At 71.1% G+C, this 57,671-nt stretch carries 49 protein-coding genes and 2 pseudogenes (2 of these 51 only partly in view); 21 read left to right on the top strand and 30 right to left on the bottom strand.

The features are described from left to right. Positions 1–136, bottom strand: partial view of a threonine synthase gene (gene thrC, locus ACQPZZ_RS09995; RefSeq protein ID WP_363644430.1) — the start only. Its footprint begins 923 nt before the window's first position; only the first 136 of its 1,059 coding nucleotides appear in the window; its start codon is at positions 134–136; its stop codon lies off the left edge, out of view. Positions 137–323: 187 nt separating this feature from the next. On the opposite strand from thrC, the gene ACQPZZ_RS09990 reads away from it, so the two are divergent. Continuing rightward, positions 324–1,892 carry a glycosyltransferase gene (locus ACQPZZ_RS09990; protein ID WP_432930997.1) on the top strand — a complete coding sequence of 523 codons (1,569 nt, stop codon included), beginning with the start codon at positions 324–326 and terminating at the stop codon, positions 1,890–1,892. A 29-nt stretch (positions 1,893–1,921) separates the two neighbouring features. Here ACQPZZ_RS09990 and ACQPZZ_RS09985 read toward each other — a convergent pair whose 3' ends face one another. The 4 genes from ACQPZZ_RS09985 to ACQPZZ_RS09970 all read right to left on the bottom strand — a co-directional run bounded on the left by ACQPZZ_RS09985 (position 1,922) and on the right by ACQPZZ_RS09970 (position 7,331). Then, positions 1,922–3,592 carry a glycosyltransferase gene (locus ACQPZZ_RS09985; RefSeq protein WP_432930995.1) on the bottom strand — a complete coding sequence of 557 codons (1,671 nt, stop codon included), beginning with the start codon at positions 3,590–3,592 and terminating at the stop codon, positions 1,922–1,924. Beyond that, positions 3,589–4,704 carry a glycosyltransferase family 2 protein gene (locus ACQPZZ_RS09980; protein ID WP_432930993.1) on the bottom strand — a complete coding sequence of 372 codons (1,116 nt, stop codon included), beginning with the start codon at positions 4,702–4,704 and terminating at the stop codon, positions 3,589–3,591. Before ACQPZZ_RS09980 ends, ACQPZZ_RS09985 begins: the two co-directional genes overlap by 4 nt. A gap of 124 nt (positions 4,705–4,828) precedes the next feature. After that, positions 4,829–5,731, bottom strand: a complete 903-nt coding sequence (locus ACQPZZ_RS09975; protein WP_432930991.1) for a polysaccharide deacetylase family protein — start codon at positions 5,729–5,731, stop codon at positions 4,829–4,831. 82 nt (positions 5,732–5,813) lie between these two features. After that, positions 5,814–7,331 carry a glycosyltransferase family 39 protein gene (locus ACQPZZ_RS09970; RefSeq protein ID WP_432930989.1) on the bottom strand — a complete coding sequence of 506 codons (1,518 nt, stop codon included), beginning with the start codon at positions 7,329–7,331 and terminating at the stop codon, positions 5,814–5,816. Between the two features lie 200 nt (positions 7,332–7,531). Here ACQPZZ_RS09970 and ACQPZZ_RS09965 point away from each other — a divergent pair, with 200 nt between their 5' ends. Then, the gene (locus ACQPZZ_RS09965) at positions 7,532–8,509 is read left to right on the top strand and encodes a hypothetical protein (protein WP_432930987.1); all 978 of its coding nucleotides are present in this window, start codon (positions 7,532–7,534) and stop codon (positions 8,507–8,509) included. Beyond that, positions 8,503–8,865, top strand: a complete 363-nt coding sequence (locus ACQPZZ_RS09960) for a GntR family transcriptional regulator (protein ID WP_432930985.1) — start codon at positions 8,503–8,505, stop codon at positions 8,863–8,865. Before ACQPZZ_RS09965 ends, ACQPZZ_RS09960 begins: the two co-directional genes overlap by 7 nt. A gap of 152 nt (positions 8,866–9,017) precedes the next feature. On the opposite strand, the gene ACQPZZ_RS09955 is transcribed toward ACQPZZ_RS09960, so the two are convergent. The 4 genes from ACQPZZ_RS09955 to ACQPZZ_RS09940 form a co-directional block, all read right to left on the bottom strand. Continuing rightward, on the bottom strand, positions 9,018–10,325 hold the full coding sequence (locus ACQPZZ_RS09955) for a homoserine dehydrogenase (protein ID WP_432930983.1): 1,308 nt from the start codon (positions 10,323–10,325) through the stop codon (positions 9,018–9,020). A gap of 42 nt (positions 10,326–10,367) precedes the next feature. Next, positions 10,368–11,774 (bottom strand): diaminopimelate decarboxylase, encoded by a 1,407-nt coding sequence (lysA, locus tag ACQPZZ_RS09950; RefSeq protein ID WP_432930981.1) that lies wholly within the window; start codon positions 11,772–11,774, stop codon positions 10,368–10,370. A 128-nt stretch (positions 11,775–11,902) separates the two neighbouring features. After that, positions 11,903–12,769, bottom strand: coding sequence for an anticodon-binding protein (locus ACQPZZ_RS09945; protein WP_432930979.1), 867 nt, complete (start codon positions 12,767–12,769; stop codon positions 11,903–11,905). A gap of 316 nt (positions 12,770–13,085) precedes the next feature. Continuing rightward, on the bottom strand, positions 13,086–13,703 hold the full coding sequence (locus tag ACQPZZ_RS09940) for an LGFP repeat-containing protein (protein WP_432930977.1): 618 nt from the start codon (positions 13,701–13,703) through the stop codon (positions 13,086–13,088). 291 nt (positions 13,704–13,994) lie between these two features. Here ACQPZZ_RS09940 and ACQPZZ_RS09935 point away from each other — a divergent pair, with 291 nt between their 5' ends. Next, positions 13,995–14,621 (top strand): hypothetical protein, encoded by a 627-nt coding sequence (locus ACQPZZ_RS09935; protein ID WP_432930975.1) that lies wholly within the window; start codon positions 13,995–13,997, stop codon positions 14,619–14,621. A 183-nt stretch (positions 14,622–14,804) separates the two neighbouring features. On the opposite strand, the gene ACQPZZ_RS09930 is transcribed toward ACQPZZ_RS09935, so the two are convergent. Continuing rightward, positions 14,805–16,826, bottom strand: coding sequence for a glycosyltransferase (locus ACQPZZ_RS09930; RefSeq protein ID WP_432930973.1), 2,022 nt, complete (start codon positions 16,824–16,826; stop codon positions 14,805–14,807). A 320-nt stretch (positions 16,827–17,146) separates the two neighbouring features. On the opposite strand from ACQPZZ_RS09930, the gene ACQPZZ_RS09925 reads away from it, so the two are divergent. The 3 genes from ACQPZZ_RS09925 to treS all read left to right on the top strand — a co-directional run bounded on the left by ACQPZZ_RS09925 (position 17,147) and on the right by treS (position 22,168). Then, the gene (locus ACQPZZ_RS09925) at positions 17,147–18,337 is read left to right on the top strand and encodes an ATP-binding protein (RefSeq protein ID WP_432930971.1); all 1,191 of its coding nucleotides are present in this window, start codon (positions 17,147–17,149) and stop codon (positions 18,335–18,337) included. An 86-nt stretch (positions 18,338–18,423) separates the two neighbouring features. Next, the gene (locus tag ACQPZZ_RS09920) at positions 18,424–20,127 is read left to right on the top strand and encodes an asparagine synthetase B family protein (protein WP_432930969.1); all 1,704 of its coding nucleotides are present in this window, start codon (positions 18,424–18,426) and stop codon (positions 20,125–20,127) included. Between the two features lie 301 nt (positions 20,128–20,428). Continuing rightward, a complete protein-coding gene (gene treS / locus ACQPZZ_RS09915; protein WP_363644462.1) occupies positions 20,429–22,168 on the top strand; it encodes a maltose alpha-D-glucosyltransferase in 1,740 nt (579 codons plus the stop codon). Positions 22,169–22,226: 58 nt separating this feature from the next. Here the strand turns inward: treS and ACQPZZ_RS09910 are convergent, their stop codons facing one another. The 3 genes from ACQPZZ_RS09910 to ACQPZZ_RS09900 are packed head-to-tail and all read right to left on the bottom strand — an operon-like array spanning position 22,227 to position 25,836. Continuing rightward, a complete protein-coding gene (locus ACQPZZ_RS09910; RefSeq protein ID WP_432930967.1) occupies positions 22,227–24,497 on the bottom strand; it encodes an FtsX-like permease family protein in 2,271 nt (756 codons plus the stop codon). A 39-nt stretch (positions 24,498–24,536) separates the two neighbouring features. Next, entirely contained in the window at positions 24,537–25,283 is a 747-nt protein-coding gene (locus tag ACQPZZ_RS09905; RefSeq protein ID WP_432930965.1) for an ABC transporter ATP-binding protein, read from the bottom strand. 46 nt (positions 25,284–25,329) lie between these two features. After that, positions 25,330–25,836, bottom strand: coding sequence for a PadR family transcriptional regulator (locus ACQPZZ_RS09900; RefSeq protein ID WP_432930963.1), 507 nt, complete (start codon positions 25,834–25,836; stop codon positions 25,330–25,332). 135 nt (positions 25,837–25,971) lie between these two features. On the opposite strand from ACQPZZ_RS09900, the gene ACQPZZ_RS09895 reads away from it, so the two are divergent. The 6 genes from ACQPZZ_RS09895 (at position 25,972) to ACQPZZ_RS09870 (ending at position 32,303) form a co-directional block, all read left to right on the top strand. Beyond that, positions 25,972–27,234, top strand: coding sequence for an ABC transporter substrate-binding protein (locus ACQPZZ_RS09895; protein WP_432930961.1), 1,263 nt, complete (start codon positions 25,972–25,974; stop codon positions 27,232–27,234). 2 nt (positions 27,235–27,236) lie between these two features. Continuing rightward, positions 27,237–28,571: an ABC transporter substrate-binding protein gene (locus ACQPZZ_RS09890; RefSeq protein ID WP_432930959.1), complete on the top strand. Its 1,335-nt coding sequence runs from the start codon at positions 27,237–27,239 to the stop codon at positions 28,569–28,571. A gap of 13 nt (positions 28,572–28,584) precedes the next feature. Continuing rightward, positions 28,585–30,171, top strand: coding sequence for an ABC transporter permease subunit (locus ACQPZZ_RS09885; RefSeq protein ID WP_432930957.1), 1,587 nt, complete (start codon positions 28,585–28,587; stop codon positions 30,169–30,171). Further along, complete coding sequence (locus ACQPZZ_RS09880) at positions 30,168–31,055, top strand: carbohydrate ABC transporter permease (RefSeq protein WP_432930955.1); 888 nt, start codon at positions 30,168–30,170, stop codon at positions 31,053–31,055. The genes ACQPZZ_RS09885 and ACQPZZ_RS09880 overlap by 4 nt, the downstream gene beginning before the upstream one ends. A gap of 186 nt (positions 31,056–31,241) precedes the next feature. After that, positions 31,242–31,922 carry a uracil-DNA glycosylase gene (locus tag ACQPZZ_RS09875; protein ID WP_432930953.1) on the top strand — a complete coding sequence of 227 codons (681 nt, stop codon included), beginning with the start codon at positions 31,242–31,244 and terminating at the stop codon, positions 31,920–31,922. Between the two features lie 24 nt (positions 31,923–31,946). Continuing rightward, entirely contained in the window at positions 31,947–32,303 is a 357-nt protein-coding gene (locus ACQPZZ_RS09870) for a hypothetical protein (RefSeq protein ID WP_363644478.1), read from the top strand. A gap of 110 nt (positions 32,304–32,413) precedes the next feature. Here the strand turns inward: ACQPZZ_RS09870 and ACQPZZ_RS09865 are convergent, their stop codons facing one another. The 7 genes and pseudogenes from ACQPZZ_RS09865 to ACQPZZ_RS09835 form a co-directional block, all read right to left on the bottom strand. Further along, entirely contained in the window at positions 32,414–32,956 is a 543-nt protein-coding gene (locus tag ACQPZZ_RS09865; protein WP_432930951.1) for an MOSC domain-containing protein, read from the bottom strand. Positions 32,957–33,295: 339 nt separating this feature from the next. Next, a complete protein-coding gene (locus tag ACQPZZ_RS09860) occupies positions 33,296–34,237 on the bottom strand; it encodes a hypothetical protein (protein ID WP_432930949.1) in 942 nt (313 codons plus the stop codon). A gap of 235 nt (positions 34,238–34,472) precedes the next feature. Then, on the bottom strand, positions 34,473–35,372 hold the full coding sequence (locus tag ACQPZZ_RS09855; RefSeq protein ID WP_432930947.1) for a hypothetical protein: 900 nt from the start codon (positions 35,370–35,372) through the stop codon (positions 34,473–34,475). 246 nt (positions 35,373–35,618) lie between these two features. Continuing rightward, positions 35,619–36,089, bottom strand: a complete 471-nt coding sequence (locus tag ACQPZZ_RS09850) for an NUDIX domain-containing protein (RefSeq protein ID WP_432930945.1) — start codon at positions 36,087–36,089, stop codon at positions 35,619–35,621. Between the two features lie 48 nt (positions 36,090–36,137). Next, positions 36,138–36,697 (bottom strand): annotated as a pseudogene (locus ACQPZZ_RS09845) (rRNA adenine N-6-methyltransferase family protein). 231 nt (positions 36,698–36,928) lie between these two features. After that, positions 36,929–37,888, bottom strand: a complete 960-nt coding sequence (locus ACQPZZ_RS09840) for a GNAT family N-acetyltransferase (RefSeq protein ID WP_432930943.1) — start codon at positions 37,886–37,888, stop codon at positions 36,929–36,931. Positions 37,889–38,135: 247 nt separating this feature from the next. Beyond that, complete coding sequence (locus ACQPZZ_RS09835; RefSeq protein WP_363644496.1) at positions 38,136–38,615, bottom strand: hypothetical protein; 480 nt, start codon at positions 38,613–38,615, stop codon at positions 38,136–38,138. Positions 38,616–39,019: 404 nt separating this feature from the next. On the opposite strand from ACQPZZ_RS09835, the gene ACQPZZ_RS09830 reads away from it, so the two are divergent. After that, complete coding sequence (locus tag ACQPZZ_RS09830; protein ID WP_432930941.1) at positions 39,020–40,537, top strand: cellulose binding domain-containing protein; 1,518 nt, start codon at positions 39,020–39,022, stop codon at positions 40,535–40,537. Between the two features lie 9 nt (positions 40,538–40,546). After that, positions 40,547–42,007 carry a cellulose binding domain-containing protein gene (locus ACQPZZ_RS09825; protein WP_432930939.1) on the top strand — a complete coding sequence of 487 codons (1,461 nt, stop codon included), beginning with the start codon at positions 40,547–40,549 and terminating at the stop codon, positions 42,005–42,007. Positions 42,008–42,067: 60 nt separating this feature from the next. Here ACQPZZ_RS09825 and ACQPZZ_RS09820 read toward each other — a convergent pair whose 3' ends face one another. Next, the gene (locus ACQPZZ_RS09820) at positions 42,068–42,235 is read right to left on the bottom strand and encodes a hypothetical protein (protein ID WP_432930937.1); all 168 of its coding nucleotides are present in this window, start codon (positions 42,233–42,235) and stop codon (positions 42,068–42,070) included. A gap of 6 nt (positions 42,236–42,241) precedes the next feature. On the opposite strand from ACQPZZ_RS09820, the gene ACQPZZ_RS09815 reads away from it, so the two are divergent. The 5 genes from ACQPZZ_RS09815 (at position 42,242) to ACQPZZ_RS09795 (ending at position 48,203) form a co-directional block, all read left to right on the top strand. Beyond that, positions 42,242–42,874, top strand: coding sequence for an MFS transporter (locus ACQPZZ_RS09815; RefSeq protein ID WP_432930936.1), 633 nt, complete (start codon positions 42,242–42,244; stop codon positions 42,872–42,874). A 26-nt stretch (positions 42,875–42,900) separates the two neighbouring features. Continuing rightward, positions 42,901–43,584 (top strand): MFS transporter, encoded by a 684-nt coding sequence (locus tag ACQPZZ_RS09810; RefSeq protein WP_432930934.1) that lies wholly within the window; start codon positions 42,901–42,903, stop codon positions 43,582–43,584. A 241-nt stretch (positions 43,585–43,825) separates the two neighbouring features. Further along, entirely contained in the window at positions 43,826–44,068 is a 243-nt protein-coding gene (locus tag ACQPZZ_RS09805) for a hypothetical protein (RefSeq protein WP_363644504.1), read from the top strand. 241 nt (positions 44,069–44,309) lie between these two features. After that, the gene (locus ACQPZZ_RS09800; protein ID WP_432930931.1) at positions 44,310–47,309 is read left to right on the top strand and encodes an N-6 DNA methylase; all 3,000 of its coding nucleotides are present in this window, start codon (positions 44,310–44,312) and stop codon (positions 47,307–47,309) included. Between the two features lie 123 nt (positions 47,310–47,432). Then, the gene (locus ACQPZZ_RS09795; RefSeq protein ID WP_432930929.1) at positions 47,433–48,203 is read left to right on the top strand and encodes an alpha/beta fold hydrolase; all 771 of its coding nucleotides are present in this window, start codon (positions 47,433–47,435) and stop codon (positions 48,201–48,203) included. Positions 48,204–48,237: 34 nt separating this feature from the next. Here the strand turns inward: ACQPZZ_RS09795 and ACQPZZ_RS09790 are convergent, their stop codons facing one another. From ACQPZZ_RS09790 to ACQPZZ_RS09760, 7 genes and pseudogenes are all read right to left on the bottom strand, one after another. Then, the gene (locus ACQPZZ_RS09790; RefSeq protein ID WP_432930927.1) at positions 48,238–48,801 is read right to left on the bottom strand and encodes a carboxymuconolactone decarboxylase family protein; all 564 of its coding nucleotides are present in this window, start codon (positions 48,799–48,801) and stop codon (positions 48,238–48,240) included. A gap of 241 nt (positions 48,802–49,042) precedes the next feature. Next, positions 49,043–50,248 (bottom strand): cytochrome P450, encoded by a 1,206-nt coding sequence (locus ACQPZZ_RS09785; RefSeq protein WP_432930925.1) that lies wholly within the window; start codon positions 50,246–50,248, stop codon positions 49,043–49,045. Positions 50,249–50,362: 114 nt separating this feature from the next. Beyond that, positions 50,363–51,082: a hypothetical protein gene (locus ACQPZZ_RS09780; protein WP_432934713.1), complete on the bottom strand. Its 720-nt coding sequence runs from the start codon at positions 51,080–51,082 to the stop codon at positions 50,363–50,365. Positions 51,083–51,110: 28 nt separating this feature from the next. Then, positions 51,111–51,266: pseudogene (locus tag ACQPZZ_RS09775) on the bottom strand (protein-L-isoaspartate(D-aspartate) O-methyltransferase); the annotation flags it as partial. A gap of 488 nt (positions 51,267–51,754) precedes the next feature. Beyond that, the gene (locus ACQPZZ_RS09770) at positions 51,755–52,303 is read right to left on the bottom strand and encodes a TetR/AcrR family transcriptional regulator (protein WP_432930923.1); all 549 of its coding nucleotides are present in this window, start codon (positions 52,301–52,303) and stop codon (positions 51,755–51,757) included. A gap of 122 nt (positions 52,304–52,425) precedes the next feature. Next, positions 52,426–52,782 carry a nucleotide pyrophosphohydrolase gene (locus ACQPZZ_RS09765; RefSeq protein WP_363644522.1) on the bottom strand — a complete coding sequence of 119 codons (357 nt, stop codon included), beginning with the start codon at positions 52,780–52,782 and terminating at the stop codon, positions 52,426–52,428. A gap of 11 nt (positions 52,783–52,793) precedes the next feature. Then, positions 52,794–54,788, bottom strand: a complete 1,995-nt coding sequence (locus ACQPZZ_RS09760; RefSeq protein ID WP_432930907.1) for an N-6 DNA methylase — start codon at positions 54,786–54,788, stop codon at positions 52,794–52,796. A 146-nt stretch (positions 54,789–54,934) separates the two neighbouring features. On the opposite strand from ACQPZZ_RS09760, the gene ACQPZZ_RS09755 reads away from it, so the two are divergent. Further along, the gene (locus ACQPZZ_RS09755) at positions 54,935–55,414 is read left to right on the top strand and encodes a hypothetical protein (RefSeq protein ID WP_432930905.1); all 480 of its coding nucleotides are present in this window, start codon (positions 54,935–54,937) and stop codon (positions 55,412–55,414) included. Between the two features lie 149 nt (positions 55,415–55,563). Here ACQPZZ_RS09755 and treZ read toward each other — a convergent pair whose 3' ends face one another. Further along, positions 55,564–57,261: a malto-oligosyltrehalose trehalohydrolase gene (gene treZ, locus ACQPZZ_RS09750; protein ID WP_432930903.1), complete on the bottom strand. Its 1,698-nt coding sequence runs from the start codon at positions 57,259–57,261 to the stop codon at positions 55,564–55,566. Positions 57,262–57,289: 28 nt separating this feature from the next. Continuing rightward, on the bottom strand, positions 57,290–57,671 hold the 3' end of the coding sequence (treY, locus tag ACQPZZ_RS09745; RefSeq protein ID WP_432930901.1) for a malto-oligosyltrehalose synthase. The gene runs 1,829 nt beyond the window's last position; the window shows 382 of its 2,211 coding nt (coding positions 1,830–2,211); its start codon lies beyond the right edge, outside the window — the gene reads right to left on this strand; its stop codon occupies positions 57,290–57,292.

Genomic DNA, 57,671 nt, shown 5'->3' with positions numbered 1-57,671 from the left:
AGCCCGTGATCTGGGACACGCGCCTGGCCGGGACGAGCGGCGTGCCGCCCTCGAGCAGGGTCACCACGGGCGTCGTCGTGGAGACCGGCAGACGGTCGCGGTACTCCTCGATCAGGCCACGCCAAGCCCTGAACATTGGTCGCTCCTCCCACGCGCGCACACGCGTGTCACCAGGGGTATCGGTCACCGAGTCTACGGCCAACCGTTTGACGTGCGGACTCCGTTGTCCACCAAATGGACATATTGGACGTCACCTTAGGGAACCGTCCCTGGGTTTCGCTACTGTGGACCAGCCCTTTGACCATCACTGAAGAGGACGAGGATTGGCCCACCTGACGGGCGTGGAGCCCCGGCCGAGAATCCGCCACAACGACTACTCTCCGCTCACGCCGCCGCTCATCGGCGGCTGGGCCCCCACGCTCAGCGCGAGTGTCGTCATCCCCGCGCACGGCGGGCAGCACCGCCTCGACCTGACGCTGGCCGCGCTGGCCGCGCAGACCTACCCCGCGCACCTCACCGAGGTCATCGTGGTGGACGACCGCAGCGATCCCCCGCTGCGCCTGCCCGACCTGCGGCCCGACAACACCCGCGTCGTGGTCGTGCCGCCCGGCGGCTGGGGCGCCGGGCACGCGATGAACGCGGGCATCGCGTCGGCCGAGGGCGAGATCGTGCAGCGCCTCGACGCCGACATGGTGATCTCGCGCGAGCATCTGGAGGCGCTGTTCCGCTGGCACCACCTGACCGACTACCTCGTCACGATCGGCGGCAAGAAGTTCGCCGAGGAGCCGGCCCTCACTCCCGGGCAGGTTCACGAGGCCGTACGGAACGGCTCGCCCGAGGACCTGTTCGACCCGTCGGCGCTGGTGTCCAGCTCGACCGAGGAGACCATCCGCCGTCTCGACGGCCTGCGGGCCAGCAAGAACCCCTACCAGGTGTGCACCGGGCCGACGGTCTCCCTGCGGCGGGCCCTGCTCGACGAGATCCGCGGCTTCGATCCCGACGTGGTGCGCGGCCAGGACACCGAGTTCGCCTACCGGCTCGCCCAGGCGGGTGCGGTGTTCGTCCCCGACATGGAGGCGCGCGCCGTGCATCTCGGCCTGCCCGCCCAGCGGGGCGAGCACGGCAAGTCGATCGTCCGGCTCGTCGAGGCCCACCTGGCACACCGGGTCCCGCTCCGCCGCGACCTGCGCAAGGAGCCCGGCCGGCGCTGGCTCGTGCCGTACGTGGAGGTCGTCTTCGACGTGACGGGGGCCGACGAAAGGCGGATCGTCGCGGCGGTCGACGCGGTGCTGCGCGGCACGCTCGCCGACGTCGCGGTGACGCTGGCCGGTCCCTGGTCGCTCACGGATGGACGCAGATGGGTGCCGGGGACCGAGGCGTTCGATCTCGCCCTGGTCCGGGCGGCGTTCGGGCACGACGCGCGGGTGCGGTTCGCCGAACGGGCCGCGCCGACCGCCGCGCCCGTTCCCTTCCGCTACACGGCGCCCGTCGACGCCCCTCCGGCTCCGGCGCTGCTGGAGCGGGCGGTCAAGGCGATGCTGGAGGAGCGGATCGGCCTGCTGGTCCTGGACCTGCCGGGCGGCCGCACCGCCACCCTGGAGCGGACCGAGGCCGTCGCGCGCGCCCGCCGCCTCGCCGCACCGGGCGAGGAACCGGCCGACGTGATCGCCCAGACCCACGGGGTACGGCGTGCCGCGGCGAGCGAGTTCGAGGGTCTTCCCAAGGCTCCGGCGAAACCGGCCGCGCCCGCCACGCCGCGGACCGCTCCCACGCCGGCGGCGCAGCAAGCCGCCCAGACCCCGGCCGCCCAGAATCCGGCCACACAGAACCCGGCAGCCCCACAGGCGGAGACGGCCTCGCCGCGCCGCCGCGGCCTGTTCCGCCGCTCCTGATCCATCCGGGACGGAGCGGGCCGGAGCGGTCAGGTCTTCTTGAACGTGAAGGGCCGGGTGAGGCCCCGGGCGATACCGCGCAGGCCCCGGTCATGACGCAGCGCCGAGAGCTGCCCCCGCAGCCCCGAGACCTGCCGCCGCAGAGTGCCGATCTCCCGGCGGAACTCGACGGCGGACTTGCGCCACCGCGTCGCCTCGTCACGCCATCGGGTGACCTGCCCGCGCAGCCGCTCGACCTCCTTGGTCAGCCGCTCGACCTCGGCCTGCGCCTCCACGCGTTTGCGATAGGCGGTGCGCGGGTTCAGGTACGCCGGGGCCTCCCCGGCCGGCCGGAAGCCGTGGGCCTCGCCGTCGACCCAGTAGGTGCCGAACAGCTCGTCCACGATGTCGTCGAGGTCCTCGCCCTCCCCGGCCTCCTCGGCGATGATCGCGGCGCGGGAGAACGCCTCCGTGCGCTCCAGGCGGGCGGCGGTGACGCCCTCGGCGTCCTCGGCCAGGAGCACGCTCACCAGTCCGCGATCCCGGCCGCGCAGCACCTCGAGCAGCCGGCCCACGCCGTCCTCCCCCGGCACCCAGCCGGGCGGGATGCGCAGGCGGTACGGCGACTGGGTCTCGGCCGCCGCCGTGGCCAGCCGTACGCGGCCCTCGTGGGTGTAGTGGGCGCGCAGCAGTACGAGATCGAGGCGCGGGTCCTTGAGCGGCGCGCGCTGCTCGGGCGCGAGCTCGTCCCACGGGCCGGTCAGCACGACGGCGAGGTCGGTCACCGTGCCGGCCAGCACGCCGTCCACGGTGGCCCTGACGTCGTCGTAGGACCCCGCGGTGGCGTCCACGAGGACCTCCACCTGCGGGATCTTCCACTGACGGGAGGGATGGGTGCGCAGCCAGCGGTAGCCGGGGACGCGGTCGGTGACCAGGGCGTGGCTGACCCGGCTGATCCGCTCGCTGTCGCGCATGCGCATGGACGGGCCGAGGTGGTAGGCCCTGGCCTGCGGGTCGGGGATGAAGACCGCGCCCGCCTGGGCGAGCCGGTAGCCCATCTCGGTGTCCTGGCCGAGGATCATGTCGGGGTCCATCGGCCCGGCCCGCTCGAACAACCGGGCGGAGACCGACGACGCGCCGCCGATGTGGATGCTGAACGGCCGCGGCGAACGGGTCAGCCCCTGCGACCGCTGCACCAGGTCTTCGATCCAGGCGTGCGGCTCCGCCGGCTCGAAGAGCTTCGCCAGGTCGCCGGTGCCCGCGACCTCCGCGGGGTCGGGCAGCGGGGCGGTGGTGAAGCGCAGGTAGGAGGTGACCGACAGGTAGGGCGCGAGGTGGTGCCAGCGCATGTGCGCCTCCACCTCCTCCGGCTCGGGAACCACGTCGGAGTCCATCCAGTGGACGACGTCGCCGGTCGCGGCGGCCAGCCCGGTGTTGCGCGCCCTGGCCCGGCCGGGCGCCGCGCAGACCAGCAGCCGCGTGTCGCGGGGCCGGATCTCCGGAAGGCGCAGCGGCGGCTCGCTGCCGTTGTCGACCACGATCACTTCGAGCAGGCCGGACGGGTACGTCTGCCTGGCCAGCCCCGCGAGCGTGAGGTCGAGCTTGGCCTGGTCGCCGTACGCCGGGATGACCACGCTGACCCGCAGGCGGGGAGCCCACGAGGACCCGAGGGCGGGCGGCCTGAGGACGGTGTAGTCGTTTCCCCTGATGCGTGGCGTCATGGCGCTTCCAGAATCACACTCGGGCGAAAGCCGCGCCATTGGTTGGACGCGACCCGCAGAAAGTGGGCGAGAGGAAGGTTCCAGGTGTGGTCGGCGCCGACCGACCGCCGCAGGACGTAGCCCAGGCCGTGGGTGCGGTAGACGCGGCCCCCGGCCGCCTCCACCGCGCGCAGAAGGTGCGCGTCCTCCCCGCGGTTCAACGGCCCGAAGCCCCCGACCTGCTCGAAGAGATCGCGGCCGAGCATGATCGTGCCGCCTGCGACGTGGTCGGCCCACACCTCGCTGCTGTAGTCGACGCGGCGGATCGTCGCGTGGAGGGGCTGGAGATAGAAGAACTCCGGCGCGGTCCCGACCAGCTCGGCCCCGGAGTAGGCCATGGCCAGCAGCAGGTCGGCCAGGTGCTCGGGGCCGTACCAGTCGTCGTCGTCCCATTTGGCGACGATGCCGGTGGACGCCCGCGACGCCGCCAAGTTGAGCACCGTCCCGAGCGGCGCGTGCGGCTCGGCCTCGATCACGGTGATCGGATGCGGGAACTCCGCGACCGCCTCCCGCACCTGCGCGGCCGGGAACCCGTGCAGCGCGACGATCGCCTCGAAGTCCACCGCGCGCTGCCGGGCGAGCTGCCGCAGTGCGCCGCCGACGTAGTGAGGCCGCCGCGTGGCCATGACGACGGTCACCGGGGCGAGGCCCGTGCCGACGCCTCCGGCCCGCAGCGCGTGCCTGCGCAGGCGCACGCTGTGCTCTTCCCTGCGCAGGTCGGCGACCGACTCGGGTCTGCCGTCGTCGGCCTCGGGGGTCCAGCCCGCGGCCAGACCGGCGAGCACGGGATCGGCCTCGCGCACCCACCTCGGGGGGTCGTCGCAGGTGAGCGGCACTCCCGCGGCGGCCAGGCCGACGACCGGGTCCAGCGCCTCGGCGGCGGGCTCCCGCGGCCACTCCACCCGCAGCCCGCGCAGCGGCCGGAGGGGGACGACGTCGGCGGCCCGCACGGGAACGGCCAGCGGCCGGCCTCCTGTCGTCCACCGGCCGTCGCTCCAGGACAGCGCGGCGGTCTCCTCGGTCGGGCCGCGCACGAAGCCGTACGGCGAGCACATGTCGGTCGTCACCGTCACCGGCGTCCTCCCGCGCGTCCGTTTACAGGCTGGGTGAACATCTATCAGCCGAACCTTGTGAATCCCTGTGACCGTCGCGGTCAACCCGACGACCCGCCGTGCCCCCGCACGCGGGCGGGCGTGATCACATGGCGTCGGGGACGGGCCACACGCGCCCGCCGACGATGTCGCCCAGGGTCTTCACCTCGATCGTCTTGGCCTTGCGCTGCCGGGCCACCCAGTCGATGAAGGCGGTGAACTCCCTGGGCGACGTCGCGTACTTGTCCCGCGGGTCGTTCTTGATCTCGTGGAAGACGAAGATCACCATGCCGCGGTCGCCCTTCTGCTGGGCCCGGGTGACGAACTCCCGCAGCGTGCTTGCCGTACGCGGCAGCCCGGTCTGGCTCGTGGCGCGCACCGAGGCGAGGTCCGCGGGCGGCATCGTCTCGGTGATCGGGCAGGAGTGGCAGCTGTCTGGCCGGTAGATGCCGTTGATGTCGCGCGCGGTCGTGTAGCCGCACTGCATCGCGAGTTGCTTGCTCGTCTCGTCGTCGTCGCCGAACGGGAAGGCGAACGAGCGCGCCGCGAAGCCCATCTTCAGCAGCGCCCGCCGGTCGTCGCAGATCTCCGTCTGCTGCGCGAGGTTGGGCAGTTCCGTCAGGTGCGGATGGTGCAGGGTGTGGCCGCCGATCTCGTGGCCCTCCTTCGCGATCGCCCGCAACTCGGCGACGCTCAGGAAGCCCCGGCCGCCGAGGCGGGCGCTGCTGACGTAGAAGGTGCCCTTCAGGCCACGCCTGGTCAGCGCCCTGGCGACGGCGAGATGGTCGGCCGTGCCGTCGTCGAAGGTGAGGACCACGGTCGGCACCCGGGCCGCCCGCGCTTCATTCCTGGCCGCGTGCGGAGCCGCCGCCTGCGCGGTGGTGGTACGCACAACCGCCTGCGCGGGCAGGGCCTGCCCGGCCGTCGCAGCGGCCGGGAACTGGAGTCCCGCGATCGACGCCGCGGCGACGAGACAGGCCGGTACGAGTCTCTTCACCGTAAGTCGCATGAAGAGAAACTTTACTCACACTTGGCAATTACTCTGCCCCGTGATGTCCAACCGTGATCAATCGGTCCACAACCGGGTGCCTTCACCCCTTGCCGCGCGTACGTTGGAACAACGCGACCGTCAGGCCCGGCAGCTCCGCCGAGTGCCAGGCGGTGGAGAGGCGATATCCGGCGGCGCGTACGGCGGCCACTTTGGGGATTTTCGTATCCGTCAGCCCGGCTTGCTTCGTTCCCCGCCAGATCACCCAGACCCGTCGATACCCGGCCAGTGCCTCGGCGAGGTCGGACCGCTCCACGTACTCGAAGGCCGGTCCGGGCCCCTTGAGGAGCACGTCCTTCGGGAGATTGTCGCGACCGTAGTAGACGAAGCCGGTGCGCAGCCGGCTCTGGCCGTACACGATGGCGTCCCCGGGGCGCTCCCGCGCGCGGATCACGGCGAGCGCGCCGGGGAAGTCGTCGTAGTGACCGTTCCGCTGCCGATAGTCCGCCTGCGCGGGCAGCCCCAGGATCGCGGCGACGAGCACGGCGGGCACGCAGACCAGCGCGAAGGGGACGGGGGCGAGGCGGACCGAGCCCAGGGCCACGCCTCCCGCCAGGGCCAGGGCCGGCGCCGTGACGAACACGTAGCGGTCCACGTAGGCCGGGGTCACCAGCGCGTCGATGACGAGCAGCAGCACCGGCGGGAGCACGAGCCAGCCGCCGGCGAGCACGCCCCAGGGAAGTGACCTGCGCAGCAGGATCACCACTCCCACGAGAGCGAGCGCGAACAGCGGCGGCCCGGCGAGATCGGAACCCGCCGCGTGCTTGGGGAACTTCAGCAGCACGTCGGGTCCGTGCGGCTGGATCCAGCTGATCGCGTGACGCTCGCTCCAGCCCACCAGGGCGAGGACCGCGGGGGGAACGCACCCCGCCGCCGTCGCGGGGACGATCCTCGTCAGGAACGTACGGGCGGGCAGGACGAGCAGAGCGGCCAGCAGCTGGGCCGGGAGCACCAGGACCGAGAACAGGTGCGTGCAACCGAGGAACGCCACCGACGCGGCGTACCAGCAGACCCGTTTCCAGCCGGCGGAGCCGGTGGGCGCTTCGGCCACCCGGTGCAGCGCCCAGGCGGAGACGACGGCCGCCGCCGCCGCGAACGCGTACGGCCGGGCGTTCGCGCCGTGGTAGGACACCGACGGCAGAACGGCGAACAGCGCCGCGGCGATCGTTCCCGCCCGCGGACCGGCCAGTCTGCGGCCGAGGTCGGCCAGGAAGCCCGCCGCCACACCGGCCGCCAGGGCCGAGGGCAGGCGCAGCCACCACTCCGCCTCCCCCAGCCAGGACCAGACGTGGATGAGCAGGTAGTAGGGCAGGAAGTGGCCGTCGATCCGCTGTACGAGCTCCCACAGCCCGCTCAGCGGCCTGGCCACCGCCGCGCCGTAGGTCGCCACCTCGTCGGCCGACAGCGACGCGGTCGTGCCGGAGATGGCCACACAGGTGGTCACCAGGCCCGCGATCAGCGGCATCCAGCGCGTCCATCCGGCCCGCCGCGCCGTACGCCCGAGCCGGTCTCCCTCGCCGACGCTCCGGCCGGACGCCAGGACCGCCTCGCCCGTAGCCACGCTTTCCCCCACAAACTGATCATTTCAGCCACGCGACGGGCACCGGGGGTCTGTTACCCGATCGAGTCGTCGCCCCAGCGGCCCCATCAAGCCCGGCCATTCCGGATATGCCGGGCTCCACCGTACGAGATCTCGGCGCGCACTCCACAGTCAACTGTTTGCCTGTTATAGTTACATGCAAACAGTATGGGAGGTGGCCCATGCACGACTTCCCCCAGGACGACACCGGCCGGATCCGCCGCCTGATCCTGATCACCGCACCCCCGCTTCTCGCCTTCCTCGTTGCCCTGCTGCTCTTCGCCGTCTTCCGTGACCGGCTGCCCGGCCGGGCATACGTCTCCGGTCATGCGCCGCGGTACGCGCCTGGCTGGGGTCAGTGGCTGCGGTCGATGGCCTTCACCGTAGGGTTCTTCGAGGTGGTGTACCTCTTCCTGTTCACGCGTTACCGGCGCTGGCCCGAGCTGCAGCGCTGGGTCGCCGCGTGCTCCGTCGCTCTGGGCGTCTCGATGGCGGCGGGGAACGGTGTCGCGGTGACGACGCTGATCGACTCCGCGGGGCCCGCTGCCCTGCCGTCGTGGGAGGTTCCGGCGGAAATCGCCCTCACGCTTCTCGGGGGCGCCGCGGGCTGGTGGCTGGCGGGTCCCCTGCCGCCCGCACCCGGCACACGCGCCGTACCGCCCTCGGGGGTGCCTCTGCTGCCTCTCACGCCGGCCCAGCGGGCCGTCTACGCCGTGTCCGCCTGGCATCCCCGCTCGCTCCTGTACGGAGCGGCGTTGCTCGCCTTCGCCTGGTTCGGCGCCTTCAATCTCTCGCGCTCCTGGCAGGCGACCGTGCTGCTGGGGCTGATGGGGCTCGTCACGAGCCTCTCGTCGCGCAGCCGGCTCCGCGTCGACGGCAGCGGCGTCGAGGTGAGCCTGCCCTTGCTCGGCGGCCTGCGCCGGGCCGTGCCGTACGATGCGGTGCACTTCGCCTCGGTCCGGCAGAGAGAGCAGGTGGTGCCCCCCGGGGGCCTGCTCGGTGGCAGCCGAGGGTGGGGATACGTGAGCGGTCGTGGCCCGGTGCTGGCGCTGCGGCTCACGGACGGGCGGGAGTTCCTCTACTCGGTCAGGGACGCCGAGACGGCCGCGGCACTGGTCAACGCGTCCCTCGCACGTGTCAGGGGAGGCGCCGGGTGCTGATCGTCGTCGACCCGTCCTCGACTCAGCCCCTGGCCGACCAGGTGGCGGCCTCGGTGCGCGCGGCGGTCGCCAGGGGCACCGCGGTGCCGGGCGACCGCCTGCCGTCGGCGCGCGCCGTCGCCGCCGCGCTCGGCATCAACCTGCACACCGTGCTGCGCGGCTACCAGCAGCTGCGCGACGAGGGCCTGGTCGAGTTGCGCCGGGGCCGCGCGGCGACGATCACCGAGCTCGCCGCCGAGGGCGGCCGCCTACGCCTGCGCGAGGCGGCCGAGGAGTTCGCCGACGAGGTGCGCCGGCTCGGGGCCTCCGAGGAGGAGGCCCTCGACGCGGTCCGCAGGGCTCTGGCGGAGCGCTGATCCGCGCCTCGCCCGTCGTGTCGACGCCGCGCCGTGGCCGCCGGAAGGCGGGGTGGCGGCGCGGGTGCTGCGGAACGTCGGCAGGCGCGGCAGCGGCACTCCCGCGTGGAGCACCCCGGGAGTGCCTTCGGCCGCAGCCGCCGCCCTCGGCGTCAGGGCGTGTCGTCGCCCTCGACCCGCATGACGCCGGCGACCGCGCGGACGATGTCGAGCTCGCGCAGTTCCTCGATCGTGCCCGACAGGGCGGCGTCGCTGGCCCGGTGGGTGACCAGCACGAGCTGGGCGTCGTCGCCGCGTCCCTCCTGCCGCACCGTCTGGATCGACACGTCGTGCCTGGCGAAGATGTCGGCGACCCGGGCGAGCACACCGGGCTTGTCCGCGACGTCCAGCGACACGTGATAGCGGGTGACGCTGTCGCCCATCGGGTGGACCTTGAGGTCGGCGTACGTCGACTCCTCCGGCCCGCGGGTGCCGGCGAGGCGGTTGCGCGCCACGGCGACGATGTCACCGAGGACGGCGCTGGCGGTGGGCGCGCCACCTGCTCCCGCGCCGTAGAACATCAGCCGCCCGGCCGACTCGGCCTCCACGAAGACGGCGTTGTACGCCTCGCGCACCCCCGCCAGGGGATGCGACCTCGGGATCATGGCGGGGTGCACGCGGACGCCGATCGAACGGCCGTCGTCGGAGCGGGCGCAGATGGCCAGCAGCTTGATGACGTACCCCATGCCCTTGGCCGAGGCCACGTCGGTCGCGGTGATCTCCGTGATGCCCTCGCGGTGCACGTCGGCGGCGGTCACCCGGCTGTGGAAGGCGATGCCGGCCAGGATCGCCGCCTTGGCGGCGGCGTCGAAGCCCTCGACGTCGGCCGTGGGATCCGCCTCGGCGTACCCGAGCGCCTGCGCCTCCTCCAGGGCGTCGTTGAACGAGGCGCCGGTGGAGTCCATCTTGTCGAGGATGTAGTTGGTCGTGCCGTTGACGATGCCCAGCACCCGGCGCACCCGGTCGCCGGCGAGCGACTCGCGCAGCGGGCGCAGCAGCGGGATCGCCCCCGCGACGCTCGCCTCGAAGTAGAGGTCGGCGTTGTTCTCCCGGGCGGCCCGGTGGATCGTCGCGCCGTCCTCGGCCAGCAGCGCCTTGTTGGCGCTCACGACGGACTTGCCGTGCGCCGTCGCGGCGAGGATCAGCGACCTGGCGGGCTCGATGCCGCCGATCACCTCGACGACGATGTCCACGTCGTCGCGGGTGACCAGGGCCTCCGCGTCGGTCGTGAGCAGGGCGGGGTCCACCTCGGCGTCCCGCCTGCGCCCCAGCCTGCGCACGGCGACGCCGGCCAGTTCCAGCGGAGCGCCGACGCGGGCGGCCAGGTCGTCGGCCTGCTCGCGGAGCAACCGCGCGACCTGCGACCCGACGACACCGCAGCCCAGCAGCGCGACCCTGAGCGCCGGTTTGGCTTTACCCACGACCCCTCCTCGCTTCGCCGCCGGACTGTCCGGGACGGCCTGTCACAGCTGCCCCCTGAGCAGGTCGTCCTCGGTCTCCCTGCGGATGACGACCCGCGCCTGGCCGTTGGACACCGCGACGACGGCGGGCTTGGGCAGATAGTTGTAGTTGTTGGCCAGCGACCGGCAGTAGGCGCCGGTGCCGGCGACGGCGATCAGGTCGCCGGGAGCCAGGTCGCCCGGCAGGTACAGGTCGCGCACCACCATGTCGCCGCTCTCGCAGTGCTTGCCGACCAGGCGCGACAGCATCGGCGCCGCCCGGCTCACGCGGGAGGCGAGCACGGCGGTGTACTCGGCGCCGTACAGGGCGGTGCGGATGTTGTCGCTCATGCCGCCGTCGACGCTCACGTACGTGCGCAGGCCCTCCACGTCCTTGACGGTACCGGCCTCGTACAGGGTCACGCCGGACACTCCGGCGATCGAGCGGCCCGGCTCGACCGTGAGGCGCGGCACGGGCAGCCCCGCGGATTCGCACACCTTCGTGACGATCTCCCGCAGGCCGTCCGCGATGATCTTGATGTCCAGGGACTCGTCCCCCACGACGTACGGAATGCCGTATCCGCCGCCGAGGTCCAGCTCGGGGAGCACCACGTCGTGCTCCTCCTTGATCTCGACCAGCAGCCGGGCCAGGCGGCGGGCCGCGACCTCGAAGCCGCCGGTGTCGGTGATCTGCGACCCGATGTGGGAGTGCAGGCCGACCAGTTCGAGCTGCGGCAGCGCGAGGATGCGCCGCACCGCCTCGGCGGCGGCGCCGCTGCTCAGCGACAGGCCGAACTTCTGGTCGTCGTGCGCGGTCGCGATGAACTCGTGGGTGTGCGCCTCGACGCCCACGGTCACCCGGATCATCACCTTCGGCCGTACGCCGTGCTCCTCGGCGAGGAAGCCGAGGCGCGCGATCTCCTCGTAGGAGTCCACCACGATGTGGCCCACGCCCGCCCGGACGGCCTTGTCCAGCTCGGCGAGCGACTTGTTGTTGCCGTGCATCGTGATCCGCTCGGGCGGGAAGCCCACACTGAGCGCCACGGCGAGCTCGCCGGCGCTGCACACGTCGAGGCCGAGGCCCTCCTGGTCGATCCAGCGGGCGACCTCGCGGCAGAGGAACGCCTTGGCGGCGTAGTGCACCTCGCCGTCGTGGAAGGCGGAACGGTACTCGCGGCAGCGTGAGCGGAAGTCCTCCTCGTCGATGACGTACAGAGGCGTCCCGAACTCCTTGGCCAGGTCACGCACGTCGATTCCGCCGATCGTGACGGCGCCGTCGGCCCGGCCGGCCGTTCGCGGCCAGATGGCCGGTTCGAGCGCGTTGAGGTCGGCGGGCCTGTGCGGCGGACGCTCTTCGGGCAGTCCGGCGGTCACGGCGACGATCGTTGAGGCGGCGTGCAGGTCGCCGGCAGGGTGGGCGAATCGACTCACCCGAACGAGGCTAGCCGACCCCGCGATTCACTCGCGCCCGCTGTTCAGCCTGCGAGACGGCTCGGACGGAAGATATTCAGACCCGCAGGTAATCGACGACAGCGCTTCCGGCGACGGGCCGGTTTTGGTCAGATTTTGCCGGGTGGGGTGACGCCGAGCTCCGCCAGCCCCTCACCGAGCACCCGGCACACCGCCTCCCCCATCCGCACCCGGGCCGCGTGGACCTCCGACGGCGGCTCGTCACCCCTGGGGATCGGGGACGCGTGCTCGACCGCTTTGTGGTAGACCTCGGCCAGCCGTTCGAGGTACGCCGCCCATCCCGGATCGCGGCTCTCCCGCCTGCTCGGCAGCTCGGCCAGCACCCGCAGCACGGCCCGGTCGAAGGCGCCGTCGAGGAGCGCGGGCCGCGCGGTGCCGGTCGCCGTGCCGGTCGCGGTGCCGGTCGCGGTGCCGGTCGGCACGCCGAGGTCACGCGCCCACCGCTGTACGGCTCCCGCCCGCACGTACGCGTATCTCACGACGAAACCGGGGTTGTCCCAGGTGCGCGGGAAGTCGGGCCACGCTCCCGTCGTCCCGGCGGCGGTCCCGCCGCCGCCCGTCCCGGCGGGCGCGCATCGCGAACCGTGCGGTTGCCGCCCGCACTCAGGTGGCCGCCCGGTCTCAGGTGACCGCCCGGTCTCAGGTGGCCGCCCGGTCTCAGGCGACCGCCAGGCTTCCGGTCGCTGCCCGGCCAGGATGTCGTCGACGACCTCTCCCGGCGTGGCGATCTCGATGACAAGGAAGCCGTTCGGCCGGACGTTCACCTGCCGCACCCCGGGCACCGCGTGCAGCCGTACCGCCAGCCGCGCCGCCACGTCGGCCGGATCGGCCGCCTCGGCCGGGGGCTCCGCCGACCCCCGCAGGGCCGCGGTGGAGACGAACCGCGCCTCCCGCTCCCATGACCCCTGCGGCACCGGCGACGCGCCGAGAACGACGCGCAGCGCCTCCATGATCATGACGCCGCCGGGCCGTCCTTCGGCACGGTGCGCGGCCTCTCGCGCTCACGCAGCGGGAGCTCGTCGGCCGGGTCGGCGGCGCCGGTGGTGGTCGTCATCGCGGCCAGTCTAGTCCGGCATGGCATGCCCCTCCTGGGCGACGAACGCCATCGAGCGGCATGGCAAGCCGGCCGAGCTGCTTGCAGGTCTGCCGTTCGGCCACACCCGATCCGGCGCACAGCCAAGGGCTCGGTGCGGGTGCCGGGGTGCCTCCCCGCCCGTCAAGAGGTCGGGCCGGGTCTTCCTCCGATGGCACGGCCGTCACGGAAACGAGCCGTTAGAGGGGGACCTTGACAGAGGTAGGGATGCTCCAGGGGCCGCAGTCGGAGCCGAAGGTGCCTCGGTCGCAACCCTGGACGATGAAGGAGGCCTTGACATATCCCCCATGGCCGTTGGTGGTGGCGCAGATATTCTCACCATCCTCCTTGCTCCAGTAACACTCGGCGTGCACCGAATAGGCGCCGCTCCACGGGGTCAGCCTGCCCACCTTCACCTGGGTGGTCTGGCCGCCGGCGGTGGTGCTCCAGCGGACCTGGAAGAAGTCCCAGTCGCGGCCGAGACCGCTCCAGCGGAAGACGGCCTTGCCGCCTGTGTAGTAAGCGCGAACCAGGGCGCCGGCGCCGATGCCGGGGGACCAAACGATCTTGCCGTTGCGGAACTCCTGGTAGGAGCCGCGCTTGTCGGCGTAGCCGTACTCCTTGGTGACCGGGCAGCCGTAGACGCTTCTCTCACCGCCGTTGGAGCGCCACAGGTCGCCGATGAGGCTGCCGGACGGCGCCACGCGGGACGGGTCGCAGGCCGCGGCGTTCGCGGTGGAGGTGCTGACCACGACGGTCGCGGCGACCGTTCCGAGAGCGGTGGCGATGCCGAGGAGGGTGCGGTTGGTGCGCGTCATCGCAGGTGGTCCCTTCTGGGGGTGAGTGCCACCTTTGGTGTACGTCGGACCGCTTTCAGCGCGATTACCGATGGTTGCGAATCGCTTGCTGAGCCTTCCCGGCGACGGTGTCCCGCACCGGCCGGGTGGCCCAGGCCTCTCGGCGGGGCTTGAACAGCGGTGGAACGGCCAGTGGCGACGGCGGGCCGAAGACCGGCTGTCGCCTGTTGCCGGTCGGCTGATTCCCGCCACCGTGGGCGCCAAGACCGCCGGCGGCTATGCACGCCCTCAGCGGGGTGAGACAGTCCGAAGGTGGCGATCGATCTCGAAGCGTGGACTCAGCGTTTGTTCGTCCTGCGGGACGGCGACGACTTCCCGGACGATCCCCTCGACAGCGTGCTCTCGCTGGCGGAGTTCCTCACCGCCGCCGGTCGGGTGGCGGAGGCGTACTCGACCCGGCAGATCGCGGATGGCCTGTGGTTCCTCGCGGACGACTCCGGGCTGTTCCGCGAGCTGTACAACCCGTCCGTGCCCGAGAACCTGCGAGTCCGGTGCGCCGCCGCGATCAGGCAGTTGTACGCCCAATTGTTCGAACCTCTGTGTCAGAACGTATTGAGCCACGGTGATAACGGCGAATCAGTGGAAAATCCCCTGAACAGCATCTGCTACATGTGGTGGGACGTCTTTCCCACCTGGGGCAGGCCGGGTGACCCCGTCGCGCGCGGGATCGACGAGGCGCTGCTCGGGGTCATGCGTGACGCGCTGTCCAGTGAGAACGTCGCCTGCGTCGAGAGCGCCCTGCACGGGCTGGGGCACTGGCGCATCGCCTACCCGGATCCGGTCGAGAGCATCGTCGACGAGTTCCTGCGTCAGCGGCCGGCGATCGGCGTGTCCCTGCGCGACTACGCCCACGCCGCCAGGCGTGGCAGGGTGCTGTAGAACGGCTCGGGCTCGCGCCCTTGGCCGTGCCACCTCATCGGCAACCGGGGTGGCACCTGTACACGTACGCCGGCGGCTCACCGCCGGGCGCAGCGGCGAATGCCTGGACGCGGCCTGGGCCGCGCACGCCAAAGGCGCCAGGCCGCCGCCACCGCGGGACCATGCTCGGCCCCGGCTGACTGGCTAGAGCAGGGCGAGGGGTTCGGCCGGGACGTAGCCCTCCATGCGCGCCGAGCCGAGCAGCGAACCCTCGGCCGAGTCGCGGACGCAGACGTAGGAGTAACGGTCGGCCGAGTAGACCCGCACCCCGTCCGTACGGCACTGCCGCATCAGAACCTCGCCCCACTCCTCGGAGACGTCGGCGAACCCGAGCCCGGTGAGGACCTGACGGCGGGCCAGGACGGTGCCGCCCGCCACCTCGGGGAGGAACCGGTGCTCGGCCTCCGGCTGGCGCAGCAGCGTCGCGCCGGTCCCCGGCAGGTGGGCGTAGAACGACGCCTTCCCCAGCACCTCCGCGTCGGTGGAGGCGAAGTGGCGGACGAGGTCGGCCAGGTAGTGCTCGCCGTACAGGTCCCTGGCGTCGAGCACCGCCACGTAGTCGCCGTCGGCGAGCCTGATCGCGCGGTCGAGGGCGGCGCCCCGGGTGACCGGCTCCTGGGTGGCGCGGACCACGACGTCGAGGTCCGGGCACGCCTGGCGGACCGTCTTGTCCACCAGGCCCGCGTCCAGGCCGTCCGCCACGATCACGATCTGACCGGGCCGTTCGATCTGACGGGTGACCTGGGCGAGCAGGCGGTCCAGCTCCGCCGGGTCGGAGACGGCGGTGATCGCCGTGATCACGCCGCTGCCCCGCACGCTCGGCACGCCGAGGGTGTCGAGGATCGGGTCGAGCAGCGGGGTGACGCTGGTGCGGGCCCGCCAGGCGAGGTGGGCCTCCCTGGCCAGCCGTCCGGCGTCGGCCATGAGGATCTCGGCCGCCGCGAGGACCTCCTCGCCCTTGGCCCCGGCACGCACCTGGAGCACCGGGGTGCCGCAGGCCGCGACCTCCTCTATCACCCTCGGCTCGGCGTCGGCGCCCGCGATGACCAGGGCCGGCTGCCGGTAGGCCGTCAGCACGTCGTCGTACGCCGTGGGGTCGTCGCCCTGCCCCGCCAGCGGCCGCCAGTCCGCACCGCCGGCCGGAGGGGTGACCGTGCCGAGGGTGACGATCTCCCCGGTCCTGCCGCCCTCGGCGGGGATGGGGTTGTGCACGCGGGGCTGGATCGCGAGCGGGAGAACGCCGACCCGGTCGTGCCGCAGCGCCGAGCGCCACTCGCGGGCCCGGGCCTCGGTGGTGGCCAGCACGTACTCGAAGTGCTCGGCCGCCGGCACCGCCCGCGACACCGCGCCGCCGGAGTGCCAGAAGACCGTCTTGACCCCCCGCTTGTGACAGGCCGCCACCAGGTCGCGCAGCGCCCGCGTCTCCCCGGCCAGCGCCTCCAGCCAGCGCCCGCCGTTGCCCTGCCGGGGGCCGGGCCGTACGGACTCGACGAACAGCACGTGCGGTCGCTGCTGGTCGAGCATGGCCTCCCAGTTGTCCGGGCCGAAGTTGGTCACCAGCCGCCACTCGTACCGCAGCAGCGCCTCGGTCTGCCGGTCCACGATCGCGGCGACCGTCATGTACGGCCGGGCCGTCGGGCCCTTGGGGACCACGAACGACTCGGCGAGCGGCGCCGAGACCTGCGGGGCCTTCGGCTCGGGCGCGGCGGGGGCCGCCTTCACCTCGGGGACGGCGGGGATCTCGGGCTTGAAGTCCGAGCGCCTGGGCGCGGGGCGCTTCCTTACCGGCGCCTTGAGCGTCCTGGCCACCGTGCCGGGCTTCTTGCTGTGGATCGCGTCGCCGAGCTTGCTCCACCGGCTCTCCTGGAGCGAGGCGAGCTTCCAGTTGGCGACCTCGGTCTGGTACTTCTGCTCCGCGAGCTGCTTGGCGAGCTGCGCGTTCTGCCGCTCGGCCGTCTTCAGCCGCGCCTCGGCCTCACGCACCCTGGTCAGGGCCTCGGCCTCCGAGCGCGCCACCTCCTCCAGCCGCCGCTGGTAGTCGGTGATCAGCCGGGCGAGCTCCGCCGCGCCGGAGGCCCGCTCCACCGCCTCCGCCAGCGCCTGCCGCAGCGCCGCCGGGTCGCTCCGGTCGGGCTGTCCGGCTGCCGGTTCGCTTACCTCGCTCATAGGGGGTGACTCCGCGGTAGACCTTCAGGACCAGAGTCACAATATTCGCAGAACCCCCTGATCGCTCTCAGCCAGAGCCGAGACCTCGTCCGCCTCGCCGCCACATCCCCCGGCGACCGACGGCCCATGAACCCCGCGACCAGATCACCGCTGATCCTGCGACCAAACGTCCACGAGAACGGCGACCAACGTCCATCGATCATGCGACCGCTGTTCCATGAGGACGCTCAATATGCCATTCTGAGCTGGTGAAAAGCCCGTCGCAGACCCCTCTCGGCCGAGTGGTTCCAAGACGCGCGGAAAAGTCTGCCGCAGATGCCTTGAGCGACACCCGCGTCGTGCTGATCAACGGCGCCCGCCAGAGCGGCAAGAGCACCCTCGTGCGCCTCCTCTCCAAGGAACGGACCGCCGAGTGGCGCAACCTGGACACCCCGGTCGTCCGCCAAGCCGCGGAGGAGGATCCCGCAGGCTTCGTGGCGTTCCCCGAACTGATGGTGATCGACGAGATCCAGCGCGTACCCGAACTCATGCTGTCCATCAAGGAACAGGTGGACACCGACCCCCGGCCAGGACGGTTCCTGCTCACCGGATCGGCGCGAGTGCTCGGTCTGCGGGCCCTCCCCGATGCGTTGCCGGGCCGTATGGAAACGATCGAGCTGTGGCCCTTCTCTCAAGGAGAGATCGACGACACCCCGGACGGGTTCGTGGACGCGATCTTCGCCGAAGGTGCGGGCGTCCATCACACATCCTCGTCATCGCGCGCCGACTATGCCGAGCGGGTCGCCCGCGGGGGATTCCCCGAGGCGGTGGCCCGGACGAACCCGCGCAGACGCGAGCGCTTCTTCGACTCGTACGTCTCAGACCTGGTCGCACGAGACGTTAGCCAGTTGTCCGAGATCGAGCGGACGGCCGAGATGCGAGCCCTGCTGCGGTCGGTGGCCGCCCGGTCGGGACAGTTGCTCGTCGCCTCCGCGCTCGGCGCGGACATCGGGCTGTCCCGCGGCACCGTCAACCGCTACCTCGGCCTGCTCGAAGAGGTCTTCCTGATCAAACGCATCCCCGCCTGGTCGCGCAACCTCAGCAATCGAGCTGTCGGGACCCCCAAGGTAGCCTTCGTCGACTCGGGCGTGGCCGCCAACCTACTGGGCGCCGACGCCAGGAGCCTGGTGCGGCCCGACGGCCGGTTCGGACCGTTGCTGGAAGGGTTCGTCCTCATGGAGCTCGCCCGCCAGCTCACTTGGTCGGACGAGCGCGTGGAGCTCTTCCACTACCGGACCAAGGACAAGGTCGAGGTCGACGCGGTGCTGGAGAACCGGAAGGGCCGCGTCGTCGGTGTCGAGGTCAAGGCCTCCTCGACCGTCCGCGGCGACGATTTCCGCGGTCTGCGTCATCTCGCCGACCGCCTGGGCGACGACTTCGTGGCGGGGATAGTCCTATACACAGGCACGCAGACCCTCCCCTTCGGCCCGCGACTGCGTGCCATGCCGGTGAGTGCCCTGTGGCAGGTCTGACCGTTGAGCCGTACGTCTCGGGGCTTTCGTCCCTTCGGCGGCCGGGAGGTCCGTAGACTCGGCTGCGGTTCAAGGGAGGGCAAACCGTGCGCAAGGGTGAGTGGCCGCGATTCCGGGCCAGGCCGTACGTCTGCGGGGCCGTCGGGCCCTTCGAGCAGGCAACGCTCGACCTGCTGGCGCGCTCGGGGCCGGCCGTCCAGGCCGTGCACACCGCCCCGGAGGCCGCGCTGCTCACCTCGGCTCCGCTGACGCCGTACGCCACGGGTGAGCGGGCGACCGCGTACGCGTGGGGCGGCCGGCGGCCGGAGACAGGCGGCGAGCCCCGGGCGAACGCGTGGCTGCGGGTCGCGGAGACCTACGAGACCCCGGGCCTGGTGGACGGCCCGGAGTCGGTGAGCCTGCACACGGGTGGTCTCGGCCTGGTCGACGTCTACTACCTCCAGGACGGGGACGCGGTCTACTTCTCCTCGCTGATCGAGCCGCTCCTCGCGCTGGCCCGGCGGCCGTACGAGGTGAACTGGGAGGCGTGGGCGGCGATCCTCACGCTCACCTATCCGCTGCTGGAGGACACGCCGTACCGCCAGATCCGGCGTCTGCCCGGCGCGACGGCGCTGAGCTGGTCGCGCCGCGAGCGCAGGCTGCGCATCGACCGGCGGGCCCCGCGCTGGGTGCGGGAGGAGCCGGTGGACCGGGGCGTCACCGGCGGCGATCTGGTCGCGCTGCTGCACGACGCGCTCAAGCCGTACGAGCGGGTGCTGGTGCCGGTGAGCGGCGGGTACGACTCGCGGCTGCTGGCCAGCGTGGCAATGGACATGAAGATGGACGTCGAGTCGTGGACCACCAGCCCCGACGACGGGCTGGACAACGACATCGACTTCGCCCGCTACATCACCCGCGAGCTGGGCATTCCGCATCGGATCATGCCGCAGGACCCGGCCGCCTACCCGCAGGAGGCGCTGTGGGCGGCCCGGCGGCTGGAGTTCCTGACCAGCCACCACGCGTGGTACTCCCCCTTCGCCCGGGAGGTCCACGGCGCGGGCCGGGCGCTGGTGGACGGCCTGGCGGGCGGCCCTCTGATGAAGAACTTCCTGATCACGGCGGACGCCGTCGGCGCGGGGACCGGCGCGTCCCGCCGCGAGGCGCTGCTGAAGGCGCTGGCGACCGGCGACGCCCACATCCCCGTGCTCGGCGAGACCGCCGCCGCGTGGATGGACGACCGGGTCCGTACGGCGTTCACCCGGGCGACCTCCATGTTGCACGGGCACCGGGCCGAGCTGCCGTTGAGCGTGCTGCACACCCGGACCGTGCGGGGCATCGCCCGGTCCCCCGTCAACCTGGTCGGCCCCGAGGCGACTCCGGTCTTCCCGTTCCTGCATCCGGAGTTCTTCGACGCGGCGCTGTCGGTGCCGGTCGTCCGCAAGGAGGGCGGGAAGTTCTACCGGGAGGTCCTGCGGGCCGCCAACCCCAGGGTGGCAGCGCTGCCCTCGACCAATACTCCGCTGCTGCCCAACCGCCGGGTGCCGCTGCGCTCGAACGGGCCGGTCGCCCGCGAGTGGAACCACCGGATGCTGGTCAAGGCCGCGGAGATCCCCGGGCTGATGTCGCCGCAGATGCTGGAGGCGATCTCCGGCGGGCCGGACGCGCTGACGGCCTTCGGGTCGTGGAACTCGCGGTTCTGGCTCCGGGCTCTGGTGGCGTTCGGGGCGTGGCTTGCCGACTACGAGGACGTGCTCGGCGACCTCACGCCGCCCTGGACCGCGCCACTCTCGACCGCGCCGTCCGGCACGTAGCCGGCACCGCTCCACCCGCATTCCCGCCCCAGCCGCCACCCGCGTGTAGCGCCCGCATCCCCGCCCCGGCCGGGGCCGGCCCGCGGGCAGCCCCCGCACAGTCCGTCCGCGCGCCCGTGCGGTAGCCGTACGTGATCACCTGAAAACAGGTAAAAACTGCATGTCAGACCGCTGTCAGCCTTTTCGGTCAGGGCACCTCAGGTGGTATTTTTGGTCAACTAAAGCCAAACATCACGGCGTGAGCGTCAAAGCTCGGGTGTGACCTGACAACGCGCCCCCTCTTTCCTCAAGCGAGAACCAGATGAACGCTGCTGCGCCCTGCCCTGACCCGGTGCCCGGGTCGTTCGGCGCCTCTACCGGCGATCTCCCCGAGATCACCGATTTCACCTCCCAGGACCCTCGCTGGTACAAGCGCGCGGTCTTCTACGAGGTGCTGGTCCGCGGCTTCAAGGACTCCAACGGCGACGGCACCGGCGATCTGCGCGGGCTGATCGACAAGCTCGACTACCTCAGCTGGCTGGGGGTCGACTGCCTCTGGCTGCTGCCGCTCTACGAGTCCCCGCTCAAGGACGGCGGCTATGACATCTCCGACTACCTGAAGATCCTTCCGGAGTTCGGCGATCTCGGCGACTTCGTGCGGCTGATCGAGGCGGCGCACGAGCGCGGCCTGCGGGTCATCACCGACCTCGTCATGAACCACACCAGTGACCAGCACCCGTGGTTCCAGGCGTCCCGCAACGACCCCGAGGGCCCGTACGGCGACTTCTACGTCTGGTCGGACGACCCGCACAAGTACTCCGGCGTCCCCATCGTCTTCGTCGGCAGCGAGGAGTCGAACTGGACGTACGACCCGGTGCGCAAGCAGTACTACTGGCACCGGTTCTTCCACCACCAGCCCGACCTGAACTACGACAACCCGGCCGTGCAGGACGCGATGATGGAGGTCATCCGCTTCTGGCTCGACCTCGGCGTGGACGGGTTCCGGCTGGACGCGGTGCCGTACCTGTTCGAGCGCGAGGGCACCTCCTGCGCCGGGCTGCCCGAGACGCACGACTACCTCAAGAAGATCCGCGCCGAGGTGGACCGGATCTACCCCGACCGGGTGCTGCTCGCCGAGGCCAACGGCTGGCCCGAGGACGTGGTCGAGTATTTCGGCGACCCCACCGTGGGCGGCGACGAGTGCCACATGGCCTTCCACTTCCCGCTGATGCCGCGCATCTTCATGGCCGTGCGCCGGCAGAGTCGCGAGCCGATCTCCGAGATCATGTCGCGCACCCCCAAGCTGCCGGAAAGCGCTCAGTGGGGCATCTTCCTCCGCAACCACGACGAGCTGACGCTCGAGACCGTGACGGAGGAGGAGCGCGACTACATGCACGCCGAGTACGCCAAGGACCCGCGCATGCGCGCCTACCTCGGCATCCGGCGGCGTCTGGCCCCCCTGCTGGACAACGACAGGGACCAGATCGAGCTGTTCACCGCGCTGCTGCTCAGCATGCCGGGCTCGCCGGTCATGTACTACGGCGACGAGATCGGCATGGGCGACAACATCTGGCTGGAGGACCGAGACGCGGTCCGCACGCCGATGCAGTGGACCCCGGACCGCAACGCCGGGTTCTCCGAGGCCGACCCCGGCCGGCTGTACCTGCCGGTGGTCATGGACCCGGTGTACGGCTACCAGGCGGTCAACGTCGAGGCCCAGACCAAGAGCGAGTCGTCGCTGCTGCACTTCACCCGGCGGATGCTGCAGATCAGGCGAGAGCACCCGATCTTCGGCACCGGCAGCTACACCGAGCTGTGGTCGCCGAACCCGAGCGTGCTGGCCTTCCTGCGGGAGGAGGACGACGACGTCGTCCTGTGCGTCAACAACCTGTCGCGCTTCGCCCAGCCGGTCGAGCTCGACCTGCGGCGCTTCGCCGGGGTCACCCCGGTCGAGTGCCGCGGCGGCGTCCCCTTCCCGGTGATCGGCGATCTGCCCTACCTGCTCACGCTGCCGGGGTACGGCTTCTACTGGCTGTCCCTGCGCAACTCCCCGGACGCCTGACGGCCCGGATGGGCGGTGCGGAGCTCCTGTCTCCGCACCGCTCCGGACGGTCCCTGTCTCAACGGGCGGCGACGGGCACCTGCGCCCGGGCCGCCCGCCGGGCGGGGAACAGCGCCACCAGCAGCGCGGCGCCGACCGCGGCCAGGAGGGCGCCGGCGAGCATGCCCGGCGTCGGGGCGCGCCCGATGCCGGCGCCGACGCCGCTGCCGCGGCCCTCCAGGTCGATCAGCCATCGTGACCAGGCCGCCCCCGCCGCCGCCCCCACCACGACCCCCACCACCGCGGGCAGTCCGGTGGCGGTGACCAGCGTGGCCATCACCTGGCGGGGAGTCAGGCCGATCGCCTTGAGCACGGCCAGGTCGAACACGTGGTCCCGCAGGCCGAGCGCGCTGGCCGTCAGCAGGCTCGCCAGCCCGATCAGTGCCAGCACGGCGACCAGCGCGACGATGATCACACGGATGACCGCGAGCCGGTCGGCCGGGTTCACCGCCTGGGCCACCTCCAGCCCCTGCCCCTGCAGGCGGGCGCGAACCTGGGCCGCGTCGGCCCCCGGCCGCAGCACCAGGGCGTAGAACTGCGGCGGCAGCGCGTCCTTGGCCGCCAGGCTGTCCACCCCGAACGACAGCACCTCGCCGTCCTGCTCCGGCTCGACCACCCGGCCCACGATCCGCACGATCAGCGGGGTGCCCCCGATCGTCACGCGGACGCGGTCGCCGATCCGTACGCCGAGGAGGTCGAGCAGGCCCTGCCCGGCCACCGCCTCGCCCCGGTCGGCGAACATCCGGCCCTCCGCCACCGGGAAGGGGTACGGGTCCGAGGACAGGCCGAGTGCCCTGGTCCGCACGGTCCTCGTCTGCCAGGGGACGAGCGCGTCCAGTTCCGCGCCCGGGTAGGCCGCGACCACGTCCGGATCGGCCATCGCGCGCTGACGCGCCTCCTCCGCGGTCAGTTCGCCCGGCCGCAGGGACAGGGCCGCCGCCTGGCCCACGCTCTCGGGGTGGCGGATGAAGTCGTCCAGAGTCGTCCAGCAGCCGAGCCCGACCGTGATCATCATCATCGGGATGGCCACGCCGCACACCGTGAGCGCGGCGGGCGTCCTGCGGGTGAAGGCGTCCCTGGCGCCGAGGACCAGCGCGGGCGGCAGCCGTACGAGCAGGGCGACCCTGGCCAGCCGCGACAGGTGCCCGCGCGGCGGCGCCGCCGGTGCGGCCGGGATCGGCGGGGTGCGCCCGCCGCGCCAGGCCGGGATCAGGACCGCGACCAGCACCGTCAGCGACGTTCCCGCGATGATCGCGGCGAGGGGGCCGGCCGACAGCGGTACGACGACCGTCTCCCCCATGGCGTACGCCGTGATCAGCCGGGCGACGACGGCTCCGGCGACGATGCCGAGCAACCCGAGCGTGCCGTGCTCGGCGACGAGCATCCGTACGACCTGGCCCCGGGTGAACCCGAGCGACTTGAGCGTGGCGATGTCGCGCAACTGGATCAGCACGCGGCCGCCCGCGGCGTTCGCGAGCGCCAGCGCGGCGGCGACCAGGCCGGCGACGCCGAACAACGCGAGCAGCAGGCCGAGCAGCCGGTTGTCCAGCTCCATGGAGGCCCGCACCTCGCGCCACGTCGTCACCCGCTGCACCTGGTTGCGCAGCGTGAAGACGGCCCGCTGGACGACCAGATCGGTGGCGGCGGGGTCGGCCAGCCGCAGCCCGGTCACCGTCTCGGTGCGGCCGGGCGCGGGCTCCACCACGTCGAGCGTCTGTGCGAGCGTCCAGGCCAGCCCGGGGGTCCACTCCGGGTAGAACCCCTGGTCGCCGCTTTCCGCGAGACCGGCGACGGTCAGTGAGTGGGTGGCGCCGTTCAGTCCGGTGACGGTGAACGGGCTGCCCGGCCGCAGGCCGAGGGCCCGGGCGAAGGACCGTTCGACGACCACGCCGTTCGGAGTGCGCACGTCGAGCCAGCGGCCCTCACGCAGGAGCGGGCGGGCCACGGCGGGGAAGGCCGCCGGCGTCTCCTGCAACGTGATCGGCACCCGCCGGCCGCGAGCGACCAGCGTGGCGGGCGCGCTGCGATACGGCCCGGCGACGTCGGTCACGCCGTTCAGGCGGCGCAGCGCGGACACGTCGGGGACGTCCTTGCTGTGGATCCAGATGTGCGCGCTGTTGCTGCGCTCGAACAGGCCGCGCCAGGGGTTGGTGCCGTCCTCCAGCAGCGTGGCCGCGACGATCAGCGCGGTGACGATCCCCGCCACCGCGAGGACCGTGAGCGCGGCCTGGCCCCGGCGTGCCCGCAGGTCCGCGCGGATCCACCGCAGCTCCGCGGCCCTCGCCGTCACCACGCGCCCCCTCGCCGTGATCGTGCGGTTCGCACCGGGTCAGCTCCGGAGTTCGACGACGTCCCCCGCCGCTCCCGAGGGGCGCCGGCGCGACTTCGGGATGGCGCCGTCGTCGACGATCTGGCCGTCGAGCAGGCTGACGACGCGGTCGGCCATGCTCGCCACCCGGGCGTCGTGGGTGACCAGCACGATCGTCTGGCCCTGCCCGTGCACCTTGCCGAGCAGGCGGAGCACGTCGCGGGTGTTGCGGCTGTCGAGGTTGCCGGTCGGCTCGTCGGCCAGCAGCAGCCGGGGCTGGTTGGCGAGCGCGCGGGCCAGCGCGACCCGTTGCTGCTCACCCCCGCTGAGCTGGGATGGCGACGCCTCGGCACGGTCGGTCAGGCCGAGCTCGCCGAGGAGGTACTCGCGCCGCTCCCTGGCCTGCCGGGGCGGGGCGCCGCCCAGCAGCGCGGGGAGCTCGACGTTGTCGGCCACGGTCATGTTGGTGACCAGGTTGAAGAACTGGAAGACGAAGCCGATCTTCTCGCGGCGGAGCACCGCCCACCCGCTCTCCGAGAGCGTGTCCGCCCGTTTGCCGTCCAGCCAGATCTCGCCGCTCGTACGCGTGTCCAGGCCACCGAGCATGTGGATGAGCGTGGACTTCCCGGACCCCGACGGGCCCATGACGGCGACGAACTCTCCGGCCTCGATCGTCAGGTCGACTCCGCGTACGGCGGGCACGGGCAGCCCGCCGGTCTGGTAGATCTTGACCAGGTTGACCGCCCGGACGACGGGTGTGTCCGTCACGCCGCCCACCTCACCCGCGCCGTGTCGTCCGCCCCTGACCGCGCGATCACGGCAGGTCCTCCTGGCAGCGTTCGAGCCAGTCGAGGTCGGCCTGCAGGTGGAGCATGGCCCCTTCGATGAGCAGCAGCGCGACCCGGTTGGCCGGATCGGTGCGCTCGGCCAGCTCGCGGAGGTCTCTCATGAGCGCAAGGTAGTGCCGTCGCTGCCGGTTCACCAAAGCCATGCGGTCGGACAGCCCGGTCATCGGGGCCAGCACGAGCTTCATGAAGAACTCGTCGCGCACGCGGGGGCCCTCGGTGGGCTCGTCCACCCAGGTCTCCAGCGCCTCCCGGCCGGTGGCGGTGATGTAGTAGACCTTCTTGTTCGGCCGGTTGGCCTGCTCGACGTCGACCGACCGGACGTACCCGTCCTTCTCCAGCCGGCCCAGGGTCACGTAGATCTGACCGATGTTGGGCGACGGGTAGGCGCCGCCGAAGATCGTTTCGAGTGCCTGTTTCAGCTCGTATCCGTGGGCAGGTTCCTTCGCTAGGAGCGCCAGCAGCGACTGCCGCACGCGCCCACCCCCAAGCCGTATCGAGCAGTTATCGGAGCGTTACGAGCCCATCCGTTGACGCTCACATTATCGCTATGCATAACATGCATGCACCTACCTAACACGTATGTAACCGGCTTTTCATACGGAGGCCACATGGTTCGCCGAGCCGTCGCCGTTCTGGTCACCTTCCTGGTGGCCGGGTGCGCGGGGCTCGCCGACACCGGCACCGAGTCCGCCGTGGGCGGCGACGGCACCGGGCCGATCACACTGGCGATCGGCAGGGACACCACCGCCTACCTCCGCCCGCTGCTTGACCGGTGGAACCAGGCGCACCCGGACGAGCCGGTGTCGCTGCTCGAACTGCCCGAGGCGGCCGACGAGCAGCGCGCTCAGATGGTGGCCAACCTGCAGGCGCACAACGACGTCTACGACGTGCTCGCGCTCGACGTGATGTGGACGGCCGAGTTCGCCGACGCCGGCTGGATCGCGCCGCTCGACCGCAGCCTGTTCCCCCTGGACAAGCTGCTCAAGGGCGTCGCGGACACCGCCATCTATCGCGACAGGTTGTGGGCCGCGCCGTACACCAGCAACGCGGGCCTGCTCTACTACCGGTCCGACATCCTGAAGAAGGAGCACCTAAAGCCGCCCAAGACCTGGGCGGAGCTGCGCGAGCAGGCCTCCCGCCTGAGCGCGAAGTATCACATCGGGGGATACGCCGGACAGTTTCTGCCGTACGAGGGGCTGAGTGTCAACTTCGCCGAGGCCGTCCAGTCGGCGGGTGGGTCGATCCTCAGCCCCGACGCCCGCACGGTCACGATGGACCTCGGCAGCGCGCGGGCCGCACTCGGCTTCCTCGTCGGCGGCCTCAAGGAGGGGTGGATCCCCCGCGAGGCGCTGACGTACAAGGAGGAGGAGTCGCGGCTCGCCTTCCAGGAGGGGCGGCTGCTGTTCGCCCGCAACTGGCCCCACGCGTACGGGCCCGCCGCCCACTCGCAGCTGGCCGGGAAGTTCTCGGTGACCCGGCTGCCCGGGCTGAACGGACCCGGGTCCAGTTCGCTGGGCGGCTACAACCTCGCCATCAGCGCCTTCTCCAAGCGGCAGAAGTCGGCACTCGACTTCATCCGCTACTTCACGGGCCGTGACAACGAGCGGCTCGTGCTCACCGAGGGCTCGTTCCCCCCGGTATGGGCGGAGCTGTACGACGACCCGGAGCTCATCGAGCGGTTCCCGTATCTGCCCGTGCTCAAGGAGGCGATCGTGTCGGCGCGGCCCAGGCCGGTCACCGCCGACTACAACCAGGTCAGCCTGCTGATCTCCAGCGCCGTTTCCGGCGCGCTCGCTTTTGCCAAACCCGTAGACGAGACCGTCGCCGATCTGAAACAGGGACTCGGCGAGGTCATCCAGCCCGGAGGATAGATATGCGCAAACTCCCCCCGATCATGGTCGCGTGCCTCGCTCTCGCCGCCGCCGCCGCGTGCGGCAGCGACTCGGGCACCGGCTCCGGCAGCGAGCCGGCGGCCCAGGGAAGCGCCTCGGCCGCCGCCGGCACCAAGCCGCTGGAGGGCGAGAAGGTCGAGGTCGCCGCGAAGTGGACCGGCGACGAGCAGGCCAACTTCGAGAAGGTGCTCAAGGCCTTCGAGGAGAAGACCGGCGCCAAGGTCACCTACGCCTCCACCGGTGAGGACACCGGCGCCTACCTCGGCCCCCGCATCCAGGGCGGCAACCCTCCGGACGTCGCGATCCTCCCGCAGCCGGGCCTGGTGCAGCAGTACGCCGACGAGAACGCGCTCAAGCCGCTGTCCGCCGAAGTGCAGGCGCAGATCGACCAGAACTACACGCCGTACTGGAAGGAGCTCGGCTCCGCCAAGGGCCAGGTGTACGGCGTGCTGGTCAAGGCCGCGCACAAGTCGCTCGTCTGGTATCGCCAGTCGGCCTTCGACGACGCCGGTGCCCAGCCCGCGTCCACCTGGGACGACCTGATCAAGAACGCCCAGACGCTGTCCGACTCCGGCGTCCCGCCGTTCGCGCTGTGCGCCGCCTCCGGCTGGACGCTGACCGACCTGTTCGAGAACGTCTACCTCTCCACGGCGGGCCCGGAGAACTACGACAAGCTCTCCAAGCACGAGATCCCGTGGACCGACGCAACGGTCAAGACCGCCCTGGAGAAGATGGCGCAGATCTTCGGCAAGAAGGAGTTCATGCTCGGCGGCTCGTCCGGCGCGCTGCAGACCGACTTCCCGACCTGCGTCACCCAGGCCTACGCGCAGAAGAAGGCCGCGATGGTCATCGAGGCCGACTTCGTCGCCGCCTCCCTGGGCCAGTCGGGCGCCAAGGTCGGTGAGGAGGCGAAGATCATGCCGTTCCCGAAGGCGGGTGACACGGCTCCGGTCATCCTCGGCGGCGACGTCGCGGTCGTGATGAAGGACACCAAGGGCGCGCAGGCGCTGGTGGAGTTCCTGGCCTCGAAGGAGGGCGGCGAGGTCTGGGCCAAGCAGCCCGGCTACCTGTCCCCCAACCGCAACGTCTCGCCGGACAACTACCCGGACGACCTGACCAAGCAGCTCGCCCAGACGATCATCTCGGCCGGCGAGTCGGTGCGGTACGACATGTCCGACCTCTCGCCCAGCGCCTTCGGCGGCACCGACGGCAAGGGCGAGTGGAAGGACCTGCAGGACTTCCTCCGCAACCCCTCCGACGTGAAGGGCGCGCAGGAGAAGCTCGAGGCGGACGCCGCCAAGGCCTTCAAGAAGTAAAGGAAGGACGGCCGTGACCGAACGGTTGGACGGCCCGCAGGCCGCCGGCGGCGGAGACTCCGCCGCCGGGGCCTCCTCCGGCCCCCGCGAGACCCCTGCAGATCCTTCCCCCGGCTCCCCCGAATCCTCCGCCTCCCCCGGCTCCTCAGGCGGCTCCCAGGACGCGGAAGCCACCACTCCGGACTCCGCGGCCGCGCCGGACTCTGGGGCCGTCTCGGACGAGCCTCCCACGGGCCCGGCGGCGGCCGGATACCCGACGGCGGCCCCGCCCGGCGCGGTCGCCGCGGCGGGCACGGCGGGCGCGGCGACCGCGCCCGTGCGGCTCGGTCCGTCGCCGAGGCTGGCGGTGCTGTTCCTGCTGCCCGCGGTGCTGCTGCTCGCCGCATGGATGATCTATCCGGTCATCTACTCGATCTGGCGTAGCCTCTTCGACGCCACCGGCGACCGCTTCGTCGGACTGGGCAACTACCTCTCGATCTTCACCGACTCCTCGACGCTCACCACGATCAGGAACAACATCATCTGGGTCGTGGTGGCCCCGATCATCGTCACCGCGCTCGGCCTGATCTTCGCGGTGCTCACCGAACGCATCCGCTGGGCCACGGCGTTCAAGCTCGTGCTGTTCATGCCGATGGCCGTCTCCCTGCTCGCCGCCGGTGTCATCTTCCGCCTCGTGTACGAGCAGGACCCGGACAAGGGCGTCGCCAACGCCGTCATCACCACCGTCCACGACACGTTCTCCTCCAGCGCCGGATATCCCGGCGCGCGGCCGCGGGAGAACGACCAGGCGCCCGCGGTCGCGCAGGGCGGCGCGGTGGTGACGAAGCAGCAGGTGCAGGCGGGCACGCCGGTGCTGATCCCGCTCGTCGGCCTGAGCCACGACGTGGTGAAGGACGCCGCGCCCGCCAAGGCCGCCCCCGGCGGCGACGGCCTGAGCGGCACCGTCTGGCTCGACGTGGTCCGCGGCGGCGGGGGCACGCTCAACCAGATCGACCCGCAGGAGAAGGGCCTGGCCGGCATCACGGTCGAGGCGGTCTCCGGCGGCGCGGTCAAGGCGACGACCGAGACGGCGGCCGACGGCACGTTCCGCTTCTCCGGCCTCCCGGCCGGCTCCTATGTCGTACGGCTGCCGCAGTCGAACTTCACGGCGCCCTTCAACGGCCTGACCTGGCTGGGTCCGTCGCTGATCACGCCCGCGATCATCGGCGCGTACATCTGGGTCTGGGCCGGGTTCGCGATGGTGCTGATCGCGGCCGGGCTGTCGGCGATCCCCCGTGACGCCCTGGAGGCGGCCAGGATCGACGGCGCGACCGAGTGGCAGGTGTTCCGCCGGATCACCGTGCCGCTGCTGTCGCCGGTGCTGCTCGTCGTCTTCGTGACAATGATCATCAACGTGCTGAAGGTCTTCGACCTGGTGTTCATCATCGCCCCGGGCTCGGTGCAGCCACAGGCCAACGTGATCGCGCTGGAGATGTGGCGCGTGTCGTTCGGCGGCGGCGGCAACCAGGGCATGGGCAGCGCGTTGTCAATCTTCCTGCTCGTCCTGGTGGTGCCGTTCATGATCTTCAACATCCGCCGGTTCAGGAGGGACGAGGGATGACGACCCTGGCCGAACCCCGGCACACTCAGCCGGTCGAGCGCGGCCTGCTCACGCGGGTGGTCGACCGCCTCGGCGGCGGCGTGGTGCAGGTCTTCATGGTCTTGATCGCGCTGTTCTGGCTGATCCCGACCCTGGGCCTGCTGGTCGTGTCGCTACGCGGCGAGACCCAGAACAACTCCTCCGGCTGGTGGACGCTGTTCACCAAGCCGGCACAGCTCACGTTCGAGAACTACTCGAACCTGCTCGCGTCGGGCTTCAGCTCGTCGTTCTGGAACACCGTGCTGATCACGGTGCCCGCGACCCTGCTGGTGATCGGCATCGCGGCCATGGCGGCGTACGCGTTCGCCTGGATCGAGTTCCCCGGCAGGGACACGGTGTTCCTCGTGGTCATCGCCCTGCTGGTCGTCCCGGTGCAGATCGCGCTGATCCCCATCGCCAAGCTGTACGGATTCCTCGGGATCTTCGGCTCGATTCTCGGGGTCGTGCTGTTCCACGTGGCGTTCGGCCTGCCGTTCGCCATCTTCCTGCTGCGCAACTTCTTCGCGGGCATCCCGCGCGAGCTGCTGGAGGCGGCGCGGATGGACGGCGCGCCGGAGTGGCGGATCTTCGCCACCGTGGTGTTCCCGCTGGCCAAGCCCGCGATCGCGTCGCTCGGCATCTTCCAGTTCCTGTGGGTGTGGAACGACCTTCTCGTCGCGCTGGTGTTCGCCGACACCGACAACCAGCCGATGACGAAGGCACTGCAATCCCAGATGCGGCAGTTCGGCACGAACGTGGACATCCTCGCGCCGGGTGCGTTCCTGTCGCTCATCATCCCGCTGGTGCTGTTCTTCGCCTTCCAGCGGTATTTCGTGCAGGGCATGCTCGCGGGCTCGGTGAAGTGACCGGCCGGAGGCCCCGGGGCCTTCCCCGGAGCCTCCGGCATCACTACGGGCGACACGGGAAATGTCCTGTGTGTGGCGAACCGTGCCGAGAGGACGTCGGATGCCCGCTTCACGGGGGTAAGCGGGCATCCGATCTTTCCGCCTGCGGGCCGTACGGGGACGGAAAAGCCGATAGAGTGCGCGGACATGTCAGGACGTCCGTTGCACGAACTCGTGGAAGCCGGGTGGGCCGAGGCCCTCGCACCCGTGGCCGGGCGCATCGCCGCCATGGGTGACTTCCTCAGGCAGGAGATCGCGGAAGGCCGCCAGTACCTCCCTGCGGGGGACAACGTTCTCCGCGCGTTCCAGCAGCCGCTGAGCGAGGTCCGGGTGCTCATCGTCGGCCAGGACCCCTACCCCACCCCCGGCCACCCGGTGGGGCTGAGCTTTTCTGTGGCCCCCGACGTACGGCCGCTGCCGGGCAGCCTGGTCAACATCTTCAAGGAGTACATGGCCGACCTCGGCCACCCCGCTCCGCCCTCGAACGGCGACCTCACCCCGTGGACCGAGCAGGGTGTGCTCCTGCTCAACAGGGTGCTGACGGTGATGCCGGGCAAGCCCGCCTCCCATCGGGGCAAGGGCTGGGAAGAGGTGACCGAGCAGGCCATCAAGGCGCTGGTCGAGCGGGGCGGGCCGCTCGTCGCGATCCTGTGGGGTCGCGACGCCCGCAACCTGCGCCCCATGCTGGGAAGCGTGCCGTGCATCGAGTCGGCCCACCCCAGCCCGCTGTCGGCACGCAGCGGATTCTTCGGCTCCCGTCCGTTCAGCCGGGCCAACGCCCTGCTGGAGGAGCAGGGCGGGGCGCCGGTCGAGTGGAAATTGCCATAACGGCTTGCCGATAGGATCACCACCATGAGCGATGGAACGGACACCGGCCGCTACCTGCGGCTCACCGTCGACCTGGTGGTCGAGGTCCTCGATGTCGACGCGCTGCAGGCCGCGGCGCTCGCCGAGATCCGCGACCCTCAGGCCGAACTGGACGACGCCGAGCGGCAGGAGCAGATCGAGCTGGTCAACTCCGACGAGACGGGCGCGGCGGCCCTGCAGTGGCTGATCGAGCCCGACCACGTGCTCGGCCTGGTCGAGCACGTCGCGGAGGTCGAGCCGCGGGAGGCGATGCTCGGCGTCGAGCCGTCGGAGGGGGTCCTGGAAGACGAGGACGAGCACGACCACGACCACGACCACGACGAGCCGGGTCACGTCCACTGAGGCTGTCGACGGGACAGGGCGCCGGGCCGGCCGCCGGGCCGGACCGGCGTTCCCTCATCCAGAAGATGCCCACGTGCGCATCCTCTGGGCCGCCGGCCGGGCCCCTGCGCTCATACCGGCTGAAGGGGGTGGTGGGGCCCGACGGGCGGCTCCACGCGGATCGGGTCGCCGGGCCGGACCTCGCCACCCGCGACGACGATGCCCATGACGCCGGCCTTGCGCACCAGATTGCCCTGCTCGTCCCGGCCAAGCACGGCCTTCATCAGCCCGTCCTGGAAACCGTCGAGTTGCACGCAGGGATTGCGCAGGCCGGTCACCTCGACGACGGCCGTATCGCCGAGGTGCAGCCGGGTGCCGGTGGGCAACGCGAGCAGGTCCACGCCCCTGGTGGTCACGTTCTCCCCCATGTCGCCCGCCCGTACGGCGAAGCCCGCCTCGCGCAGCTCGTCGTGCAGTTCGGCGTGGATCAGATGCACCTGGCGGAGGTTCGGCGCGCTCGGATCACGGGCGACCCGCGACCGATGCTTGACCGTCACCCCGGCGTGGGCGTCCCCCTCGACGCCCAGGCCGGGCAGCAGCCGGATCGACTCCAGCGGGGTCTTGCTGAAGGTGTGGGCCGCGTTGCGGCTCACCGCTGTCACCCTGTTCGTCATGCCTACTCCTCCTGAACCTCTGGCTCCATTCCGCGCACCAGGGCAAGGAGGCGGTCAAGTAGATTTTCGTCACACGGGGCCTGCTCGCTGACCCACGCGATCGCGTGGGAGGCCCGGAAGACGTCCTTATCGTCGGCGACGAACAGACGGTCACCCGCCGAATCCGGCGGCTCGCCGAAGCAGGCGTCACCGAGTTCGCGGCGTCGCCGTACGGCGACGCCGCGAGCAGGAACGCACCCTCGCGGTGCTCTCCGGCCTCGCCCGATCAGCCGAATACTCGAGCTGAGAACGGCCGCTCGGGCCCAGCCAGGCAGGCCGGTCTGGCCGGGCGGGGACCGGTCAGGAGCTCAGGACCTCCTCGCGTCGCCGGCCGAGAGACTCCTGCTGACGGGCCAGCTCACCGGAGCGGGCGGAGATCTGGTCGACCATCGCCTCCACCCATGCCGCGACCTCGCGTACCGCCTCCGCCGTACGGGCGATCCGCTGATGCTTGATGGCGTCGGTGATGATGTTGTCGAAGAAGACGTCGGCGAACCAGCGGGTGTCCACCTTCGGCAACTGGGGCGCGGCGCTGACGCCGATGTCGGCCAGCTCGCGTGAGAACCGGTCGAGCGCGCCCTGCGCGTGCCAGGCCGCCTCGTCGGCCTGACGCAGGTGGCCGTGCTCCACCATGTCGGCGAAGCCGCCGTTGCTGAACATGTCCCAGGTCGAGGCGCCGCGGGCGCCGCCGAGATGCCGCAGGACGTAGCCGACCGCCTGGCCCGCCGCGATCCCCGCCTGCCGAGCCTCCTGGTGCTCCCGCAGGTCCGCGGTCACGTTCGCGAGCCGGGCGGCGATGTCGGCGAGCTCTCGCCCGCGTGGATCGCCCGACTCCACCAGCGTCCGCTCCTTACGGTCGAGCAGCACCTCCAGCTCGTGATGCGGGTTGCCGAGCGCCGTGAGTTCCTGCTCGGTGGAGCGGAGGTCGTCGGTGAGCCACTCCAGGCGGGTCCGCTGACCGGTGACCCGCTGCCGGGCCGCCACCGCCTCGGCTCGTTCCCGCGCCAGGCGCTCCTCCTTGCCCCCGGTCAGACCCGCCAGGAAGGCCGCGAAACCGCCCTGCTCCAGCTTGGCGACGTCGCGGTCCTCCTTGGCGAGCTGGCGCTCCAGGTCGGCGAGCAGGCCGCGGACCTCCTCGACCTGAGTCAGGAGAGTGGCACGCTGCCGGAGGAGCTGGTCCCGGCGCCTGGCGCGGTCCCGCGCGTCCCTGATCTCGTCATCGCCGGCACTGGAAAGGGTCACACTTCACAGACGACCGAAAGACACCCAAACGTTCCCATCCGGGACCCGGCACCACGCCACGGCCCACCCCCGGCTCGCGCGACGGTCCCGCGGCCGCCCCCTTCTCCTCCCGGGCGTGCCGGGCACGTGGATCAGATCGCGCCCAGGGCCGAGACGGCGAAGGCGCACGAGCTGGGGCAGACCAGCAGGACCACCGGCAGGATCGTGCTGGTTTCCCGGCCGACGGCCACAAGGGTCAGGCGACCAGTAGGCCGGGAGTGTGATGCGGCCGGGGGTCTCCGTCGTGACCGCCGGGCAGGCGGAGCCTGAGGCAGGATCGGGCGACGACGTCCGGCGTGAGGCGCACGCGCAGGAGTCCGTTCTCCTCGTCCGGTATGCCGGACAGCACGGCGTAGTCCACCCCCGCCACCCGCAGGCGGCGGGCGATGCCGCGGCAGGCAGACCGGGGCCCGGTGGACAGCCAGGCGAAGTGACCCGCGAGCAGTGACTCCGCCACGGTGCGCAGAACGGTGACCGCGCAGAGGCTGTGCGCGCAGGCGAGGCCGGTCAGGGTGATCTCCGGCAGGCCGAAACGCCGCAGGCCGCGCGAGGTCGTCACGAGGCACGAACAGCCCTCGCCGGCCTCGGCGCCGGCTCCCGCAGGGGCGGCAGCGCCGAGGCCGCAGGCGTGTTCCTCCTCGGCGCACGACACCCTCCAGCCCAGCCAGTCGTCGCCGAGCTGGAAGTCCTGTCGCTCCCCCGGGCATTCGGCGCAGTGGTAGACGGCCGCTCCGGTCAGCGGGTCGTACAGCGCACCGTGGTAGGCCTCCGCGATCCCGCGCGCGGCCGCCCGGGCGACCTGGGCGGCCTCGGGCTGTTCCTCGACGGGGGCGGTGCTCGTCACCACCACGTGATGACGGGCCCGTCTCACCCGTTTGAGGTCCTCGGCGCCCAGGTCCATCCGCCGCCAGGGGGACCGCGTCGACCGGAACACCTCCAGCGTCAGCCGGGGCGTGCCGAGCGCGTCCCTGGCGGCGCGACGGTGAGACGGTCCCATCCGCCAGGGGATGATCGACGAGAGGTCGGTCGGCGTACGGTCCGTGACGACGACGAAGACCGACGAGGTCTGCGCGGGCACGGGATAGGTGATTGGCATGGCTCCTCCTCCGCGACGTGCTGCATCTACAACCGCCGAAGCGGCCGCGGGAGGTGCCGCAGGAGCAGCCGGCCCCGCACCTGCCGCTCCTCGCACCGCCGCACTGCAGCAGCCTGCGCGAATCCGCCGTCGCCCGTCCCACCCGAACGCCGCTCTGTGGACAGCCGGCGATCAGAAACGGGCGAATGACCCCACGACATCGCACCGGTCCACAGGAGGCCGGTCGACGGCCTCTCCGGCGACCGCCTAACCGGCTCCGCCGGAGATCAGGTGCCGATGCGCCCGCAGCGTCCCTTCCGGCAGGTCGTCAGGACTGAACCACCGCGCCTCCAGGATCTCCTTGGGGTCGATCCTCATCGTGCCGCCGGCGAGCCCGGCCTCGTACGCCACCTCGACCCGCAGCCGGTAACCGCTGTTGAGCTGCACGAGCTCGCCGACACGCACCTCCAGGCCGGTCTCTTCCCGCACCTCCCGGACGACCGTCTCCCGGAACGTCTCCCCCCTGACGGCGTAGCCGCCTGGCAGCCCCCACTGCCGGTCTTCCGGCCACAGCCGATGCCGCAGCAGCAGCACCCGCCCGTCTCCGTCGCGAACGATCCCCGTGACGCCGACCATGAACTTCGCCTGCGAAAGCCACATCAGCCGCCACTGAACCGAGCCGCCGATGCCGCCGATGCCGCCGATGCTCCGCCACAACCGGGCGACCAGATCGTTCACGGGGAATCCCTTTCGTCCACAGCGACTCCGGCAAAGAGAAGGACATCATCACAGGCTCGGCCACCGACGCCGCGTCACTTCCTGCCAGAGTGACACCCACTGTCCGGCGGTCAGATCCTTGGGCAGCGCGTGCGGCGTCACCCGCGCGTCACGCGCCCAGGCGCCTACGGCCTGGCGGTCCAGGCGTCCCGTGCGTTCGAGGATCTCCGCCAGGCCGCGTCCGCGCCCGGTGAAGACCCGGCGCACGAGGTCCTGGTGCCGGACGCCGCGAGGAGCCGCCGCATGATCGAAGTCGTGAGGTGGAACGGCAGGTTTCCGGCAACCACGTGAGGATGCCGGGGAAACCGGAACCGCAGGATGTCGGCGTTGACGACGGTGACGTTCGCCGGCACGCGCCGGGCCAGCCGGCGTGCCCGCCCGGGATCAACCTCGACCGCCGTCAGCGGCCTGCCGTACCGGCTCAGGGGAAGCGTCAGCGCACCGTCCCCCGCGCCGACCTCCACGACCGGGCCGGCCGTTCCGGCGACGAGTTCCCCGATGTGAGCGATGATCGTACGGTCGACGAGGAAGTTCTGACCGAGCTCGTGCCGTCCGCCCTGATGAACCATGGATGTGCTCCGCCAGTACGCGATCGGAGCCGGGCGGCGCGAAGCACCGCACCGGCGAGGACACCGATGACGGCGGAGCCGTACAAGAGGAAGGACCCGCCGCTACGAGCGGCGGATCCTCGTGAAGCATGCGAAGGCGCACATGGGCGTCACCCTAGCGAGCACGACGGGAGGAGCCGCAAGCCGTTTTCCGCGCGTGCCTTCCGCGCCACTCTCGCGGGAGCGCCCGCCCTACCGCGACCCGCCCTCACTCCAGGTCATGTCGAGGCGCTGCCCGATGAGCTCGTATCCGGCGCGGAGGAACGCCCGGGCCATCGGGACGTTCCCGACGTCGGTGGCGGCGCGGACGCGCGGAACGCCCTGCTCGGCGAGAATCCGCGTCCCCTCCGCCAGCAGATCGTCGACGTAACCGTTGCCCCGGTGAGCGGGCACGACCCCGATGTACGCGATCATCGGGCTGTACTCGTTACGCGCCGGAATGACGAATCCCACGGGATCACCGGCCGGTGACGTGGCGATCCGCCACCATTCCCGCGGGCTCCGGTAGTGGGCGAGTTCGTCGTCGTAGTGCGCGGCAGCGACCCGCTCGGCGGGCATGCCGGCGAGGTCGGCACGGCTGTGGGCGTCGAGCGTGCCGTCGAGGACGAGGGTCATCAGGGCGACCAGCTCCTCCCGGCCGGCCACGGGCCGGAAGGTCAGCCGCCCACTCGGCGCGGCGGCGGAAGCGCCCGGGCGCCACTCCAACCGCAGCCGTTCCACGAGCAGCCGGGCACCGGTCCGCCGCAGCACGGCCATCCGGTCCTCGACGGCACGCCTCGCCGCCGCGTCGTCACGCCACCGCGGGGGGACGAATGCGTTGTATTCCGGCGGACGTCCCCCGAGCGGCAGCACCGCGGCGCTCGCGGTTTCGACCAACCGGACCCCGGCGTCGATGCTCGCCGGTCCGGGCACGGCGTCGTCGAGGTCGAGGATGTCCAGCAGCGCCGGCGGCTCACCCGCGCGCGGGGCCCACCAGGACAGCCTGGCGACGAGACGGTCGCCGTACAGCGCCATCCACATCCACTCGGGCCGCCGGCGGCCGGAGGCGAGGTCGTCGTCCAGCTCGTCGTTCAGCACGTAGGGCAGGCGGCGGAAAAGGTCGAGTTCCTCGCGCCCCGAGATGGGGCGCATGATCATGTCGTTGGGGTTCACTGCACTTCCTCAGGTGAGGCGTGCCCGCTCGCTCCCAGGAGTCAGCGTCCGGCCGTACCCCGGGAAGGAACCGGCACGACGTTCTTCGCACACATCGGCTCGTCCCTCCTCTCGCCGTCGTGGGTCTGCGAGTGTTCTATCGGACGTGCCGCCCGGCCCGCCAATCCTTTTCGGCCGGCGAGACCGGACAACGGCCGGGCGGCCCCTGCGCCCCGGTCCCGCCGGGCCGTGACGACGTCGTTCCGGGTCAGCCGCAGTTGCCCCACGCGCCGCGACCGCCGCTGGCGATCTCCCCGTCGACCCGCGTGTCGGCGATCGTGCCCGAGTATTTGACGCACAGGTTCTCGGCGTAGAGCTTCACCGGACCGGCGTAGTACTTGTACTTCCGGCTGTCAGTCTTGCGTGCCGTACGCACCGGTTCGTCGCGATGGCGCCTGGTCTGCGTCTCCAGCGTCGCGGACGTCCGGGTGGCCGTGCCGACGTACGCCGACTTGATGGTGACCACGCAGTTCTGCTTCGTCGAGCGGTTGTAGAGCAGGTAGACGTGCCCGAAGACCCTCCCCGACGAGGTCTTCACCGCCCGGCTGCCGTCACTCACCCGGCCGAAGCCGGAGCCGCACACCCCCTCGGGGCTGTAACCGGCCGAGATCGCGTATGCCGGGTTGGCGACGAGCCCTCCGACGGCCAGCGCCGCCGCGGCGACGACCGTACTCGCGGACCTGCGCATACGTTGTCCTTTCCCAACCGCCGCCCTCCGTCCGGGCGGCGTCCTGGCGATCATCCTTGCGGATCATCAACCAGAAGATGACCGAAACAGTCAAATTCGGCCAAGGCGAATCGCGCGCAGCCGCCACTCGGCCCGCGGCGGGAGGGGCTTGGCCGAGCATCGCCCGGCCGGCCGCTCGCACGGTCCGGCCGCTGAAACGTTCAGCCCGCTCCGCCGTCGTCGGCCGCTGAAGAGGCAAACGGCAGGGGCCGTCCACCGGCGGCTTGACCGCGCCCATGACAACCGTCGACCCTCCAGCTGAAGGCGCACGACCGACGGGATCATGCCGCTCCCGCTCATAGGGGCCGTACTGACGGAGGTCTTCGCGGCTGCTTCTGTTAGCGCAAACACAAGACGGAGGTCCGATGCGTGGCATACGAAGCGGCCAACGCCAGGCGACACGGCGCGCGCAGGTCCATCGCACAAGCCCGGCGTACGGCTCGCGCACGCGCGCGGCCGTCGTGTGCTCCGTGGCGGCCCTGACCGGCGTGATCGGCACGGTGGCCCACCAGACGGCGGCCGGGGCGGCCGCCTCCGGTTGCCGCGTCGACTACTCCGTCACGTCGCAGTGGTCCGGCGGGTTCACCGCCGCCGTCACCGTCACCAACCTCGGCGCCCCCGTCTCCGGCTGGACGCTGGCGTGGTCCTTCACCGGGGGTCAGACGGTCGCCCAGGCGTGGAACGCCACCGTCACCCAGAACGGGGCCCAAGTCACCGCGACCGACGCCGGATACAACGCGACCCTCGCCACCGGCGGCTCCGCCGCCTTCGGCTTCAACGGCTCCTGGAACGGCTCCGCCAACCCCGTGCCCACCACCTTCACGCTCAACGGCACCGCCTGCACGGGCTCGGCGACCTCCACGCCGAGCCCCTCCAGCAGCCCCTCCAGCAGCCCCTCCAGCAGCCCTTCCGCGAGCCGGACACCGAGCCCCTCGCCCACTCCGACCCCGCGCGGCGGCGACGGCAGCCCGTCCGACCCCGACATCACCTACGTCGGGCGGTGGGACACCGCGTCGAGCACCGGGTACGTGCCGAACTGGACGGGCGCCTATCTCGTGACGGCGTTCACCGGGACCACGGTGAAGATCAAACAGCGCGACGCCGTCAACATGTACGTCAGCATCGACGGGGGCGCCGACGTGTTCTACGCCGGCGTCAAGGGCACCGTGAACCTGACCCCGGCCCCGCTGCCCGCCGGCACGCACACGCTGCGCGTGTCCTACCGCTCGGGGGACACGGTCTTCCAAGGGCTGGTGCTCGACCCGGGGGCGACCACCGTGGACCCGCGCCCGTCCACCAAGCTCATCGAGTTCGTCGGCGACTCCATCACCGCCGGATATCTCGATTCGAAGCTCGCGCTGTCGGCGTACGGCTGGGTCCTGGGTGAGAAGCTGCGCGTCCGGCACACCCAGATCGCGCGCGCCGGCTACTGCCTGGTCGCGCAGGAGGGGTGTGCCGGGCAGAGCACGCAGTATTTCAAGCTCGGCAGCACCGGCGCCGCGGACTGGGACTTCTCCCGCTACACCGCCGACGCCGTCGTGATCAACCTCGGCACCAACGACATCGGCCACCACGTCACCGGCTCCGCCTTCCAGTCGGCCTACACCGCCTTCCTGCGTGCCATCCGGGCGAAGTACCCGAATGCGGCCCTGTTCGCGATGGAGACGTTCAAACAGCGCTACGTCGCCGAGACCAAGGCGGCGGTGGCGGCGCGCAACGCCGCCGGCGACGCCAACGTCTACTACATCGGCACCGAGGGCTGGCTGACTCCGGGCGCCGACTACGCCGACGGCGACGGGCATCCCAGCGACGCCGGACACATCAAGATCGCCAACCGCCTCGCCCCCGTCATCGCCCCCAAGATCGGTGTCCCCGTCCCCTAGGGAGTGTCCGTGCCCTACCCCACGAGAGGGGCGCTTCGCTCCTCGCTCGCCGCCACACTGGCCGCGGCCCTCGCCGCGGTCTCGATCACCCTGCCTCCCCGTGCACATGCCGCCACCGGCGACGGCTCGCCGACCGATTCCAACATCTCCTTCACCGGGCGGTGGGACACCACCGACCCCACCGCGTACACGCCGCACTGGGCCGGCGCCTACCTCACCACCGGCTTCACCGGCACCACGGTGAAGCTCAGGCAACGCAACACCATCGACCTGTACGCCAGCATCGACGGAGGGCCCTACACCTACTACACGAACGTGAGCGGCACGGTGAACCTGACCCCGGCACCGCTGAGAGCCGGCACCCACACCCTGCGCGTGTCCTACCGGGTCGTGGCGGGCTCCTATCACGGTGACGCCGTCTTCCGGGGGCTCGTCCTCGATCCCGGCGCCGGTACGGTCGCCCCGCCGGTTCCGCGCACGCTCATCGAGTTCGTCGGCGACTCCATCACCGTGGGCACGACGACGTCGAAGAACGCACTCACCGCGTACGGCTGGCTCATCGGGGAGCGGCTGGGCGCGCGGCACACCCAGATCGCCCAGGGAGGAGCCTGCCTGGTCGCCACCGCCGACGGCTGCGTCGGCCTGGAGAAGCAGTTCGTCAAGCTCGACCCCAACACGTCCACCCCCGGCTGGGACTTCTCCCGCTACACCGCCGACGCCGTGGTGATCAACCTGGGCACCAACGACTCCGGCCATGGGGTTCACACACCGGAATTCCAGACCTCTTACACCAACCTGCTCCGGCAGGTGCGGGCGAAATACCCCAAGGCTGCCATCTTCGCGCTCGAGACCTTCAGCAAGCGGTTCGCCGCCCAGACGCAGGCGGCGGTCAAGACCGTCAACGACGGCGGCGACGCCGACGTGTACTACGTCAACACCGAGGGCTGGCTGACCAGCGCGGACCTCAGTGACTCCGTGCATCCCAACGACGCCGGTCATCGAGCGATCGCCGACCGCCTGGCCCCGATCATCGCGGCCAAGCTCGCCGCGGCCCCTTCGCCGTCGCCCAGTCCGTCACCCAGTCCGTCACCCAGTCCGTCACCCACCCCCACGCCTGCCCGGAGCCCCACGCCGACACCGGCCACGACGGGAAGCTGCACGGTGACCTACAGCGTCACCAACCAGTGGCAGGGCGGTTTCCAGGGCGATGTGACGATCGCGAACACCGGCGGCGCGGCGGTCGACGGCTGGAGGCTGACCTGGTCCTTCCTCAACGGACAGCAGATCAGCCAGGCATGGAACGGCGCCTACAGTCAGAGCGGCAGCACCGTGACCGTGACCGACGCCGGCTGGAACGCCGCCATCCCGGCCGGCGGCACGGCGACGTTCGGCTTCATCGCCGGTCAGTCCGGCACGAACGGCGAGCCGACCGCCTTCGCCCTCAACGGCACGCCCTGCGCCGTACGCTGACCGCGACCTGCCGGGCGAGAGCGACGCCCGGCCGGGGAGCCGGCGAACACACGAGCACCCTCAGGCCCGTGACGCGAGAACGGCCTCCGCGAGCGCCCGCGGGGCCAGGGCGGGACGGGCGCCGGGCCGGGTGACGGCGTGCGCGAGCACCCCGTCGATGAGCACGAGAAGCTGATCGGCACCCGCGTCGGGGGCGGGGTGGCCCTTGCGGGTCAGTTCCGCCGCCATCAGCCGGTGAAGTCCCTCCTTGAAGGCCCGACCGGCGTCTTCGTCGCGATCCTCGACTTCTTCATCGTCAACGTGGCCATCCCCGCCATGCAGCGCGACCTGCACGCCGGGCCTGCCGCCATCGAATGGGTGGTCGCCGGATACGCCCTGGTGGACGGCTCGGGGCTGGTGCTGGGCGGACGCCTCGGCGACGTGTTCGGCCGGCGCCGGATGTTCGCCCTCGGCCTCGCCCTGTTCGCGCTCACCTCGGTCGCCTGTGGGCTGGCCCCCGACGCGGGTTCGCTGGTGGCCGCCCGTGTCGTCCAGGGGGCCGCGGCCGCCGTCCTCGCCCCGCAGGTGCTCGCCGTCATCCGTACGGCCTACAGCGGCGCCGCCCAGGCCAGGGCCGTCAACGCGTACGCGCTGACCATGGGGCTGGCGGCGGTGTTCGGCCAGCTGGTCGGGGGTGTGCTCACCCGAGCCGACCTGTTCGGGCTGGGCTGGCGGGCCTGCTTTCTGATCAACGTGCCGATCGGCGCCGCCGCGCTCGCGGTGACCTGGCGGGTCGTCCCGGAGAGCCGCGCGACCGGCGCCGTACGGCTCGACCTCGGCGGGGCCGTGCTGGTGACGCTCGCGCTGGGGGCACGCTGCTGCCGCTGATCGAGGGCCGCGAGCAGGGGTGGCCGGTGTGGACCTGGGTATCGTTCGCCCTGGCCGCCGCGCTACTGCTGGCCTACGCCCAGCGGCGGCACGACGCACCGCTGATCGACCTCGCCCTGTTCCGGGAGCGGGCCGTCACGGCGGGGCTGCTCACCAACCTGGCGTTCTCGATGGGCATGGCGGCATACTTCCTGATCTTCACCATGTACTCCCAGGAGGGCCGGGGTCTGGACGCTCTGCAGGCCGGTCTGGTCTTCACACCGATCGGCGCGGGCTACCTCGCGGCGTCGCTGCTGGCGCCGCGCCTGGCCGGGCGCTTCGGCCGCCAGGTCATCGCGATCGGCGGCCTGACGAGGGCGGTCAGCCTGGCCGTCCTGCTGGCCGCGGTGGCCGGGAACGCGCCGATCGGCTGGCTGGTGCCCGTGCTGGCCGTCGACGGGGCCGGCATGGGGCTTGCGCTCGCGCCGATCACGGCCACCGTCCTGTCCCGGGTCGCCCCGCGGCACGCCGGCAGCGCCGCGGGCGCCCTCACCACCGCGCAGCAGGTCGGCGGCGCGCTGGGCATCGGCATCATCGGCATCGTCTTCTACAACGCCCTGTCCGGCGGCGTCGCCGTGGCGTTCCAGCACGGGCTCGTCTACCTCATCGTCGTCACCCTGGCCATCGCCGCTCTCGTCCAATGGCTCCCGCGTGCCAGGGCCGCCGCCTGACCGCCTCACGTTCTGGGCGCCGGACCCATCGGTGGCGCGTCAGGGGGAATCTCAGGGTGATCCCGGACGACACGGTGATCGATCTGGCTAGAGTTACGAAAGATTGATCGCGAAGGCAGACGATTCCAGCTCCGGCTTCCGGACCGGTGAACAGCCCGATCGCGCGGGGCGGAACAAGCGCGGAAGCCTTCGACGAGGACCGGCAGTACGCGAGCATCACAACGCACTTTCAGGAGTAAGGGTGGCCAGTTCAGAACGGAAATTCAGCCACTTCGCGAACACGCGGCACAGAAACTGGAGGATCATCGGAGTCGCCGATTCGGTGGACGACCCCGGGGTGCGGTCGGTCGAGATCTTCCAGGGCCCGGACGGCAACGAACCGCGGCTGGTGCTTGACCCCGAGGATGTGCCCCAATTCGTCGCGGGCCTCATCGCCACGGTCATGCCCGGCGACCTGACGGCGGAAGCGGACTGGGAAGACTGAGCGACGTCATCGGGATTACGGCCCACGTGGTGAACAGGGGTCGGTCATAGCCGGATTGCAACGCGCCGGCGGATCGCGGCGAGTGACCGCCCCCATGCGGGATCGCCCGTAGCATTGTTTCCGCGACAGAGCACTGGTCGTCGGCGTGAGAATAAGCATTCTTTTCGACTGTGATCTGTCATGGTAATTCTCGTTGGTGCCGTCTGATATCGCAGGACCCTTACACGACACCCTTCAGCGTTTGTCGGACCGAAGCCGCGCCAGAAGCGAAGCGAACATCCAGGCAGACATACGGCAGCTTCTCCTCATCGGTGGTCTCGGTCTCGCCGAGGACGACCTGGACGTCCACCTTGAAACCCGTGTGGGGCGAGGCCGGATCGACATCGAGGTCGGCTACACGGTCATCGAGGTCAAGAAAACCCTGACCAGTGCGGCAGTGGTGCGGGACGCGGAAGCGCAGTTGGGCGGCTACGTGGCCGCCCGCAGCCGGGAAACCGGCCAGCGTTACGTCGGCGTCCTCACCGACGGCAGCGAGTGGCGGGCCTACCAACTGCGCGACTCGGTGCTCACCGAGGCGTCCCGGTACGTCCTCAAGGCAGGACGCCCCGATCTGACCGCACTGCTCGGCTGGCTCGAAGGAGTGCTGGCCACTCGGCACGACATAGCGCCTACACCGTACGAAATCCGGGAGCGCCTGGGCGCCGGAAGCGTCTCCTACGACCTGGACTACGCCGCGCTCACGGCCCTCTACGAGGTCCACGGCGAAACCCCGACCGTCCAGCTCAAGCGCCGACTCTGGTCCGACCTGCTCCGAGGCGCCTTCGGCACCCAGTTCACCGGCGACACCCGGCTCTTCCTCGAACACACGCTGCTGGTCAACAGCGCCGAGATCATCGCTCACCTCGTCCTGGGCATCGATGTGCTCGACCTGCAACCGGCCACACTGCTGAGCGGCGGCCAGTTCCGCGACGCCCGCATCTCGGGTGTGGTCGAGCAGGACTTCTTCGACTGGGTGCTGGAGGTCCCGGGCGGTGAGGCGTTCATCCGGACGCTCGCCCGCCGTCTGGCCCGGTTCGACTGGCGCAAGGTCGAACACGACGTGCTCAAGGTCCTTTACGAGTCCATCATCGACTCCGAGACACGGGCACGGCTCGGTGAGTACTACACACCCGACTGGCTGGCCGAGCAGATGGTGGAGCAGGTGGTGGCGGACCCGCTCGAACAGCGCCTTCTCGATCCGGCGTGCGGCTCTGGAACGTTCCTGTTCCACGCCGTACGACGATTCCTGAACACCGCTGAACGGGCAGGGGTGCCGCTGCCCGAAGCTCTGGAGGCCGTGACGCGAAACGTCTGCGGGGTCGACCTCCATCCGGTGGCCGTCACGCTCGCCCGCGTCACCTACCTGCTCGCGATCGGCAAGGAACGTCTCCTCGCCGACAACCGCGGCAGCATCCACGTGCCCGTCTACCTCGGCGACAGCATCCAGTGGAGGCGGGAAGAGACGAACCTGTTCACCGATGGTGAGGTCATCATCCCCACGACGCCGCAGGCAGCCCAGATAGACGGCGACCGATTGCGGTTCCCCGAGGCCCTCCTCCACGACTCGGCGAGCTTCGACAACCTCATCGAGGAGCTCGCCACGCTCGCGGCATCGCCACGCCGTCGTGGCAGGACACCTTCGCTCACGGCCCTTTTCAACCGCAGAGCCATTCCCGCGGAGCATCACGAGATCATCAGGGAGAGCTTCGGGCAACTGTGCCGGCTGCACGACGAGGGGCGTGACCACATCTGGAGCTACTACGTACGCAACCTGACTCGGCCCCGCTGGCTGACGCGGCCGGAGAATCGCGTCGACGTACTCATCGGCAACCCTCCGTGGCTGGCGTACCGGCGGATGCCGCCGGACATGCAGAAGAGGTTCCGCGAGCTGTGCGAGGGGCGCGGCCTGTGGCACGGCAAAGAGGTCGCCACGCACCAGGACCTGTCCGGTCTGTTCGTCTCCCGGACGATCCAGCAGTTCCTCAAGGTCGGCGGGGTCTTCGCCTTCGTCCTGCCCAACGCGGCTCTCGACCGGGGTTACTTCGCCGGCTTCCGGTCCGGCCTCTATCCGGACGACTCCGAACTGACCGTCGTCGCCTTCACCCACTCCTGGGACCTGCGCAGGCTCCGGCCGCACTTCTTTCCGCGCGGCGCGGCCGTCGTCTTCGGCCGGCGTACGAAACCGGTGGACGGCGCGCGGTCCCTGCCCACCTCGACCCTCCGGTGGAGGGGGAGGCTGCCGAAGCAGGGGCACACCTGGGAGGCCGTAGCTCCGTATCTGGCCTTCGAACCCGCCGACCTCGTCTCGAATGATCCGACTATGTTGGAGTCGCCCTACGAGCCTCGCTTCTTCCAGGGCGCGAGCATCGTCCCCCGGGTCCTCTTCCTGGTAGGGCGGAAGCCGACCGGCCCCCTCGGCCTGCCGTCCGGGCGGCGTGCTGTCAGGTCCGAGCGCAGCAGCAAGGAGAAGCCCCCGTGGAAGAACCTGCCGTCGCTGGACGGCGTGGTGGAAAGCGAGTTCGTCCGGTCCGTTCTCCTGGGGGAAAGCGTCCTGCCGTACCGGCTGCTCCGGCCGCGAGAGGCCGTCCTCCCGCTCGATCACAATCAACTGCTCGACGGCGAGCACCCGCGCATCGACCTCTACCCCGATCTCGCCCGCTGGTGGCGCCGAGCCGAAGCGGCCTGGCAGGAGCACCGATCGAGTGATCGGCTGAGCCTCATCGAGCAGCTCGACTTCCGCCGGAAGCTCACCCAGCAACTGCCCGCCGCACCGCTTCGGCTCGTCTATGCCAAGGCGGGCATGCACGTCGCCGCCGCACTGGTCGACGACCCAAGGACGATCATCGATCACAAGCTGTACTGGGGAACGGTGACGAGCCCCGCTGAGGGCCACTATCTGTGCGCCATCCTCAACAGCCCGGCGTTGACCGCCTTGGTCCGGCCTCTCATGTCGTACGGCAAGGACGAACGCGACATCGACAAGCACGTGTGGAAGCTGCCGATCCCGATCTACGATCCGGCGAACCAGGTTCACGTCCGGCTCTCCGAACTCGGGCGTCACGAGTCCGAAGCGGTGGCGGGCCTGGACCTGGACGAGGGCGCCGACTTCGTCTCGCTCCGACGCCTCACCCGCAAAGCACTCGCGGACGGACCGTACGCGGACGAGATCGAGGAACTGGTCCTCGGCCTGCTCGCTCAGTGATCGCCTCGGCTCGTCGAGGACGAACCTCCATACGCTCCGCGCGACACCGGTGCGAGTACGAATCACCCCGAGGACCTGACCACCGTCGGGAGTCGAGGTGCCCGGGCGCTGGTCTCTGCCTCCATGCGGAGTGGTCTTCAGCCGCGCAGAGCGCTCAGTCGAACCACATGTCGCCGGGGCAGCGTGCCTCGGCACCGCGGAGTGAAAGAGGAGGAGAAACGCATGGCGACGTTCGTCCTCGTGCCCGGCGGTTGGCACGGCTCCTGGTCGTTCGAGGCGGTGGTTCCGCTCTTGGAGCGTGCCGGTCATGCCGTTCACGCCTTGACACTGACAGGGCTGCGGCCGGACGACGACAACGCGACGGTCGCGACCGCCAACCTCGGCACGGACGCCGACGATGTGTTGCGGCTCCTCGATCGCGCCCGCATCACCAGCGCGACGCTGGTCGGCCACAGCTACGGCGGGCGGCGGCGGCGATCGCGCCGGCGGCCGGGTCTCACGGCTGGTGCATCTCGACGCCTACGTACCGCGCGATGGCGAGTCGTGCTGGTCGTCGACGACCGAGCGCTACCGGGAGGCGTTCGCCGCCGGCGCCGCGACCACCGGCTACGCCGTCCGGCCGCCGGACGGCGGCGATCCCCGCCGCCGTCCTCATCCCCTCGCCTCGTTCCTGCAAACGATCCGGCTCACGGGCACGCTCGCCCAGGTCCCCCGCCGGGAGTTCGTCTACTGCTCGGGATGGGAAGACCGGACGCCGTCCGCCGAGCTCCGCACCCGGCTTCACGCCGATCCCGAGTGGCAGGTCCACGACCTCCCGACCGGCCACGACGCGATGCACGAGGCCCCGGAGGCGGTCGCCACACTACTGCTAGGAGCGTGAGATCCTCCGGTTGACCCGTGGTGATGCCGTACCCCCGGCGGGTGAGCGTCAGTCTTTCCCGGGGACGGGGATCTCACAGCGTTCTTTGAAGCCCTGACTGGTGAGTCCAAGGGCGGCGTTGAGACGCGCTCGCTGGTTTTCCACCGCGACAATCGCGGTGAGCTCCACGACCTGGGGTTCGGTGAGGTCCCGGAGCAGGCCGGAGACCATCTCGTCGGTGACGGCCGGCGGGGTCTCGGTCATGGCCTCCGCGTAGGCGAGCACGCGGCGTTCGAGCTCGGTGAACAGATCGCTGTCCCGCCAGGCCGAGATCGCCTCGACCTTCTCTGCCGGGATTCCGTGGCTGACGCTCGCCCAATAGCCGTAGTCGATGCACCACGAGCACCCGATGCCGAAAGCGGCGGCCATGACGGCCAGTTCTTTCAGCTCCTGATCGACGGCGTTCCACCCGGCCGCGTTCTTTTCCAACTCGACCATGGTCGCCAGCACCTGCGGCTGGTGGGCCATCGCCCGCATCGGCTCGAGAGCGGCGCCCAGTCTCCGCTGGAAATGCCGCTCAATCCTTTCGAGGAGTTCCGTGGAAGGCGGGGTGAGGGAGATGCGCGCTGTCATTGTCGCTCCGCTCGTGCTGGGTTCCGGTATCGAAATGACTATCAGGACAGACCGTCAGCTATCGACTGTATTGTTTCCCCATGACTGGGCTGGATTCCCCGGCAGACCTTCACATTCACCTGCAGGACGGGTATATGAGAAAACCCCGCTACGTCACACGTTCATCGTGAGCTATGGGGCGACCCGCACCGGGGACGAGAAGATTCGAAGCCCCAACGCGGCACGCCGGCGGGTCGGCGTCTCACCAGGTCAGAGGTAGCCGCTCGAGACCGTGGAATGCCGTGCCGCTCCGCACCGGGACCTCGTCGGCCGCCACGGCGAGCCGCAGGTGCGGCAGGCGCGTCAGCAGCGCGGGCAGTGCCACGGTCATCTCCAGGCGGGCGAGCTGCTGCCCCAGGCACTGGTGCGGGCCATAACCGAAGCTGAGCTGCCCGCCGGCATCGCGCCTGATGTCGAGCGCGCCGGGCGCGGGAAACCGGGCCGGGTCGCGGTTGGCCGCGGCCAGTGACAGCGTCACCGACTGGCCTGCCCTGATCAGCCGGCCGTCGAGCTCCACATCCGCGCACGCCGCCCGCACCGGACCGATGCGCACAACGCTCAGGTAGCGCAGCAGTTCCTCGGTGGCGCCGGCGGCGAGAGACAGGTCCGCACGCAACGCGGCGAGCTGATCAGGGTGCCTCAGCAGCGCGAACGTTCCCAGAGCCAGCATGTCGGCCGTGGTCTCGTGCCCCGCCACGAGCAGGAACATGGCGATCGCGGCCGCCTCCTCGACGGTGAGGCGGTCCCGTTCGCCGCCGCCCGCGAGGACGCTGACGATGTCGTCGGCCGGATCGTCCCGCCGTCGAATCACCAGGTCGCGGGTGTAGTCGAGCAGGTCACGCATCGCCTCGCGCACCTGGTCCGGCGTGGAGTCGAGGCCGAGCAGCACAGTGGCGCACCGCTCAAACCGGGAGTGATCGTGGTACGGCACCCCGAGCAGCTCGCACAGCACCAGCGCGGGGACGGGCACGGCGAACTCACGCACGATGTCGGCCGGCGGTCCGAGGCGTTGCAGCGCGTCCAGCCGTTCGGTGGTGATCTGCCTGATCCTGGGCTCCAGCCGCCTCATCCTGCGTAGGGTCAGCGGACCGGCCAGCCGTCGCCGGAACCGGGCATGCCCGGGTGGCTGGGCGATCGTGAGCAACCCCGGGATGTCCGCCAGGATCTCCTCGATGCCGCGCTCGTCCGCCGGCGGATGCAGCAGCGTCGGATCACCGCTGAACCTCGGGTCGGCGAGGACGGTGCGGGCGGCGGCGTATCCCGTCACCAGCCACCCCACGTGGCCGTCGGCGTACCGCAGCGGCCTGACCCGGTCCCCGTCCTCCCATCGCAGATGGTCGGCGGGCGGATCGAAGGCGTTCTCCCGGCCCAGCCGGATGGTCGCGGGGCTCGGCGCGGTATCGGTCATCGTGACTCCTCTCGCCGCGCAGGCGGGACGCCGCCGGAACGCCGGCCGGCGATGCCGCTGAGACGACGCCGCCCGCCCGCGTTCCTTGGCCTCGGCGAAGGTGAAGGAACCGTCTCAATCGGTGGAGAACGCGCGGTGAAAGCCTGCCGTCACGCGGTCTCCCGGGGCGTACGCATTCGTACGTCGGCCTTCACCGTTTCTCCCATTCTGTCCGGCGGAGGCAGGCGTGAACCAATCCATGGCACGAGGGCCGCGAGGGCGGGCGATTCGCGCCCGGAACGCCGGCCGTCCGCCCGCGCCTACGTCGCCGTGGTCAGCGAGGGTGCGTAACCGGCGTTCTGGGAGGTCGAGCCAGACGTACTGCTCCTCAGGCGTGACCGCCAGCCCCAACCGGTCGCGGCCCGGGCTGCCCAGACCGGCCCAGCGCAGGAAGGCGGCCTCGACCTCATCCCACAGGTCGCGCGGCCCCCGCTGGTGGACGACGGCCTGCCGATCACCGGGCATGTAGCGCACCTCCGCCTCGGAGTCGGCGGAGGACAACCACATACGGAACTCACCGTCGTCGACCTCGCCGTAGGCCCGGTTGACGCCGGGCAGCATGCTGCCGAGAGCGGTATCCGCGTCCCGGCCCGAACGCACGACCCGGCGCGGGTCGAGGTCCGTTCCCGATTCCCGGTGTTCCCCTTCCGCTTGGCCGCCGGAGTCGCGCTGGGATCGCAGGAGCATGAAGCCGCAGGGCTGATGGAATCGGCCCACGGCGGTGCCGTCGCGCGCGACCGTCAACCTGATCAGATGCGCCGCCGCCCAGGACGAGCCGCAGCGAGTGACCCGCACCCTTGAGGTTCCCGGCCGCCGCCTCATGCAGGGCCGGGTCGATCTCGATGCTGGTCACGTTGGCCGGACCGAGCCGGTGAGCCAGCAGCGCCGCCGTCCACCCCGTGCCCGTGCCGATCTCCGGGACCTTGTCTCCGTCGTACGCATCGAGCAGGTCCAACTCGGTCGCGACGATCGCGGGCATGGACGAGGACGAGGTGAAGTCGTGGTGCTGTCCGGCCAGGTCGGCGATGTCGGAGGCGCCGTCGTCGATCTGTGTGACGATCGGAGCGCTCGAGTAGACGGCGTCCAGCCAGCCCTCGGGATCGGCGGCCCGGTCGATCAGACGACCTCGGCCCGGGCCGGACATGCACCAGGCCCTTTCGGGAATGAACAGGTGGCGTGGCACCGCCCGGAAGGCGTCGCGCCATCGCTCGTCGACCTCGGGTAAGCGTTCGAGAAGAATGGCGTTTCGCTCGTCAGCGTTCATCGGCCATCTTTTTTCTCATGTTTCCCACCGTCCGGATCAGGCCCGATTGGTGTCGCCCGATCACCGTCCGGGCGTCTGCCATAGGCACCCGTGATGGAGAGAACCGCTTTCGCCACGGCAAGGGCAAGCGCGAAGCGGGACCCAACCAGCTATCGGAAACAGCCACTTCTCTGTGACGGAGGAATAGCCACCGGGCAAAAGGCTTACCCGGTCGCCTCGACCTCCCCGGCCATCAGACCGTCCACCAGCAGGCTCAGGTATCGATCGACCAGCTCGGCCGACCCGGCCGTCTGCCTGGCCGCCCACGCGACCGCGTTGGTGGTGGCCGGCAGCTCGCCCGCATTCAGATCCCGGCGCACCTGGCCGGACCGCTGTGCGCGCGCCAGCAGGTCGGCCGCGGCGGCGCGAAGCCCCTCGCAGGAGGCATGCAGACGCGAGTCCGGATCGCGCAACGCCTCCATGACCGACGCGGGGAGCCCCTCGTACCGGGTCGAGGCGATCGCCAGCCGCCGCAGCCAGGAGACGAGCGCGCCGGCCGGGTCCGGCGCGTCCAGGGACTGCAGAGCCTGGGCACGCAGCGTGTCGAAGCCCTGGCCGAGCAGCGCTTCGAGCAATGCCTCGCGGCTGGGAAAGTGCCGGTACAGCGTGCCGATCCCCACACCGGCGCGGCGTGCCACCTCCCGCAGCGAAGCGTCCGTGCCCTGTTCGGCGAAGGTGGCCCGGGCGGCGGCCCGGCGGCTCACACACGCCATCGTGCGGCGCCCCTGGAAGCGCCGGCTCGTCGGCGACCTCGCCTTCGGTGTCGCCCACGAGATGTTCGGCATCTCCGCCGACCGGCTCCGGGGCTGACGCGGGACACGAGGCGGCATCGTCCTCACGAAGTCAGCGGGGGCGCCTTTCTGGCGGAGCCGCGATAGGTCTCGGCGTCATACCTGCGCTCGTTCTCGTCCAGCTTGGCGTTCGCGGCCTCGGCGAGGTCGACGCCCAGCGTGTCGGCCAGCCTGACCAGATACAACGTCACGTCCCCGAGCTCGGCGCGAACCCTGCGCAGGGCGTCCTCGTCGAGGTTCCGCGACTCCTCGGCCGTCAGCCACTGGAACTCCGCGACCAGTTCCCCCGCCTCGCCGGCGAGGGCCATCGCCAGGTTCTTGGGCGTGTGGAATCTCTCCCAGTCCCGGACGCGGACGAACTCGCGCAACCGGGCGGCCAGATGCTCCAGTTCACCGCTCACGGGACCCGACCCTACTCACCCGGCCGTACCGCACCGTGGGTGAGGCCGTCGGCCACCAGTTGGGCCAGGTCCTCGCCGAGCGCCGCCGCTTCGCGCAGGGCCGACCGGAACTCCGCCAGGCGGCGGAACGCCTCGCCGTACCGGCGCTGCTCCTCCATCGGCAGCAGCGGCACCTCAGCACGCCGTACGTCCACCCGGTAGCGCGAGGACATGGAGGTGTAATGACGTACGTTGACGGCCGCGCAGAGGAAACCGGCGAGGAAGTCGGGGTCGAGCACCTCGGGGTCCGGCCGTAGCAACGACAGGTAGGGGCCGAGCAGCGCGTCGCCCTTCGTCAGGACCCGCGCGACCGGGGCGGTCACGATCTGTGGCACCACGACGTCGCCGGGCCGCGTGAGGATCGGCTTCACCCCGGCGTGCTCCGGGGTGCCCGTGGCGGGGCGGCCGTCGAGCACGTCCTCGACCGTGAGCACAGGCGCCCCCCGCGAGGGTTCCTCTCCCGGCCGGGGCGGCGCCTGCTGCTCCAGGACGAGCATCCCGCGCCGCACCAGTTCCGGCAGCGGGACCAGGACGAGCTCCTCCGGCGGCGGTCCCCCCACCCCGGGGATCAGCCCGGCGATGGTCCCGAACAGCTCGGCGAGCCGGGAGCGGGCCCCGGCGATGTGCTCGGGCGACAGGTCGTCGCCCGCGGTGGACAGATAACGAGCGGGGGTGAGGTCCACGTCCTCGTCGAGCAGGTCGACGAGCGGGACCGACCTGCTCACGCCCGGCTCGTCCAGCTCGCGCCCCTCGCCGAAGTCCCGCCACGCCTCGACGGCCACCCGGGCGTAGTCGTCCGGCCTGCCGGAGGTGTCGACCATCAGTACGTGACCCGGCGTGCCGCCGTCGGCCGCCTGGCACAGGATCCACAGCGTCAGGCCGACCGCCACGTTGGGCACGGTGCCCTGCGGGAGCGCGATGACCGCGCGCAACGCGCCGCGCCGCAGCAGCTGGGACCTGATCCGCCGCCCCGACCTGCGGGCGGCGACGGCCGGGGGCATGAGGAGCACGGCCACTCCGCCCGGGGCCAGGTGCGCGAGCGCGTGCTGCACCCAGGCCAGCTCGGGCTCCACGCGCGGCGGCAGGCCGTACTCCCATCGGGGATCGGCCGTCAGCTCCTCGTATCCCCAGTTGCGGTCGTTGAACGGCGGGTTGCACACCACCGCGTCCACCAGCTCGCAGGGGAAGGCGTCCGCGCGCAGGGAGTCGCCCGCTCTGACCCGCGCGTTGTCGCTGCGCAGCGCGAGCCGTACGGCGGTGAGCCGGGCGGCCACGGGATCGACGTCCTGGCCGAGCAGCCGGGCTCCAGGCGACCGCTCGAGGGCTCGGCCGAGGATGCTGCCGGAGCCGCAGGCCGGGTCGAGCACGGAGCCGAACCCGTCGCCCACGAGGTCGAGCGCGAGCGCGACGATCTCGGCGGGCGTGGAGTAGACGCGCCGGGTGTGCACCTCCAGGTAGCGCTCGCGCAGGAATTCGAAGGTGTCGCGGGCGCCGCGTCCGGCGGCCAGCCTGGCGATGGACCGGACCAGCGGCACCCGGGCCACCGGAACGGCCTCGGGAAACGCCTGCGCGCTGACGGTCTTCGCACACGTCGCACGCACCCGGGCCGGGAGCTCCCGCGCGAGAGTCTCGTCGTCGCGGGCCGAGAGCGCCTCCCAGTCGTCCGCCTCGTGCTGGACGTACACGAGGAAGGCCCCGAGGTCGGCGATCAGGTCGGCGAGGTCGTCGTCGTCGACGGTCGTGCGCAGGTCCTGCCAGAGCCACTCGTCCGGGGGGAGTTCCCTGCCCTCCGCGTGGCCGCGCAACCACTCCCGGATCTCCGCCAGTGAGAACGCCGGGCTGGTGGACGTGCCTCCCACCGGCTCGGGAAAGTCGTCGTGCCGGCGCCGCCAGTTGCTGACCGCCGCACGCCCGACGCCGGCCAGACGGGCGATGTCCGCCGCGGTGACGTGTACGTCTCGCCGCACGCCGGTCCGCCTTCCGCCAGTTCTGTGATTCGACCGGACCATATCCGATGCCCCCGACACAGGCAACGTCCCGGCAAGGTCTGGTTGATTGCGTCAACACATGCTCTAATGGACGCCAAGAGCCGCCATGGAAGGGAGCCAGGATCGTGAGCACCCCTATCACGCGCCTCAGGTCGCTGCGCCGCGGACGCGCGATCCATCTCCTGGACGTGGAGAACCTGACCGGGACCGCCCTCCCGACGACCCATGACGTACGACAGGTGATGGGCGCCTACCAGCGCACGGTGCCGGTCGGGCCGCTGGACCAGTTCATCGTGGCGGTCAATCACAATGCCCTCGTACCCGTGGGGATCGCGCTTCGCGGGGTGCAGCTGCTGGCCCGCTCGGGCCCGGACGGCGCCGACCGCGCCCTCGACGAGGCGGCCCGAACGGCGCGGGTGGACCTGCGGTTCGAGCGGGCGGTGATCGGGTCGGGCGACGGCTACTTCACCGACCTGGCCCTCTGGCTGGCGGGCCACGGCCTGCACGTCACCGTCGTCTCCCAGCGCGCCTGCCTGAGCTGGCGGCTCTACACCGCGGTCCCCGACACCGTCACCTTCGAGTTGCCCGTCGCCCAGGCCGCCTGATCACGGCCCGAGCATCCGGAGGGGTATCTCGACCGGTTCTCCAGCGACCTGCTGTGGTGGGCCGGGCCGCCTGGACGCGTCTCGCCGCCGCGTACGGCGGCCGGACGCATTCGTGGCTCTGACACGCACGCCCGGCATCGCGGGTCGGCTCACACCTCCGCGATGGCCAGGGAGCGTCCCGGCAGGTCGAGAACGTCATCGGCCAGGCGGGCGGACTCGTCGGAGGCGAGCAGGAGCCGCGACGCGGCCAGCCGTACGGGAACCGCGCCGTCGGCGAAATTGGCGGCGATCCGCAGCGAGCCCCGCTCGATCACCACGACGCGCCGGTCCTCGTCCACCTCCACCCGCACCCGGTCGAGCCGGGGATCGGTGAGGTCGGGGTGGGACCTGCGCAGCGCGATCAGGTCGCGGTACCAGCCCAGCAGCGAGGCGTGCTCGTCCTTCGACAGCTCCTCCCAGTCCAGCTTGGAGCGCAGGAACGTCTCCTCCTCGCCCGGCTCGGGGGCCTTCCAGTCATAGCCGAAGCCCTCGAACTCCTTCCTGCGCCGCTCACCCTCGCCCTCCGCCAGGTGCGGCTCGAAGTGGTCGGTGAAGAAGTAGAACGGCGTGGTCGCCCCCCACTCCTCGCCCATGAACAGCATCGGGGTGAACGGCGAGGTCAGCAGCAGCCCGGAGGCGAGGCGCAGCTGCTCGGGCCGCATGCGGTCGCCCTCGGGCCGGTTGCCGATCTGGTCGTGGTTCTGCGCGCAGCAGACGAAGCGGTGGCCGGGAATCCCGGTCGCCGGCCTGCCGTGGGAACGGCCCCGGAACGACGAGTAGGTGCCGTCGTGGAAGTAGCCCGAGGTGAACACCTTGGCCAGGGACGACAGCGTGGCGAAGTCGCCGTAGTAGGCGTTGGTCTCCCCCGTGACGTTCGCGTGGATGGCGTGATGGACGTCGTCGTTCCAGCTCGCGTGCATGCCGAGGCCGCCGGCCTCGCGCGGGGTGACCATGCGGGGGTCGTTGAGATCGGACTCGGCGATGAGCGTCAGCGGGCGGCCCACGGCGGCGGACAGCGCGTCGACCTCGGCCGACAGCTCCTCCAGGAAGTGGACGGCGCGCTTGTCGTGCAGGGCGTGCACGGCGTCGAGGCGCAGCCCGTCGACGTGGTAGTCGCGCAGCCACTGCAGGGCGTTCTCGATGAAGTAACGCCGCACCTCGTCGGAGCCGGGCCCGTCGAGGTTGACCGCGTCGCCCCAGTAGGACCCCTTCGCGTCGTGGAAGTACGGACCGAACTTGGCCAGGTAGTTGCCCGAAGGGCCGAGGTGGTTGTAGACGACGTCGAGGACCACGCCGAGACCGGCCCGGTGGCAGGCGTCCACCAGGCTCTTGAACCCGTCCGGCCCGCCGTACTCCTCGAAGACCGCGTAGAGCTCGACCCCGTCGTAGCCCCAGTTGCGCTTTCCCGGCACGGGCGGCACCGGCATGATCTCGACGAAGTCGACGCCGAGATCCACCAGGTGATCGAGCCGGTCGGCCACACCCTGGAAGGTGCCCTCGGGTGAGAACGTGCCGACGTGCAGCTCGTAGATCACCCCGCCGCGCAGGTCGCGGCCGCGCCAGTCCTGGTCCGTCCAGGCGAACCTGTCGTGGTGGTAGACGCGGCTCGGGCCGTTCACCCCGTACGGCTGCCGCCGCGTCCGGGGATCGGGGAACGGCCCGTCGCCGTCCACGAAGAAGGCGTAGTCGAGGTCGTGCTCGTCGCCGGGGGCGGTCCACCGGCCGCCGTCGCCCCGCGACAGGTCGTGCCGGGCACCCCCGTATTCGACCTCGACCCGCGCCGCCTCGGGCGCCCACACCTCGAACATGCGCATCTCCCCCTATCGGACGAAGCCGTCAGCCTTCGAGAATCGCGACCGGATACGCGGACAGCAGATCGGCCATCCGCACCTCACCGGTGTGCTCCGCGCCGGTGAGCAGGTCGCGCCAGCGCCCCGGCGGCAGCGTGATCGTCTCGCTGCCCCAGCCGCCCCTGCGCTCCAGCCCGACCGGCAGCCGGGTGGCGACCACGACGGCGGCCGTCCCCTGCCCGGGGACACCCCGCGTGAACGCGACCGCGTGCTCCCCCGTCTCGATCGGCGCGTACGGCGCCTCGGGGTCGAGCCGCTGCCGCAGGCCGAGCGCGGCGGCGGTGACACGGATCTTCTGGCCGTCCCAGCTGTCGTCGGGCTCGGCCAGCAGACGGCGGCGCCGCTCGAAGTCCACCGGCCGCCGGTTG

Origin of the sequence: Microbispora sp. CA-135349, assembly GCF_050947365.1 — a bacterium.
In the GTDB taxonomy this organism is placed as follows: domain Bacteria; phylum Actinomycetota; class Actinomycetes; order Streptosporangiales; family Streptosporangiaceae; genus Microbispora.
This window is presented reverse-complemented; position numbering and strand designations above follow the sequence as displayed.

Bases quoted from the DNA above. Each gene is read 5' to 3' on its own strand.
- ACQPZZ_RS09795 (WP_432930929.1), top strand. From the start codon at position 47,433: ATGCGGAGTGGTCTTCAGCCGCGCAGAGCGCTCAGTCGAACCACATGT.
- ACQPZZ_RS09790 (WP_432930927.1), bottom strand. From the start codon at position 48,801: ATGACAGCGCGCATCTCCCTCACCCCGCCTTCCACGGAACTCCTCGAA.
- ACQPZZ_RS09875 (WP_432930953.1), top strand. From the start codon at position 31,242: ATGTCAGGACGTCCGTTGCACGAACTCGTGGAAGCCGGGTGGGCCGAG.
- ACQPZZ_RS09855 (WP_432930947.1), bottom strand. From the start codon at position 35,372: ATGCCAATCACCTATCCCGTGCCCGCGCAGACCTCGTCGGTCTTCGTC.
- ACQPZZ_RS09975 (WP_432930991.1), bottom strand. From the start codon at position 5,731: ATGCGACTTACGGTGAAGAGACTCGTACCGGCCTGTCTCGTCGCCGCG.
- treS (WP_363644462.1), top strand. From the start codon at position 20,429: ATGAACGCTGCTGCGCCCTGCCCTGACCCGGTGCCCGGGTCGTTCGGC.
- ACQPZZ_RS09880 (WP_432930955.1), top strand. From the start codon at position 30,168: ATGACGACCCTGGCCGAACCCCGGCACACTCAGCCGGTCGAGCGCGGC.
- ACQPZZ_RS09895 (WP_432930961.1), top strand. From the start codon at position 25,972: ATGGTTCGCCGAGCCGTCGCCGTTCTGGTCACCTTCCTGGTGGCCGGG.
- ACQPZZ_RS09770 (WP_432930923.1), bottom strand. From the start codon at position 52,303: ATGGCGTGTGTGAGCCGCCGGGCCGCCGCCCGGGCCACCTTCGCCGAA.
- ACQPZZ_RS09890 (WP_432930959.1), top strand. From the start codon at position 27,237: ATGCGCAAACTCCCCCCGATCATGGTCGCGTGCCTCGCTCTCGCCGCC.
- ACQPZZ_RS09940 (WP_432930977.1), bottom strand. From the start codon at position 13,703: ATGACGCGCACCAACCGCACCCTCCTCGGCATCGCCACCGCTCTCGGA.
- ACQPZZ_RS09945 (WP_432930979.1), bottom strand. From the start codon at position 12,769: ATGATCATGGAGGCGCTGCGCGTCGTTCTCGGCGCGTCGCCGGTGCCG.
- ACQPZZ_RS09820 (WP_432930937.1), bottom strand. From the start codon at position 42,235: ATGGCGGCGGAACTGACCCGCAAGGGCCACCCCGCCCCCGACGCGGGT.
- ACQPZZ_RS09785 (WP_432930925.1), bottom strand. From the start codon at position 50,248: ATGACCGATACCGCGCCGAGCCCCGCGACCATCCGGCTGGGCCGGGAG.
- treZ (WP_432930903.1), bottom strand. From the start codon at position 57,261: ATGTTCGAGGTGTGGGCGCCCGAGGCGGCGCGGGTCGAGGTCGAATAC.
- ACQPZZ_RS09865 (WP_432930951.1), bottom strand. From the start codon at position 32,956: ATGACGAACAGGGTGACAGCGGTGAGCCGCAACGCGGCCCACACCTTC.
- ACQPZZ_RS09965 (WP_432930987.1), top strand. From the start codon at position 7,532: ATGCACGACTTCCCCCAGGACGACACCGGCCGGATCCGCCGCCTGATC.
- ACQPZZ_RS09835 (WP_363644496.1), bottom strand. From the start codon at position 38,615: ATGCGCAGGTCCGCGAGTACGGTCGTCGCCGCGGCGGCGCTGGCCGTC.
- ACQPZZ_RS09830 (WP_432930941.1), top strand. From the start codon at position 39,020: ATGCGTGGCATACGAAGCGGCCAACGCCAGGCGACACGGCGCGCGCAG.
- ACQPZZ_RS09985 (WP_432930995.1), bottom strand. From the start codon at position 3,592: ATGACGCCACGCATCAGGGGAAACGACTACACCGTCCTCAGGCCGCCC.
- ACQPZZ_RS09930 (WP_432930973.1), bottom strand. From the start codon at position 16,826: ATGAGCGAGGTAAGCGAACCGGCAGCCGGACAGCCCGACCGGAGCGAC.
- ACQPZZ_RS09870 (WP_363644478.1), top strand. From the start codon at position 31,947: ATGAGCGATGGAACGGACACCGGCCGCTACCTGCGGCTCACCGTCGAC.